At 61.8% G+C, this 57,671-nt stretch carries 47 protein-coding genes and 1 pseudogene (2 of these 48 cut by a window edge); 35 read left to right on the top strand and 13 right to left on the bottom strand.

Annotated features, from left to right (window positions below; genetic code table 11):
- From LB552_RS07345 to LB552_RS07410, 14 genes are all read left to right on the top strand, one after another.
- Nucleotides 1-226 carry the end of an acetoacetate--CoA ligase gene (locus LB552_RS07345; RefSeq protein ID WP_224603311.1) on the top strand. It extends 1,721 nt beyond the left edge of the window, so the window shows 226 of its 1,947 coding nt (coding positions 1,722-1,947); its start codon lies beyond the left edge, outside the window; it ends in the stop codon at nt 224-226.
- Nucleotides 223-1,374 carry a thiolase family protein gene (locus tag LB552_RS07350; protein WP_224603315.1) on the top strand — a complete coding sequence of 384 codons (1,152 nt, stop codon included), beginning with the start codon at nt 223-225 and terminating at the stop codon, nt 1,372-1,374. The genes LB552_RS07345 and LB552_RS07350 overlap by 4 nt, the downstream gene beginning before the upstream one ends.
- Complete coding sequence (locus LB552_RS07355) at nt 1,374-1,814, top strand: Zn-ribbon domain-containing OB-fold protein (RefSeq protein ID WP_224603319.1); 441 nt, start codon at nt 1,374-1,376, stop codon at nt 1,812-1,814. The genes LB552_RS07350 and LB552_RS07355 overlap by 1 nt, the downstream gene beginning before the upstream one ends.
- Nucleotides 1,811-2,263, top strand: a complete 453-nt coding sequence (locus LB552_RS07360) for a MaoC family dehydratase (protein ID WP_140844161.1) — start codon at nt 1,811-1,813, stop codon at nt 2,261-2,263. Before LB552_RS07355 ends, LB552_RS07360 begins: the two co-directional genes overlap by 4 nt.
- On the top strand, nt 2,260-3,498 hold the full coding sequence (locus tag LB552_RS07365) for an MFS transporter (protein WP_224603320.1): 1,239 nt from the start codon (nt 2,260-2,262) through the stop codon (nt 3,496-3,498). Before LB552_RS07360 ends, LB552_RS07365 begins: the two co-directional genes overlap by 4 nt.
- 52 nt (nt 3,499-3,550) lie before the next feature.
- A complete protein-coding gene (locus tag LB552_RS07370) occupies nt 3,551-4,405 on the top strand; it encodes a GntR family transcriptional regulator (protein WP_224603321.1) in 855 nt (284 codons plus the stop codon).
- 198 nt (nt 4,406-4,603) lie between these two features.
- Nucleotides 4,604-5,380 (top strand): SDR family NAD(P)-dependent oxidoreductase, encoded by a 777-nt coding sequence (locus LB552_RS07375; protein WP_224603322.1) that lies wholly within the window; start codon nt 4,604-4,606, stop codon nt 5,378-5,380.
- A 27-nt stretch (nt 5,381-5,407) separates the two neighbouring features.
- Nucleotides 5,408-6,067, top strand: coding sequence for an L-fuculose-phosphate aldolase (locus LB552_RS07380; RefSeq protein ID WP_224603323.1), 660 nt, complete (start codon nt 5,408-5,410; stop codon nt 6,065-6,067).
- Between the two features lie 69 nt (nt 6,068-6,136).
- Complete coding sequence (locus LB552_RS07385) at nt 6,137-7,138, top strand: sugar ABC transporter substrate-binding protein (protein ID WP_224603325.1); 1,002 nt, start codon at nt 6,137-6,139, stop codon at nt 7,136-7,138.
- 68 nt (nt 7,139-7,206) lie between these two features.
- The gene (locus tag LB552_RS07390; protein ID WP_224603327.1) at nt 7,207-8,733 is read left to right on the top strand and encodes a sugar ABC transporter ATP-binding protein; all 1,527 of its coding nucleotides are present in this window, start codon (nt 7,207-7,209) and stop codon (nt 8,731-8,733) included.
- Nucleotides 8,730-9,761 carry an ABC transporter permease gene (locus LB552_RS07395; protein ID WP_224603328.1) on the top strand — a complete coding sequence of 344 codons (1,032 nt, stop codon included), beginning with the start codon at nt 8,730-8,732 and terminating at the stop codon, nt 9,759-9,761. Before LB552_RS07390 ends, LB552_RS07395 begins: the two co-directional genes overlap by 4 nt.
- Nucleotides 9,758-10,744 (top strand): ABC transporter permease, encoded by a 987-nt coding sequence (locus LB552_RS07400; protein ID WP_224603329.1) that lies wholly within the window; start codon nt 9,758-9,760, stop codon nt 10,742-10,744. Before LB552_RS07395 ends, LB552_RS07400 begins: the two co-directional genes overlap by 4 nt.
- 21 nt (nt 10,745-10,765) lie before the next feature.
- Nucleotides 10,766-11,731 (top strand): carbohydrate kinase family protein, encoded by a 966-nt coding sequence (locus LB552_RS07405; protein WP_224603330.1) that lies wholly within the window; start codon nt 10,766-10,768, stop codon nt 11,729-11,731.
- Nucleotides 11,728-12,495 carry an SDR family NAD(P)-dependent oxidoreductase gene (locus LB552_RS07410; RefSeq protein WP_224603332.1) on the top strand — a complete coding sequence of 256 codons (768 nt, stop codon included), beginning with the start codon at nt 11,728-11,730 and terminating at the stop codon, nt 12,493-12,495. Before LB552_RS07405 ends, LB552_RS07410 begins: the two co-directional genes overlap by 4 nt.
- Nucleotides 12,496-13,016: 521 nt before the next feature.
- Here LB552_RS07410 and LB552_RS07415 read toward each other — a convergent pair.
- From LB552_RS07415 to LB552_RS07440, 6 genes and pseudogenes are all read right to left on the bottom strand, one after another.
- Nucleotides 13,017-13,187, bottom strand: a pseudogene (locus tag LB552_RS07415) (D-amino-acid oxidase); the annotation flags it as partial.
- Complete coding sequence (locus tag LB552_RS07420) at nt 13,186-14,253, bottom strand: cyclic nucleotide-gated potassium channel (protein ID WP_224523919.1); 1,068 nt, start codon at nt 14,251-14,253, stop codon at nt 13,186-13,188. The gene LB552_RS07420 and the pseudogene LB552_RS07415, both read right to left, overlap by 2 nt.
- Nucleotides 14,254-14,318: 65 nt before the next feature.
- Nucleotides 14,319-15,383, bottom strand: a complete 1,065-nt coding sequence (locus LB552_RS07425; protein ID WP_140846244.1) for an adenylate/guanylate cyclase domain-containing protein — start codon at nt 15,381-15,383, stop codon at nt 14,319-14,321.
- A gap of 3 nt (nt 15,384-15,386) precedes the next feature.
- The gene (locus tag LB552_RS07430; RefSeq protein WP_224603339.1) at nt 15,387-15,881 is read right to left on the bottom strand and encodes a Rab family GTPase; all 495 of its coding nucleotides are present in this window, start codon (nt 15,879-15,881) and stop codon (nt 15,387-15,389) included.
- A 13-nt stretch (nt 15,882-15,894) separates the two neighbouring features.
- Nucleotides 15,895-18,942: an OmpA family protein gene (locus LB552_RS07435; protein ID WP_224603340.1), complete on the bottom strand. Its 3,048-nt coding sequence runs from the start codon at nt 18,940-18,942 to the stop codon at nt 15,895-15,897.
- 7 nt (nt 18,943-18,949) lie between these two features.
- The gene (locus tag LB552_RS07440; RefSeq protein ID WP_224545057.1) at nt 18,950-19,636 is read right to left on the bottom strand and encodes a hypothetical protein; all 687 of its coding nucleotides are present in this window, start codon (nt 19,634-19,636) and stop codon (nt 18,950-18,952) included.
- A 24-nt stretch (nt 19,637-19,660) separates the two neighbouring features.
- On the opposite strand from LB552_RS07440, the gene LB552_RS07445 reads away from it, so the two are divergent.
- The 4 genes from LB552_RS07445 to LB552_RS07460 all read left to right on the top strand — a co-directional run bounded on the left by LB552_RS07445 (nt 19,661) and on the right by LB552_RS07460 (nt 23,772).
- Nucleotides 19,661-19,987 carry a hypothetical protein gene (locus tag LB552_RS07445; protein WP_224523648.1) on the top strand — a complete coding sequence of 109 codons (327 nt, stop codon included), beginning with the start codon at nt 19,661-19,663 and terminating at the stop codon, nt 19,985-19,987.
- 161 nt (nt 19,988-20,148) lie between these two features.
- A complete protein-coding gene (locus tag LB552_RS07450; RefSeq protein ID WP_095765770.1) occupies nt 20,149-21,363 on the top strand; it encodes a glycosyltransferase family protein in 1,215 nt (404 codons plus the stop codon).
- Nucleotide 21,364: 1 nt separating this feature from the next.
- Nucleotides 21,365-22,609 carry a glycosyltransferase gene (locus LB552_RS07455; protein WP_224603341.1) on the top strand — a complete coding sequence of 415 codons (1,245 nt, stop codon included), beginning with the start codon at nt 21,365-21,367 and terminating at the stop codon, nt 22,607-22,609.
- Entirely contained in the window at nt 22,606-23,772 is a 1,167-nt protein-coding gene (locus tag LB552_RS07460) for a glycosyltransferase family protein (RefSeq protein WP_224603342.1), read from the top strand. The genes LB552_RS07455 and LB552_RS07460 overlap by 4 nt, the downstream gene beginning before the upstream one ends.
- A 105-nt stretch (nt 23,773-23,877) precedes the next feature.
- Here the strand turns inward: LB552_RS07460 and LB552_RS07465 are convergent, their stop codons facing one another.
- Nucleotides 23,878-24,552 carry a class I SAM-dependent methyltransferase gene (locus LB552_RS07465; RefSeq protein ID WP_411909021.1) on the bottom strand — a complete coding sequence of 225 codons (675 nt, stop codon included), beginning with the start codon at nt 24,550-24,552 and terminating at the stop codon, nt 23,878-23,880.
- Nucleotides 24,553-24,711: 159 nt separating this feature from the next.
- On the opposite strand from LB552_RS07465, the gene LB552_RS07470 reads away from it, so the two are divergent.
- The 3 genes from LB552_RS07470 to LB552_RS07480 all read left to right on the top strand — a co-directional run bounded on the left by LB552_RS07470 (nt 24,712) and on the right by LB552_RS07480 (nt 29,050).
- A complete protein-coding gene (locus LB552_RS07470) occupies nt 24,712-27,426 on the top strand; it encodes an ABC transporter transmembrane domain-containing protein (protein ID WP_095765768.1) in 2,715 nt (904 codons plus the stop codon).
- Nucleotides 27,427-27,612: 186 nt separating this feature from the next.
- Nucleotides 27,613-28,062, top strand: coding sequence for a cyclic nucleotide-binding domain-containing protein (locus tag LB552_RS07475; RefSeq protein WP_095765767.1), 450 nt, complete (start codon nt 27,613-27,615; stop codon nt 28,060-28,062).
- Nucleotides 28,063-28,195: 133 nt separating this feature from the next.
- Nucleotides 28,196-29,050, top strand: a complete 855-nt coding sequence (locus LB552_RS07480; RefSeq protein ID WP_140846255.1) for an MBL fold metallo-hydrolase — start codon at nt 28,196-28,198, stop codon at nt 29,048-29,050.
- A gap of 1 nt (nt 29,051) precedes the next feature.
- Here LB552_RS07480 and LB552_RS07485 read toward each other — a convergent pair whose 3' ends face one another.
- Together LB552_RS07485 and LB552_RS07490 are read right to left on the bottom strand one after the other, a co-directional pair.
- Nucleotides 29,052-29,816 (bottom strand): polysaccharide deacetylase family protein, encoded by a 765-nt coding sequence (locus tag LB552_RS07485; protein WP_224603343.1) that lies wholly within the window; start codon nt 29,814-29,816, stop codon nt 29,052-29,054.
- Nucleotides 29,813-30,901, bottom strand: coding sequence for a glycosyltransferase family 4 protein (locus LB552_RS07490; protein WP_224603344.1), 1,089 nt, complete (start codon nt 30,899-30,901; stop codon nt 29,813-29,815). The genes LB552_RS07485 and LB552_RS07490 overlap by 4 nt, the downstream gene beginning before the upstream one ends.
- Nucleotides 30,902-30,994: 93 nt before the next feature.
- Between LB552_RS07490 and LB552_RS07495 the strand changes: the two genes are divergently transcribed.
- The 8 genes from LB552_RS07495 to LB552_RS07530 all read left to right on the top strand — a co-directional run bounded on the left by LB552_RS07495 (nt 30,995) and on the right by LB552_RS07530 (nt 41,965).
- Complete coding sequence (locus tag LB552_RS07495) at nt 30,995-32,155, top strand: DUF3095 domain-containing protein (RefSeq protein ID WP_224603412.1); 1,161 nt, start codon at nt 30,995-30,997, stop codon at nt 32,153-32,155.
- A gap of 114 nt (nt 32,156-32,269) precedes the next feature.
- On the top strand, nt 32,270-33,613 hold the full coding sequence (locus tag LB552_RS07500; RefSeq protein ID WP_095765762.1) for a nucleotide sugar dehydrogenase: 1,344 nt from the start codon (nt 32,270-32,272) through the stop codon (nt 33,611-33,613).
- A gap of 266 nt (nt 33,614-33,879) precedes the next feature.
- Entirely contained in the window at nt 33,880-35,220 is a 1,341-nt protein-coding gene (locus tag LB552_RS07505) for an adenylate/guanylate cyclase domain-containing protein (protein ID WP_095765761.1), read from the top strand.
- Between the two features lie 147 nt (nt 35,221-35,367).
- Complete coding sequence (locus LB552_RS07510) at nt 35,368-37,263, top strand: ABC transporter ATP-binding protein (protein ID WP_224603346.1); 1,896 nt, start codon at nt 35,368-35,370, stop codon at nt 37,261-37,263.
- Nucleotides 37,260-39,158, top strand: coding sequence for an ABC transporter substrate-binding protein (locus LB552_RS07515; protein WP_224603353.1), 1,899 nt, complete (start codon nt 37,260-37,262; stop codon nt 39,156-39,158). Before LB552_RS07510 ends, LB552_RS07515 begins: the two co-directional genes overlap by 4 nt.
- Nucleotides 39,159-39,160: 2 nt before the next feature.
- Nucleotides 39,161-40,159, top strand: a complete 999-nt coding sequence (locus LB552_RS07520; protein WP_095765758.1) for an ABC transporter permease — start codon at nt 39,161-39,163, stop codon at nt 40,157-40,159.
- On the top strand, nt 40,156-41,337 hold the full coding sequence (locus LB552_RS07525; protein ID WP_140846261.1) for an ABC transporter permease: 1,182 nt from the start codon (nt 40,156-40,158) through the stop codon (nt 41,335-41,337). Before LB552_RS07520 ends, LB552_RS07525 begins: the two co-directional genes overlap by 4 nt.
- A 148-nt stretch (nt 41,338-41,485) precedes the next feature.
- Nucleotides 41,486-41,965, top strand: coding sequence for a class I SAM-dependent methyltransferase (locus tag LB552_RS07530; protein ID WP_095765756.1), 480 nt, complete (start codon nt 41,486-41,488; stop codon nt 41,963-41,965).
- 21 nt (nt 41,966-41,986) lie between these two features.
- On the opposite strand, the gene LB552_RS07535 is transcribed toward LB552_RS07530, so the two are convergent.
- Nucleotides 41,987-43,402, bottom strand: a complete 1,416-nt coding sequence (locus LB552_RS07535; RefSeq protein WP_224603355.1) for an adenylate/guanylate cyclase domain-containing protein — start codon at nt 43,400-43,402, stop codon at nt 41,987-41,989.
- A 189-nt stretch (nt 43,403-43,591) separates the two neighbouring features.
- Between LB552_RS07535 and LB552_RS07540 the strand changes: the two genes are divergently transcribed.
- The 3 genes from LB552_RS07540 to LB552_RS07550 all read left to right on the top strand — a co-directional run bounded on the left by LB552_RS07540 (nt 43,592) and on the right by LB552_RS07550 (nt 46,599).
- Nucleotides 43,592-44,416: a hypothetical protein gene (locus tag LB552_RS07540; protein WP_224603356.1), complete on the top strand. Its 825-nt coding sequence runs from the start codon at nt 43,592-43,594 to the stop codon at nt 44,414-44,416.
- Between the two features lie 74 nt (nt 44,417-44,490).
- Nucleotides 44,491-45,015 carry a GNAT family N-acetyltransferase gene (locus tag LB552_RS07545; protein WP_095766169.1) on the top strand — a complete coding sequence of 175 codons (525 nt, stop codon included), beginning with the start codon at nt 44,491-44,493 and terminating at the stop codon, nt 45,013-45,015.
- Nucleotides 45,016-45,213: 198 nt separating this feature from the next.
- The gene (locus LB552_RS07550) at nt 45,214-46,599 is read left to right on the top strand and encodes a hypothetical protein (protein WP_224603357.1); all 1,386 of its coding nucleotides are present in this window, start codon (nt 45,214-45,216) and stop codon (nt 46,597-46,599) included.
- 195 nt (nt 46,600-46,794) lie between these two features.
- On the opposite strand, the gene LB552_RS07555 is transcribed toward LB552_RS07550, so the two are convergent.
- Nucleotides 46,795-48,564, bottom strand: coding sequence for an adenylate/guanylate cyclase domain-containing protein (locus LB552_RS07555; protein ID WP_224603358.1), 1,770 nt, complete (start codon nt 48,562-48,564; stop codon nt 46,795-46,797).
- A 242-nt stretch (nt 48,565-48,806) separates the two neighbouring features.
- On the opposite strand from LB552_RS07555, the gene LB552_RS07560 reads away from it, so the two are divergent.
- Together LB552_RS07560 and LB552_RS07565 are read left to right on the top strand one after the other, a co-directional pair.
- Nucleotides 48,807-52,106: an ATP-binding protein gene (locus LB552_RS07560; protein ID WP_224603363.1), complete on the top strand. Its 3,300-nt coding sequence runs from the start codon at nt 48,807-48,809 to the stop codon at nt 52,104-52,106.
- Between the two features lie 19 nt (nt 52,107-52,125).
- Nucleotides 52,126-52,806 carry a peroxiredoxin-like family protein gene (locus tag LB552_RS07565; protein ID WP_224603365.1) on the top strand — a complete coding sequence of 227 codons (681 nt, stop codon included), beginning with the start codon at nt 52,126-52,128 and terminating at the stop codon, nt 52,804-52,806.
- A 60-nt stretch (nt 52,807-52,866) separates the two neighbouring features.
- On the opposite strand, the gene LB552_RS07570 is transcribed toward LB552_RS07565, so the two are convergent.
- Nucleotides 52,867-55,764, bottom strand: a complete 2,898-nt coding sequence (locus tag LB552_RS07570) for a glycosyltransferase (protein ID WP_411965660.1) — start codon at nt 55,762-55,764, stop codon at nt 52,867-52,869.
- Between the two features lie 6 nt (nt 55,765-55,770).
- Nucleotides 55,771-55,950, bottom strand: a complete 180-nt coding sequence (locus tag LB552_RS07575; RefSeq protein ID WP_224603368.1) for a glycosyltransferase — start codon at nt 55,948-55,950, stop codon at nt 55,771-55,773.
- Between the two features lie 218 nt (nt 55,951-56,168).
- Here LB552_RS07575 and LB552_RS07580 point away from each other — a divergent pair, with 218 nt between their 5' ends.
- Nucleotides 56,169-57,671 carry the 5' portion of a mechanosensitive ion channel family protein gene (locus LB552_RS07580; RefSeq protein ID WP_224603369.1) on the top strand. Its footprint extends 783 nt past the window's final position, so only the first 1,503 of its 2,286 coding nucleotides appear in the window; it begins with the start codon at nt 56,169-56,171; its stop codon lies beyond the right edge, outside the window.

The following is a 57,671-nucleotide window of genomic DNA, read 5'->3' on the forward strand; positions in this document are numbered from 1 at the left end:
GCTTGCCGCGCAAATCCGCGGCGCGATTCGCGAAGGGGCCTCGCCGCGCCATGTGCCGCATCGGATCCATGCGGTGCAGGCCGTGCCCTATACGCTGAACGGAAAACGCGTCGAGGGCGCCGCCCGCACCACGCTCGAGGGCAAGCCGGTCAAGAACATGGCTTCGCTCGCCAATCCGGCATGCCTAGAGGAATACCGCACGCTCGACCGGAGCAAGGCGGCATGAGCCGGCCGAAGGGAGCGATCGTCGGCATCGGCGAGTTGAAGCCGCAGCGCCTGACCAGCGGCGTGACGACGCTGGAGATGATCGCCGAGGTCTCGCGCCTGGCGGTGCTCGACGCCGGGCTCGATCCGGCGGCAATTGACGGGCTGCTGGTCGGTCCCCAGGTCGGCGAGACGCCGCAGCATGTGCCGGCGACGATTGCCGAATATCTGGGTCTCGCGCCGACCATGGCCAATGTCGTGGACCTCGGCGGCGCATCCGGCGCCGGCATGGTCTGGCGCGCGGCCGCCGCGATCGAGGCAGGCATGTGCGAGACGGTGCTGTGCGTGCTCGCCAACAACCGCGAGGAGACGCCGCCTCGTTCTCCCAACCGCAATCCGATCCGCGAGTTCGACGTGCCTTTCGGCGCCTCGGGCGCCAACATCTCCTATGCGCTGCTGATGCAGGCGCATATGGCCGCATACGGCTCGACCGCGCGGGACTTCGCCCTGATCGCCGCGGCCGCGCGCGCCAATGCGCAGCTCAATCCCGACGCCATCTTCTTCGGCAAGCCGGCCGATGTGGAGGCGGTGCTGGCCTCGCCGATAATCGCTTCGCCGCTGCACCTCCTCGAAATCGTCATGCCGGTCGCCGGCGGCGAAGCGGTCGTCGTCACCTCGGTCGAACGCGCGCGGTCGTTGCGAAAGCCGCCTGTCCATCTGCTCGGCGCCGGCGAGAAAGTCACGCACCGCGCGGTCAGCCAGGCGCCGAGTCTTACCTCCGGTCCGTTGAAGAGCGCCATGGCGCGGGCCTTCCAACAGTCCGGCACGCGGGCCGATGAGATGGACCTTCTGTCGCTCTATGATTGCTATATGATCATGGTCGCGGCCACGATCGAGGATGCCGGCCTTTGCGCGCCGGGCCAGTTCGGCGCATGGCTCCACGACCACGACCTTTCCCACAAGGGCGACAAGCCGCTCAACACGCATGGCGGCCAGCTCGGCTTCGGCCAGCCGGACCTTGCCGGCGGTATGACTCATGTCGTCGAGGCGGTGCGCCAATTGCGCGGCGAGGCGGGCGAACGCCAGATCGGCAAGGCCCGGCTCGCGCTGGTCACCGGCAATGGCGCGACGATGAGCGAAGCGACAGCGCTCGTGCTGGGAGCCGCCTGATGTCCGTCGATCTCGACACGCTGAAAACCCCTGGCCCGACGATCACCGCGCTGACCAAGCCATTCTGGGATGCCGCCGCCGAAGGCCGTCTGAAAATCCAGCACTGCGAGGAGTGCGGCAAGGCCGTCTTCTATCCGCGCCCGATCTGCCCGCACTGCTGGAGCAAGCGTCTGGTCTGGAAAGACGCATCGGGCAGAGGGCGGCTCAAGTCCTTTTCGGAGGTGCACAAGCCCGGCCATGCCGGCTGGCTGCCTGTGGCACCTTATGTGGTCGGCCTTATCGAATTGGTCGAAGGCCCGACGATGCTGAGTTTCATCCTGGCCGGCACACGGCCGCTACAGATCGGGGACATGCTTCGGCTTGCGCCGACAGCCATCGGCGGTCGCGTCCTGCCGGCCTTCAAACCAGTCGAACCCGGAGCAGAGGAGAAGCCGCAATGAGCACCGAGACGAAAGACGGTTGGGTGGGTGTCGTGAAGGGTCGCCCGCAGGTCGGGGCCTTCGCCGAGCGCACGCGCCGCACAAGGATGAGCGACATCGAGGCCTTCACCGACATCACCGGCGATCGTAACCCGCTGCATTACGACCGAACGCTGGCCGAGAAGTCGGTGTTCGGCAAGCTGATTGTCCAGGGCGGCGTCACCTCCGGTATCCTAAACGCGCTGGTCGCGGAGGATCTGCCTGGCCCCGGAACCGTGTTCCTCGAAGTGGCCTGGAAGTTCGTCAAGGCGGTCGGCGTTGACGAGGAGATCACCGGACGCGTGGAGGTCAAGGAAGTGCGGTCCGATAAGCCTATCTGCAAGATCGAGACCAGCGTGCGCAACGGCCAGGGCGAGCTTTGCCTCACCGGCACAGCCACGGTCTTCACCGTACCGCTGCAAGGCGCATGAGCACGGCCGGCGGGCTTGGCACGGCGGCCGACAGCGAGCGCTGGCGCGTGCTGTCGCTGCTTTGCCTCGCAGTCGTCCTGTCGCTGACCACCTGGTTCTCGGCGACCGCGATCCTTCCTGAACTGAGGCAGGAGCTGGCGTTGCGCGCGGGCGCCGAGGCCTGGCTGACCAATGGCGTCCAGGTTGGCTTCGTTCTAGGCGCGCTGGCGGCGAGTCTGGTCAATCTTCCCGACCTCGTACGGCTGAGTCATCTGATGGCGGCGGCGGCGCTCGTCGCCGCTTTGGCCAACGCGACGCTGCTCTTCCATCCCGGGCCTGGCGGCATGATCGCCGCGCGCGTCGCCACCGGTGTTGCGCTCGCAGGCGTCTATCCGCCGGCGCTGAAGCTGGTCGCCACCTGGTTCGCGCGCGACAGGGGACTGGCGCTCGGCGCCGTCATCGGCGCGCTGACTGTCGGATCGGCGCTGCCGCATCTTTTCCGCGCTGTCTCGACCGCGCTCGACTGGCGTCCGGTGGTTGCCGGGGCAAGCTTGGCCACTGCGGCGGGCGCGCTGCTCTTCCTGCTGTTCGCGAAGGAAGGACCCTATCCCTTCGGCAAGGCTATCTTCGAGCCCTCGCGCATCGGCCAGGTCTTTCGCGAAAAGCCGCTGCTGTTAGTCAATCTCGGCTATCTCGGCCATATGTGGGAGCTGTACGCCATGTGGGCGTGGCTGCTCGTCTACACGCGCGCCGCCTTCGAAGCACAGGCGATCGGAACGGCGGCCGCTGCCTCGCTCTCGACCTTCCTCGTCGTCGCGTCCGGCATTCTGGGGTGTTTGCTCGGAGGCTATCTGTCGGACCGCGTCGGCCGCACCGCCACCACCGCCGGCATGATGATCGTCTCGGGAAGCTGCGCGCTGCTGATGGGCTTTCTGTTCACCGGCCCGCTCTGGCTGTTCATGCTGGTGGCCCTCGTCTGGGGCGTCTCGGTCATCGGCGATTCGGCGCAGTTCTCCACCGCCGTCACCGAGCTCGCCGACCGCCGCTTCGTCGGAACCGCTCTGTCGGTGCAAATGGGCGCGGGCTTCGCGCTGACGGTGCTCGCCATCTGGCTGACGCCGCGCTTCGCCGAATTCATCGGGGGTTGGCGCTGGGCCTTCCTGCTCCTGGTTCCCGGACCGCTTCTGGGGGCGGCCGCCATGCTATGGTTGCGAAACTTGCCGGAGAGCGTGAAAATGGCCGGCGGCCTCCGCTAGCGAGGCGCTGCCGCTTATCTGAGTCGCGGCAAATGAATTGCGGCAGGATCGGATGGAACAAGCTACCAGAACGCGCGGGCGTCCTCGTTACGATCAGGAAGACGCCGAGGCGGCCGAGGCCTTCCGCTCGATCGGCTCGAAAGTGCAGCTCAACCGCGACGAGGCCGCACCGCTCTGGGTGCAGTTGCGCAACCAGGTCGAGGAAGCGATCAACACCGGCCTGCTTGCCGCCAATTCACGCATTCCCTCGGAACAGGCGCTTTGCGATTTCTTCGGCGTCTCGCGCCCTGTGGTGCGCGCCGCGATCGGCTCGCTGTCCAACGAAGGCCGCATCATCAAGATGCCGCGCAAGGGCATGTTCGTCGCGGCACCCCGCGAGCATGTCGACTTCATGACCGCCAATCTCGGTGTCTTCGACGATTTGACCGCCAAGGGCCACAAGGTCTCGACCCGCACGCTGGAGATCTACCGCTGCCCGCCGAGCGACAAGGAGTCGAAGGTCTTCGGCATTCCCGCCAATGGCAGCGTGGTCCGCATCAGCCGCGTCTATATGACCGACGGCACGCCGATCACCATGACGCGCATCAGCCTGCCGGGGCACCGGGTGCCGGGTCTGGAGAACATCCTGTCGGAAAACCAGTCCATCTTCGGCACTATCCGCGCCGTGTTCGGCCTGACGGTGAAGCGCGCCGACCGCTGGCTGCGCGCCGCGCTCCCCACCAAGGAAGAGGCCGACGAAATGGGCGTCGCCGCCAACACGCCGCTGATCGAGATCGAGTCAATCGCCTATGACGCGGACGGTGCCGCGCTCGAATATTACGAGGCCTTTTATAATTCCTCCGTCGCCCGCATCCATATGGCGGTCGAGCAGCCGTCAACAACGGTGAACGGCGTCGATCGCACCTGACTTGCCAGTCACCAAAAAAGAATCTGTTTTCTGGTTATAACCAGATTGACGGTTGGAAAAAGCTTCTGTAACGTCCCTGTCATGGGGTCGGGAGCCTGACCCCGGAGGCATTATCAGGATCGGCTGGCTTGCGGCGCTGCTTCGGCGGCGAGGGCAGTGTTTTGCCTGCGCTCAAGTTCGTCCTGATGGAGGACGTGCATGGATTACCGGTCGCAATTCGACCTGACAGGCGAGGTCGCCGTCGTCACCGGCGGCGCCAGCGGGATCGGTCTCGAGGCCGCCAGGGCGCTGGGGACTTGCGGCGCGCGTATCGTGCTTCTCGACATGAATGCGGACGGGCTGAAAGCTGCTGCCGAGGTGCTCAAGGCGGTTGGCGTCGCGAGCGTCGATGGCCGCGTGCTCGACGTCACGGATACGCAAGCCGTGGAGGCGATGGCCGCTCAGATCGTCGCGGACTTCGGCAAGGTCGATGTCCTGGTCAACAGCGCCGGCATCGCGCGCCTCAACACCGCGCTCGACACGCCGGACGAGGAATGGCGCCTGGTGATGGATGTCAACGTCAACGGCGTCTACTGGGCCTCGTGCGCCTTCGGCCGCTCGATGGTCGCCCGCAAGAAGGGCTCGATCGTCAATCTGGGCTCGATGTCGGGCCTGATCATCAACCGTCCGCAGACGGCGCCATCCTACATGGTGAGCAAGGGCGCCGTGCATATGATGACCAAGGCGCTCGCGGTCGAATGGGCAAAGTCAGGCGTGCGCGTCAACGCGCTGGCGCCGGGCTATGTCGGCACCGAGATGACGCTGAAGATGCGCGAGCGTCCCGAACTCTTCAACACCTGGATCGACATGACGCCGATGGGCCGGCTGGGCACGCCGCAGGAGATCGCCTCGGCGATCCTGTTCCTGGCGTCGCCGGCGTCGAGCTACGTGACGGGCGCGATCCTGTCGATCGATGGCGGCTACACGGCCTGGTAATTGGCCTCGCAAGGATTGGAATACCGCATGATCGTTTCGGACCTCGAGGCGCGCCGGGCCATCATAGATGCCTGCATCGAGATGAACGCGCTGGGCATCAACCAGGGCACGTCAGGCAACATCAGCCGGCGCCATGGCGAGGGCATGCTGATCTCGCCGACCAGCACGCCTTATGACACGCTGCAGCCGGAAGACATCGTCCTCATGGGCTGGGACGGCGAGGTCGACGGACGCCTGCCGCCGTCCAGCGAATGGCGCTTCCATCTCGACATCATGAAGGCCAGGCCCGAGGTCAACGCCGTCGTTCACGCGCATCCGACCTACTGCACGACCATCGCCATCATGGGCCGGAAGATACCGGCGATCCATTACATGGTCGCGGTCGCCGGCGGCAGCGACATACGCTGCGCCCCCTACGCCACCTTCGGCACGGCGGAGCTTTCAGCGCATGCGGTGGAGGCGCTGCGCGACCGCAAGGCCTGCCTGCTTGCCCAGCACGGCATGATCGCCGTCGGATCGAGCCTCGCCCAGGCGATGTGGCTGGCGGTCGAGGTCGAGACGCTGGCGCGCCAGTATCACGGCGCCCTGCAGATCGGCGAGCCGCCGATCCTGTCCGACGAGGAGATCGAAAACGTCATCAAGCGCATGGCGAGCTACGGCCTGCGCGACAATGACGCCGCTGCTTGAGGGGCAGCAATTTCACGGTTCGCATATCCTCCGGGAAGGCCCGGAGCGATCAACAAGGGAGGAATGAAAATGACCAGATCCATGAAAGGCCTCGTCAAGGCGCTCGCTTTTGGGTTAGCGGTGGCTTGCAGCGTTGCCGCCGTCTCCGGCGCGAGTGCCGAGGAGCTGTCGCTCAAGGGCAAGCGCATCGGTGTCTCCGCCATCGGCACGGACCACTATTGGGACCTGATGGCGTTCCGCGGCATCCAGGACCGCGTCAAGGAACTCGGCGGTGAAGTCATCGCGCTCGATGCCGGCCGCAAGGACCAGCAGCAGATCGCGCAGCTGCAGACGCTGATCGCCCAGAAGCCCGACGCCATCATCGAGCAGCTCGGCAACCTCGAAGTGCTGAACCCCTGGTTACAGAAGATCCGCGACGCCGGCATTCCGCTGTTCACGGTCGACACCGCGACGCCGCACGCCATCAACAACACCACGTCGAACAACTACAATATCGGCGCCGAGATCGCGCTGCAGATGGTCGCCGACATGGGCGGCAAGGGCAATGTGCTGGTCTTCAACGGCTTCTACAGCGTGCCAGTCTGCAAGATCCGCTACGACCAGCTGAAATATGTGCTGACCTCGTTCCCGGATGTGAAGATCGTCGAGCCGGAATTGCGCGACGTCATCCCGAACACGGTGCAGAGCGCCTATTCCAATGTCACCGACATGCTGACCAAGTCGCCCGAGAAGGGCTCGATCGGCGCGGTTTGGGCGTGCTGGGACGTGCCGCAGATCGGTGCCACGCAGGCGGTCGAGGCCGCCGGCCGCAACGAGGTCAAGACCTACGGCATCGACGGCAGCCCGGAAGTCATCAAGATGGTGATGGATCCGAAGTCGTCGGCCGGCGCCGTCGCGGCGCAGCAGCCCTACGAGATCGGCAAGACCTCGGTCGATAATGCAGCGAAATATCTGGCCGGCGAGAAAGTGCCGCCCTTCACTTTCGTTCCTTCGGTGCTGATCAACAAGGAAAATGCCGCCGAAAAAGGAAAGCCGTTCCTCGACGCCGCCGAGAAGGCTGGCGTTAAATAGGACGGAACGAAACGACGGGCGGCCGCGCCTATGCGGCTGCCCGTCCCATCTAACCAGGATTGACGGCCATGCAGACAGCAAAGCGTGACATTGCTGTATCGATGACGGGCATATCGAAGCGGTTTGGTCCGGTGCGCGCCTTGGAAAACGCGAATCTCGAGATCGCGCGCGGCTCGATCCTCGGTCTTGTCGGCCAGAACGGCGCCGGCAAGTCGACCATCATCAAGGTGCTGGCCGGCATCATCAAGTCGGACAGCGGCTCGATCGTCATCAATGGCGAAACCGTCAGCGCGCTGACGCCTGCTTCGGTCGAAAAGCTCGGCGTGCACTTCATCCACCAGGACAGGCTCCTAGTGCCGACCGCGACCGTCGGCGAAGCGGTCTTCCTCGGCCACGAAATCGGCCTCGGTCCATTCGTCAGCCGCCGTGCCATGGAGCGCCGCGCCGCTGATCTGTTGAAGCGCTTCTTCGGCATGGAACTGCCGGCCGGAACCCTCGTCAAGGACCTCACCACGGCGCAGCAGAAGGTGGTGCAGATCACCCGGGCGCTGGCGCAGAAGGCGTCGGTGCTGGTGCTCGACGAGCCGACGGCGGCGCTGGTCAAGCGCGAGGTCGACAGCCTGTTCGACGTGCTACGCCGGCTGCGCGACGACGGCATCGCAGTGGTCTTCATTTCCCACTACATGCAGGAGATCGAAAAGCTCTGCGACCGCGTCACCGTGATGCGCAACGGCACCGATGTCGGCACAGTCGATCCGCGCCAGACGCCGATCGACGAGATCATCTCGATGATGATCGCTCGCGATGTCGGCGAGATGTTTCCGAAGCGCTCGGTCGAGCTTGGCGCACCGGTGCTGGAAATTTCCAACCTGCGGCTTGGCGGCAGCTTCGAGAACATCGGCTTCAACGTCCGCGCCGGCGAGATCGTCGGCCTGACCGGCCTGCTCGGCTCCGGCGCCAAGGAAATCGTGCAGTGCCTGTTCGGCCTCAAGACCGCCGATGGCGGCCAGGTCAAGGTCGAGGGCAGGGAGCTGTCGCTGTCGACGCCGGTCAAGGCGGTGCGCGACGGCATCGCCATGCTGCCGGAAGACCGCCGCGCCCATGGCGTGGCACTTGGCCTGTCCGTGCGCGAGAACATCTCCTTGGCCAGCCTGCGCCGCTATTCGCGCAGCGGCATGGTCAGCCGTGGCGCCGAGAACCAGGCGGTGGACGGCCTGATTAAGGAGCTGTCGATCAAGACGCCGCATCGCGACGCGCTGGTGCGCGAGCTCTCCGGCGGCAACCAGCAGAAGGTGGCGATCGCCAAATGGCTGAGCTGCCAGTCGCGCGTCTATGTGCTGGACGAACCGACGGTTGCCGTCGATGTCGGCGCCAAGGTCGAGATCTACAATCTGTTGAACCGCCTGGCGAGCGACGGCGCGGCGATCCTGCTTCTGTCCTCCGACCTGCTGGAGCTGGTCGGCGTCTGCGACCGCGTGCTGGTTGTCTATCGCGGCAGGCTTGCCGGCAGTTTCTCCGGCCCCGCGATGAACAGCGACGCGCTGCTGGCAGCTTCGTCCGGCGCGCGCTCGAACACCGATGGGGTGGCCGCATGAGCGCGACTGTTCTCCACACCGAAGTCGGCGTTTCCGACGAGAAGCAGACCGCCGCAAAGAGCGCCGGCCGGCGCTTTGGCGCGCTCGTCGTGCGGCTCGGCGCGATCGCCGCCTTCGCCGCGATCATGGCCTATTTCGTCATCTTCGCGCCGGGCTTCACCTCGACCTTCAACCTGATCAACGTCGTCGAGCAGTCGGCGATTCTGGGTGTGCTCGCCTATGGCATGACGGCCGTCATCATCGGCGGCGGTTCCGATGTCACTGAAGGCGGCATAGATCTGTCGATCGCCGCCAATATGGGACTCTGCGCCGCCGTCTACGCGACGCTCTTGTCGATGGGCTATGGCGATTTCCTTTCCGTGCTAGCGGCCATCGCCGTCGGCATGGCGGTCGGCGCGTTGAACGCCCTTGCCGTGGTCGGCCTCGGCATCCTGCCGTTGCTCGCAACGCTTGCCGTGCTCAACGTCGCAGCCGGCATGGAACTCACGCTCACCCAGAACACGGTGGTCGGCGCATCCTCCCCGCTGCTCGGCGTGCTGGTTTCGGGCAGCTTCCTCGGCATCTCCGCGCTTGCCTGGGCGCTGATCGTCTTCTCCGCGATCATGATCGTGGTCGTCCACGGCACGTCTTTCGGGCTCAGGCTCTACGCAGTCGGCGGCCATCCCGAGGCGGCGCGCGCAGCCGGCATCAGCGTGCCCTTCTATGTCTCCTTCACCTATGTTCTCAGCGGCCTCTGCGCGGCGGTGGCGGCGATCCTCACCGTCTCGCGCCTGTCGGCCAGCACGCCCGGTTCCGGCGAGTTGCTTCTGTCGGTACTGGCGGCGGCATTGCTCGGCACCGTCTTTTCGCGCCGCTTCGTGCCGACCATGGCCGGCACGCTGCTCAGCGTGCTGTTCATCGGCCTCCTCGCCAACGGCTTCCAGCTGCTCAACGTCTCCAGCTACTGGGTCAACGGCGTGCAGGGCGCGCTGATCCTGCTGGTGGTGGCGATCACATCTTTTGCTCGCGGTTCGGAGGGTTCGCGATGAGCGTCTCGGCCAACGACAACTCGGCCAAGGTGAGTGTGCGCGGCTTTCTCGCCAAGTACAGCGTGCTCGTCGCCTTCGCGGCCATCCTCGTCTTCTTTTCGGTGGCGAGCCCGACCTTCCTGACGCCGGCCAACCTCTTCAATGTGCTGGTCAATAACGTCGTCATGCTGGCGATCGTCGCGCTCGGCCTCACCATCGTCATCTCGTCGGGCGGTATCGATCTCTCAGTCGGCGTCTCCGTCGACATGGCAAGCATGATTTTCGTCATGCTTCTGGCCGCCGGCTACAGCGGCGTGGTCGGCGTCGCCGGCGGGCTCGGCGCCGCTCTGATCGTCGGCATCCTCAACGCAATCCTCATCACCAGGCTGAACATCAGCCCCTTCCTGGCGACGCTCGGCGTGCTCTTCATCGGCCAGAGCACGCAGCAGCTCGCCACCAGCGGCGGCCAGCCGATCTATCTCACCAGCGGCTATGCCGCAGACCAGTTCAACGCCATCGCCCGCACCGCTTTGTTCGGGATACCGACCCCGGTCCTCGTGCTGATCGTCCTCGTCATCGCGGTCCATGTCCTGCTGCATCGTTCGGTGTTCGGCCGCTACGTCCAGGCCATGGGCGCGCAGCCGGGCGTGGCCTGGTATTCCGGCATCCGCGTGCCGCGCGAATTGTCGATGGTGCATGTTCTGTGCGCGCTGCTTGCCGGCGTCACCGGCATCCTGCTCTCGGCGACCGTGAAGTCCTACGTGCCGCTCTCCGGCAACGCCTTCCTGCTCGACGCGATCGGCGCCACCTTCATCGGCACGACGCTGAGCCGCGAGCGCAAGCCCTCGGTCATCGGCACACTGCTCGGCGTGCTTTTGCTCGCCATCGTCAAGAACGGGCTGCTGCTCGTCGGCTGGAATTTCTACTGGCAGCAGGTCGGCATCGGCGTGCTGGTCTTCCTGGTGCTGGCCGCGAGCTTCGGCCTGCGCCGCGCCGCCCATTGAGTTCGAAAGGTTAAGTCAACCATGCCACAATTCGACGTCAGCTCGATCGGCTTCTATGTCCTCGACATTCTCGGGCGGCCGGTCTCGCGCATCCCCGAAGGCGGCCGGGCCGACTATATCGAGGAGATCCGCATGACCGTCGCCGGCACGGCGGGCGCGACCGGCATGGACTGCGCCATCCTCGGCCTGAAGACCCGCGCCGTCACTACCATCGGCACCGACGATATGGGCGATTGGTTCCTCGCCAAGCTGAAGAAATACGGTCTGGAGACGAGCCTTGTCCGCCGCGACGGCAGCGTCCAGACCTCGTCCACCATCCTGCCGGTGCGGCCGAACGGCGAGCGGCCCGCATTGCATGTGCCGGGTACCGCCACCTTGTTCGACGTTGTTGAGGCCGATCTCGACGCGGCGCTCGACGCCGCCGTCGTCCATGTCGGCGGCACCGGCCTGCTCAAGCGCTTCGACGGCGAGCCGACCGTCAGGCTTTTGAAGCGCGCCAAGGAACTCGGCCGCGTCACTACTTTCGATCTGATCCAGGCGACGCCGGAGACCTGGAAGCTGGTCGAGCCGTGCCTTCCTTACATCGACTATTTCGTGCCCAGCATCGACGAAGCCGGCGAGATGGCGCACGACCGCGATCCGGCCCGCGTCGCCGCTTTCTTCAGGGCGAGAGGCGTGAAGAATTGCATCCTGACGCTCGGTGCCGGCGGCGTCTATGTCTCGCCCGAACATGGCGAGGATTTCCATCTGCCCGCCTTCGAGGTCGAGGTCTTCGACACCACGGGCTGCGGCGATTCCTTCACGGCCGGCATCATCGTCGGCATCGTCAAGGGCTGGGACCTGAAGCAGTCCGCGCGCTTTGCCAGCGCGGTCGCCGCCAAGGTGGCGATGGGGCTGGGCTCCGACGGCAAACTCGTTTCGTTCGACGACACGATCGCGGCGATGAATTCGCTCCCAGTCAAGACATCAAAGGTGGAAGCAGCATGACCATTCTTCCTGAGGCCAAGGGCAAGACGGCTCTCGTCACCGGCGCCAGCCGCGGCATCGGTAGGGCGCTCGCGAAGGGGCTAGCCGAAGCGGGCTTCGACGTCGCCATCACCGACCTGCCCTCGCAGGCGGCCGGGCTCGACGCGACCAGAGGCGAGATCGAGGCTGCCGGCCGCAAGGCCTATGTCTACACGATGGATGTCAGCAACAAGAAGGACGTCGAAGCGACGGCGCAGGCGTTGCTCGAGGCTGCCGGCAGCATCGATGTGCTGGTCAACAATGCCGGCATTCTCAAGCCCAGCCTGCTGCAGGACCTCGACGAAGCCAACTGGGACGCGCATTTCGACGTCAACGCCAAGGGCGTGCTGATGATGTGCCAGGCGGTGCTGCCGCATATGCGCGCCAGGAAGTCCGGCCGGGTGATCAACATCGCCTCTATCGCCGGCCGGCAGGGCGTGCCGACGCAGGGCCACTACGCCGCAACCAAGGCGGTGGTGATCACGCTCACCCGCGTGCTGGCGCAGGAGGTCGGCATGGACGGCGTCACCGTCAATGCGATCTGCCCCGGCATCATCCTGACCGAGATGGGCAAGAACAATCTGGGCAGCGAAGCCGCGATCCGCCATTGGGAGGATGTCGCCGCGCTGAAGCGCCTCGGCGCGCCGGAAGACATCGTCGGACCGGTGCTGTTCTTCGCCTCGGATCTCTCGGCCTTCGTCACCGGCCAGGCGCTCAACGTCGACGGCGGCATCTACTACCACTGACCATTCGCTGGGGTGGCCGCGCGATCGCCAAGCCCACTTCTTGGCGCAGAGCCGCCGTTTACCCATGGAATGCTTGAGTCGGATTCGGCTCAGAACGGCTGGTTCAGCGGAAAGCTTGAGGAAGTGTCGAGGGCGTTCAAAGAGGGGAGGGATCGTCTTAACGTAGGGTTGAATTGCGCATGGAACAGCTTCAAGTCACTCTCCATCTTGGTCATTGGGTTCGTCAGACCATACGAGAGAGTACGAGGGAAAAAGGTTGGCGGGCCAGCCGCTAACGTATTGATTTTCCCGTTTGTTCTCACGCCCTCCGAGCCTACCACACTATGCCTACATCTACTGTTCTCGCTGAATTTTTGAGAGTCGATTCATATTATGGATTCGAACCCTCTCGTTTGAAGAAGCTCGAAGTGTCTTTTGGCATTTCGAAGGGGCGTTGCATTCGGTGAAATCGGCGTGCTTCTGATTCAGATGGAGTCTAACGTTGAGCTACCATAGCCCGTTTAGACAAGTAACGTTGCCTCTCAACTGAAACGGCTGGCGCGGAAGGCCGCGAGCATTGGGTGCGGGTTGCCTGAGACAATCTCACGGGCAAGCAACTCTCCGACAATCAGTCCAAGCGTGGCGCCAGTGTGGCTGAAGGCAACGTGGAGACCAGGGACGGTCTCGAGCTCTCCAAGCACCGGCTCGCCGTCAAGGCATCGGCGCCGCGCCGCGCCGCTCGAGCGCGGTCTTGCGGATGATTTCCGCGATCTCCGGGCTGCTGCCGCATAGCATCTGGAAATCCGACGAGTGCAGCGATAGCAGTGAGACCGCCGTTGCGGCGCTGACGGTCGCCATACGCGGTTCGCCGCTGATCAGCGCCATCTCGCCGAAGAAGGCGCCAGGGCCAAGCTCCACCGGATTCGGTGTTGCGACGCTGACGCGCCCCTCCACGACGAAGAACATCTGGTCACCGCTCTCGCCATTGCGGCAGATCACGGCGCCCGCCGGCACGGTGCGAGGTCTTAACGCGCGCACGATCTCGACCAGCACGGCCGGTCCGAGCTTCTGAAACAACGGCACGGCGGCGACCAATTGCCAATTACGGACAAAGTCCCCGCGACGGACTTCTTGATAGAAGCCGGTGGCAAGAATGCCTGCCCAGAGGGCGAAGATGCCGATGCCACTCATCATGACAGCCCCAGCAAGGACACGGCCAGCGAAGCTTTGCGGAATAGCGTCGCCATAGCCGGTGGTGGACAGCGTGACCACCGCCCACCACATTGCCTGGGGGATGCTGCCGAACTTTTCCGGTTGGATATCGCGCTCGATGACATAGCCCGCGAGAGCGACACCGAACAGAACGACGCCGAAGAGCGTGGTAACGCCGATCAGGTTGCGCGCTTCGTTGGCCAGCACCCTGCCCAGCACCGGGAAGAAAGTCGAGTCGCGCAGCGGTTTCAGGAGCCAGACAGCACAGTAGAGGCTCCGGTCGGGCGTGCCAACGAGCAGAAATGCGGCGAGTGGAACCAAGACCGCGAGCACATCGATGGCGATTGCCGGCGTCCTGTCCCTAGCGTCTACCGCCTGGCGCTTGAGCAGCGTCGCGGCCATTTGCAGGAGATAGGCGCCCCAAATGACAGCGAGCACCACAGCCAGAGCCAGCCTGCTTCGTCCGGACATGTCCGGTATCGTGAGCCCAGCCACCGCCAGAAGCCCAGGCGCAGCCAGCACCGCGTTGAGCGGCGCGTAAATTCTTACAAAAGGCAGTACCGACATTTCTATGCCCGCGAGTGGCTGCTGCCCTCCAAAATAGGATGCCTTCGAGGCAAGCGTAAAGGTGCCTAGAGCCGCCACATTCGCACGCGACCTGTGCCACGCAATTCCGTTTCCCCGAGCGGCTCGCAAGCAAATTCCGGCCCAAGCAATTGATGAGTCGCATCCGAAATACGGATTTCATCGGGCTCTGCAGCTTTTTGAATGCGCGCGGCGAGATTGACGGTGTCGCCCCACAGGTCATAGACGAACCGCCTTTTGCCGATGACGCCCGCGACGATTGGCCCTGAGTGAATTCCAATTCTAAGGCTTAGCGGTTCTCCTGCGAAGCGCTCGCACCTGGCCGCCTCCCGCAGCTCGAGCGCATAATGTGCAAGGGCGTGCGCGTGATCTGGTCGCGCGACGGGCAGGCCAGCGACCGCCATGACGCAATCGCCGATGGTCTTGATCTTTTCGCAGCCATGCTGTTCCGAGAGCAGATCCGCAGCCCTGAAGAAGTAATTCAAGATAGCGAGCGTCGTCGTGGCTCCGACGCTCCGCGCTCTTTCCGTAAAACCGACGATGTCGGCAAAGAGCACACTGACCTCCGCGTGGTTGTCTGCAATTTGCTCGTCCGCCTTCAGCCGCTCCGCGATCGAGGCCGGAAGAATGTTAAGGAGCAGGGATTCGGCGCGCCGGTACTCGCGCGACAAACCCTCCTGGCTCTCCCTCAATGCCTCATTCGTCGATTGCAGCTTCGCATTGAGTTGACGCTCCCTCTCCTGCAGAAGCGTCATTTCGTATGCCTTCTGCTGAAGCCGCTGCTGGTGGTCGCGTTCGGGCGTGGCGTCGAGAAAGACCAGCCACACCGAGTCGCCATCGCCAAAGAAGTGAAGGTCCGCGACATGCCCGCCGGGCAGTTCCATCATGGGCATATGGAATGGAAGCTCGGGGCAAGGCAGCAGCCCTTCCATGAATTCAAGCTGCTGGGCAACGGGCTCGCCGAGGCGAAGCGACGAGAGCCCGTAAAAGTCGAGATTGCCGCCCTTGGCTTCTATGCATTGCCGGCTATCGATCATCAGATAAGCTGCGAAGCGCTCATTCGAGAAGAAGTCGTATATCCAGCTTCTGACTTCTTTCGGCAAACTGGACATGGTCTAGTTGGCGACCATCGAAGCAAGCTGACGAAACGCATCGTCGACATGTTCGCCCGAAAGCGCGCTCGTCAGATAGATCTGCCATCCACGTTGCTTGAGTTCGTCGATCTCGCCCTCCGGTATCGCCCACCGATCAGTCAGGTCGGACTTGTTGAACAGCAATATGAACGGCATGGCGCCGAATTCGGCCTCGCACCGTTCGCGCAGCGTGAGCGCCACCGCAAGAGTGGCTGGCCGGGTTCCATCGGCGACCAGCACGAGCCCGGTCGCGCCTCGCACATAGCTGACGCGGAACGAGCCGATATCGTCTTCGCCGGCCAGATCCCACAAGATCAGGTCCACTGTCTTGTCCGGAAACGCGACGCTCTTCTTGTCGATCTTGACGCCGACCGTGGTCAGGTAGTTTTCCGAGAAGATGCTTTGGACGAACCTGCGCACCAAGCTGGTCTTGCCGACGGCGAACCCGCCCAACATGCAGATCTTTTTTTGCAGCATCCTGGGCTCCGCGCTACTCTAGGTTCACCGTAATCGAAACCCGGCGATTGGTGGAGTTCCCAGTTCGGCTATTTTCATTTTCGGGCACCGCCGGCTCGAAGGTGCCGGCGCCCCGAACCTGCAGGAGTTCCGGAGCGACGCCGCGCTTGTTGAGAAGCGCGCGAACTGTCTCGGCGCGGGCGGCGCTGATCGACGCGTTGGCCGTCTCGCGACCCGTTATGTCCGAATGGCCGGTCAACATGAACCGCGCCGTCACGCCTGCCTTGTGGGCATTTTCTGCGAATTCCTTCAGCTGATCAGCCAGTCTGTCGAGCACCGGCGTCTGCTCCGGTCCCGGGACAACTCTACCGGAAGAGAAGAAAATATCGGTCGTCTGGATGGCCTCTCTCAACTGATTAAGCTCTGCAAGGTTTAGCTCGCTCAGCTGCGAGACATCCAGAACCACTCCGTCCGCCGAAAGTTGGTCGGCGGCGGCCCGCGCTCGGCTGATCCAGCCGGCAGGTGCCTCGCCCACAACGACGATGCGACCCTGGACGATCGAAAGCCGAACCGATTTCGGCGGGGACAGCGACGCCGTCAGCCGCTTCACCACGAACTTCGGATCAAGACTCTGATAGAATTGCCACTGTGAATGAACGCGAGCGGGATCGACCTGTGTTCCGGACAGCAGAGCTTTTGGGTCGACGGCAAGAGGATCTCTCAGACCGGAAATGTAGAAATCTCCGCCCCTCGCCGATTGCTGAGCGACGATGATTCCCGGTTCGGCCTCAAGTCGCGACACATAATACTGCCAATGCTCCGCCGCGCGTGCATCGGGGCTCACATCACGAACCTTGGAGATGTCGAACTCCGGGCCGCCTTCTGAAAGCTGTCTTGCCGCTGCGCGCGCCCGATCTATCCAGGTGTCGGGAGCCTCACCCTCGGCAACAATGCGACCTTTGACGATTGAAAGTCGCACTTTATCCATCGGATACAGCGACGCCGTTAGCCGCTTCAAGACGAACTGCGGCTCAAGGCTCTGATAGAATTGCCAGCTGGCATGAACGCGCGCGGGATCGACCTGCGTCCCGGACAGCAGCGACTGCGGGTCGACGGCAAGCGGGTCTCTCAGGCCGGCAATATAGAATTGGCCATCGCGCACATTCTGTTGGGCGACGATGATGCCGGGCTGCGCCTCCAGGCGCGACACATAGGCCTGCCAGCGCTCCTCGGGGCTCACATCACGGACCCCGGAAATGTCGAAGACCGGGCCGCCGGCTGAAAGCTGCTGGGCGGCCGCGCGCGCCCGGTTGATCCACGCGGTGGTGGCTACACCCGCGGCAACGATGCGATCATTGACGACTGAAAGCCGCACCGAATCCGGCGGAGCAAGCGAGGCCGTCAGCCGTTTAAGCACGAACTGCGGCTCAAGGCTCTGGTAGAATTGCCAGCTTGCATGAACACGCGCGGGATCGACCTGCGTTCCCGCCAACAGCGACCTTGGGTCGGCGGCAAGCGGGTCTCTCAGACCTGTAATGTAGAATTGGCCGTCGCGCACGTTGTGATCGGCGACGATGATGCCAGGCTGGGTCTCCAGTTGCGACACGTAGGCCTGCCAGCGCTCCTCGGCGCTCACATCGCTGACCCCGGAAATGTCGAAGACCGGGCCGCCTGCCGAAAGCTGCTGGGCAGCGGCCCGCGCCCGGTCGATCCACGTGGTGGTCGCCTCGCCCTCGGCGACAATGCGACCATCGACGACCGAGAGTCGTACCGAATCCGGCGGCGCCAGCGACGCCGACAGCCGCTTCAGCACGAATTCCGGCTCGAGGCTCTGATAGAAGTGCCAGTTTGAATGAACGCGGGCGGGATCGACCTCCGTTCCCGGCAGCAGCGACTGTGGGTCCGCGGCGAGCGGGTCTCTCAGGCCGGCGACATAGAACTCGCCGCCACGGATTTTTTGGTCCGAAACGACGATGCCCGGTTGGGCTGCCAGCCGCGACAGGTAGGTCTGCCAGCGGTGTGCGGATTGCCAGGACAGAAAGAACCAGCCGCCCCCCACGATCAATGCCAGCAGGACCGCCGTCACCACCAGCCACGGAAATCCCTCTTTCGTATCCATGTGCTGCAGCTCGACGCAGGTCTGCAACTGCGTCTCCACGCCGGGCAACTGGGAACTATCGCCGTCGAACCGCTCCAGGGCTCGCGAGGATTCTTGATGGATGCGAAGCAGTACGTCGCGGATGACTTCATGCAGTTCCTCCGGAGGATTTCCCCGGATCACCGCAACCAGGGTCGCAAACTGTCCGACTTCCGACCAGAGGCGAAGTTCCCCAAACCGGATGGTGTCGAGGCCGCTGTTTTCCTTCTCTTTGAAAGAGTCCTTCACAAAATCCTGGATGGCGCTCAGCATCGAGGAAATCAGTTGAGGGTCTTCGCTGGTTGCGTCTTGGGATGTTACATGCGCAATCAGGAGCCCAGAAGCGCGACTGATGAGAAAGACATGTTCCACGCGATAGATAAGAGAATGCTTGAGAACAACTGCCGAGAAGCTTGTCCCCGTTCGCCAGGCTTCAAACCTCCACTTCAACCCATGCCAAGTGAATATATGCCTCAGAGACTCATTCAACGACTGGAAGGTCTGGTCGATCTTTTCGCCGATCGACTTGCGAATGGCCGGCAGAAAAACCGGATACAATATATCGGTCAGCGTGTTCGGGTTCTTTTGGATGGACCGCTGCGCGGCTCTCTCGACGGCCGGGGCAAGGGCCTCGCCGAGTTGCGCATGGGACGCGCGCGCCGTTGCTTCGGGCAGAACGTTTCCCACCGCGGCGGCAAGCTGCTCGGGTTCGTCGAGCAGGTGCGTAACGCGTGACAGCTCCGAGATCTCGCCGCCGACGAGCAGTTGGCGGAGCCTTTCAAGCCGATGATCGGCGGCCGGAACGCCTTCGTAAAGGGCACGGTTGTCCGGATCGACGTTCCGGGCAATTTCCACTAAAAGGCGGGCCAAAGCCTCGCGATCAATACCGGTATCGTTCGAAGCTTGTCTTTGAGATAGGCTGATTGGTTCGACGCTCGACGTCAAGTTCCGATCAACTCACTTTCCAGCCACGCTCCGAATTGCCCTTGCTGCCGACGGGATCCTGGTTGAGACATTTCGCGACCTCGACGAACAGGCCGGCCAGAAGATTCCGGTCAGTCTTGACGTTGCTGAGATCGGAAAAGATCTTCTCCATCAGCATTTGAGCGCTTTCGTTCTTCTGCTTGATTTCCTCGCGCAGCAAATGGTCGCTTCTGCTCATGCGATCCGCGAATTCACGCTCGAGCTCGCTCAATTGGTCCGACAAGGCGCGCACCTGCTTTTCGAGCGCCTGGTTTTGATCGCGAAGATTGCGGTCGATCTCCTTGTCGGCCTCGGCGCGCGCATCCTTTTCGTTGCGCAACTGCGTCGCCAGCGAGTCGACCTGCTTCTTGGCATTCGACTCGTAGGTTTCAAGATTGCGCTTGGTTTCGGACTCGACATCCTTGAAGCGTTGCAGGAACCGCTCTTCAAGCTTGGAGAAACGGCGGTCGTAGTCCTGCATCTGATTGCCGAACAAAAGATCGCGTATCTTGTCGACACCTGGAGCATCACCGCCGGCCCCGCCCTCGCGAGCCTGGGAGGCCATGAAGTTCAGCCCGTTTCCCTCTGCATTACCTATCAGATTTGCGTCCGCTTTACTTGCCGAAGAAGCGGCACTCGAAGATTCCTTCGCCATTTCTGTGCCCCAATTACCCACTGCAACATTAGGAGATGGTAAACTATGTCAGACAAATACCAAGCCCGCAAGACGGAATCCGTTGGTTTGACCCAGCCGAACGCCACGTCACCGACGTGGCAATGGAAGTTGGAGCGATTCCATCTTAAAAGCGGCCGCGACTTATCAGCGATCAAACCGGCAGGCGCGGGGTCGTCGAAGCAGTGTGACGGTCCGCAATCTCTGCGCTCACGGGCGTTCAACCGCAAGGCGATCAACCGCGTAACGACGGCGGCAGCGCTCAGGGCCGGCAGCCAAAGATGGAAAATCGGGGATGATCAATACCAGCGAATGGTGCAGGTTCTTCATGATCCGTGGCAAGCGGGCAACTGAGCGGGTGCGGCTCCCGCTTCAGCATATGGACCCCTTGAGGAATACAAATTGAAAATTTTGCCCTCATGTTTCACAACAGGTCGGTGGGCTCGCGAGGGTGGTTTCGAATCCAGCGGGTCGTCCCCGGTTCTCAACGCGAGAATTCTGAAAGACGTTCAATAATGACGCAGCACGTACAAGACGCTCGAATTCTCATGTATAGCCACGACACGTTCGGGCTCGGCCACTTGCAGCGCTGCCGGACGATCGCGCATTCGCTGGTCGAGGATTTCCGCGGACTTCAGGTGCTGATCATTTCAGGCGCGCCTATCGCCGGCGCCTTCGACTATCGCGCCCGTGTCGACTTCGTGAAGATCCCCAGCGTCATCAAGTTGCGCAACGGCGAATACACCTCGCTGGAAAAGGATATCGATCTGCATGAGACGCTCAGGATGCGGCAGTCGATCATCCGCCACACAGCCGAGACCTTCCGGCCGGAAATCTTCATCGTCGACAAGGAACCGCTCGGCCTGCGCGGTGAGATCGAGGACACGCTGTCCTACCTCAAGACGCGAGGTACCACGCTCGTGCTTGGCCTGCGCGAGGTGATGGATGCGCCGCATCTGCTCGAAGCAGAGTGGGCCCGCAGGGATGTGATGCGCAAGATAGGCCTGTTCTACGACAAGGTCTGGGCCTATGGCCCGCCGGATTTCTACGATCCGTTGACCGGCTTGGATGTGCCGCCGGCTGTCAGGGCAAAGATGCGGTTCGTCGGCTTCCTGCAACGGAGCCTGCAGCGGAACGAGTTGCCCGGCCACCGGCCCGAGGGCGAGTATATCCTCGTTACCACGGGGGGCGGCGGTGACGGCGCGGAACTGATCCACGACGTCATCGATGCCTATCAGCAGGACCCGCAATTGCAGCATAGGGCGCTGATCGTGCTTGGGCCTTACATGCCGGCGCGCAAGCGCAACAAGCTGCTCAAGAAGGGGTCCAAGATCCCCTGCGTCAAGATGATCGAGTTCGACAACCGCATGGAAGACCTGATTGCCGGCGCCAAGGCGGTAGTGGCAATGGGTGGTTACAACACCTATTGCGAGATACTTTCTTTCGACAAGCCGGCGCTGATCGTGCCGCGCGTCGAGCCCCGCCAGGAACAACTGATCCGAGCTCGGCGCGCAGCCGAACTCGGCCTCATCGAGATGCTTTTGCCGGACGAAGCCAAGGATTCCCAGCGGTTTGCCGATGCACTGGTGGCGCTACCGGACCGGCCCCGCCCATCCCAGAGCAATCCGCATCTGAGGCTGGAAGGGCTGCCTCATATTTCCGAAATCGTTGCAGAACTGCTCGATCGGCGGGCCAGCCCTCACCTTTCGGTCATTGAGGGAATGAGCTGAGTTGCAACGTCGCAAGATCGTCGTGGTTCTGAAGGGCTATCCGCGGCTGTCGGAAACCTTCATCGCGCAGGAACTGCTCGGTCTGGAGCGCGCGGGATTCGACCTGATACTCGTCGCGCTCAGGCGGCCGACCGACGCAAAACGCCACCCCGTGCATGACGAGATCAAAGCGCCCGTCCATTATCTGCCGGAATATCTGCATCACGAGCCGCTGCGCGTGGTTCGCTCGCTGTTTGCCTATCTGCTGCGGCCGGGGTTCTGGCGCGCGCTCGGATCGCTGGCTGCCGATATCCCCCGCGACTTTACGCGCAATCGCGTGCGCCGCTTCGGGCAAGCGCTCGTGCTGGCGGCCGAATGGCCGGAAGACGCGGCCTGGCTGCATGCACATTTCGCGCACACGCCGGCCTCGGTGACGCGCTATGCCAGCCTGCTTCGTAGTCTGCCCTGGAGCTGCTCAGCCCATGCCAAGGACATCTGGACTTCGGCGGACTGGGATCTGGCCGGCAAGCTTTCCTCGGCGCGCTGGACTGTCACTTGCACGAAGACCGGCTTCGACCGTCTGAAAAAACTCGCCAACGGCAAGTCGCCTGTGCATCTGAGCTACCATGGGCTCGACCTTGATCGCTTCGGCAGTTTCGGCGAGGCGCGCAAACAGCATGACGGCTCGGCACCGGACGAACCGGTTATCGTTCTGAGTGTCGGGCGCGCCGTTGAAAAGAAAGGTTACGATACCTTGCTGCAGGCGCTTGCCCTCTTGCCTGGCGATTTGGCGTGGCGTTTCGAGCATATCGGTGGCGGCGAGGAGCTGGAGCGGCTCAAGGCGCTGGCGCAAAAGCTCGGCCTGGATGGTCGTGCCTCTTGGAAAGGCGCGCTTGCGCAAGAGGAGGTGCTTGAGCACTACCGCCGCGCCGACATCTTCGCCCTGGCCTGCAGGATCACTGCGAATGGCGACCGGGACGGTCTGCCGAATGTCCTGGTGGAGGCGGCTAGCCAGCGGCTTGCCTGCGTATCGACCGATATTTCCGGCGTGCCGGAGCTTTTATCGCCGGATGAAACCGGGCTGCTGGTTCCGACGGAAAACCCAATTGCCCTGGCAGAGGCGCTGGAGCGCCTGATCCGTGATCCCGTGCTGCGCGCCCGCCTCGGCGACGCCGCGGAGCAGCGCGTGCGCTGCAATTTCGACCATATGGCTAGCATTGGACAGCTCAAGGAACTGTTCGAGCGGGAGTGGCGGGCCGCCGAATGAAGCGACTGCGCGCTTTCTTCTATGTCCAGCACCTCCTCGGCATCGGCCATCTCGCGCGCGCCAGCCGAATTGCGGCGGCTCTGGTCGATGACGGGTTTGACGTAACCGTGGTGACTGGCGGAGCGCCGATCGCGGGGTTTCCAGGACTGGGTGTAAAATCTGTGGCCCTGCCACCCGTCACCTCCGGTGATGAAGGATTTTCCGGACTTGTCGACCTGCAGGGCAAACCCATCGACGATGATTTCAAGAAACGGCGTTCAGACATGCTGCTGCAGGCATTCCTGGAATGCAAGCCTGATATCGTCATTGTCGAGGCGTTTCCATTTGGACGCCGGCAGATGCGTTTCGAACTCTTGCCGCTGATCGAGGCCATCGACGCGACGTCGCCCAGACCGCTGCTGGTGACATCCGTCCGTGATATCCTTCAGGAGCGCGTCAAGCCGGGCCGAAACGAGGAAACGGTCAATCTTATCAACAGGCATTTCGACCTTGTCATGGTCCACGGCGATCCGGCTTTCGCAACCATCGACAAGACATTTCCGCTGGCTGGGGCAATCAGGGCCGAGGTCACCTACACAGGGCTCGTTGCCGCGCCGCCATCGCCCGCGGCCACCGAGCGCTTCGACATTCTGGTGTCGGTTGGCGGCGGGGCTGCCGGAAGGGGCCTTGTCGGTTCCACCATCGCAGCGGCGCGGAATGCCAACAATGGCTGGAAATGGTGTTTGATCACCGGCCCCAACCTGCCGAAAGACGAGTTTGACGCGATCGCACGCGATGCCCCGCCGGGCCTGTCCATCTTCCGCTTCCGCGAGGATTTTGCCAGCTTGCTGACCGGCGCCCGCCTGTCGGTCTCGCAGGCGGGTTACAACACGGTCTGCGATGTCCTGCGCGCGGGTTGTCGCTCCCTGCTCGTGCCGTTTGCAGCCGGCGGGGAAACCGAACAAACAGTTCGCGCCCTGATGCTCGAAGAACTCGGGCTTGCAACGGTGCTGATGGAAAAGGACCTGACGCCTGAAGGTTTGGCGCAGGCGATCGAACAGGCGCTTGTGGCACCGAGGCCGTCCGCGCATTGTCTCGATCTGGAAGGGGCGCGTCACTCGGCGCAAATCCTGTGCGAGCGGCATCGAACACGGTCCCTAAAATGGGGCCCGGTCTCGGAATAGGACATGATCAAGCAGATGGCGGGGCCTAAAGCGCGTCGCGCTGAACCGGATTCAGGCGCCGCGCTTTAAGTCTTTGTTTTGATGCATGTCGTTGTCCTAAATGCATCAAACAGTTCCAATTAGCATGAAGCGCGAATAATTTTTTGTCGGTAGTTCGCCAGAGAATCGTATCTCCCGCAGCGCCGCCATTGCTTCGAGAGCTGCAAGTGAAGCCACGCAGTTGATGTGCGTCGGCTCGCTGAAATAGTCATTTGATTGCAGCAGTACATTCGTGCCCCGCGGAAGCAGGGCAAGCCAGGCACGCAGATCGGCTATGTGCTCGCAGCTCGTATTGACTATCAGATCGGACGGCCCGGCCGCATAGTCGAGTGCGTACATATCTGCTGTTAGCGCCCGGAACCGGCCGCCGGCTTCCCGGTTGAGGGTCCGGGCAACTGGCGCGACTTCGGGATCGATGTCGATGCTATCGACTGCCGCAATATCGAAGCGGGGGTCGTTGAAAAGCATTGCCGGCAATATGCCGTACCATCCGCCCAGAACCCATATGCGCCCGAAGCGCCCGCCGCAGCTTTCGAACAGCCTGTCGAGCGCCCACATCTTGCAGGCCACCTGCTTGTGGTTGAAGGCGTTGGCGATGTCGGCCTTCGGATGTTTGGCGATGACGCGCGCCAGCCCTGCCACGAGAGGGTGGTTGACATAGGCAGCAATTCCCCGCGTGAGGTCCAAGGCCTGCTCGTGCCCGTCCATGCCGGCATTGCGCGGTTGCGTGACATCCATCATATTCGCCTTGTACGTTGGGATTTCGGGCGACACAACGCAATCTTGCCCCGCCAAGCCGCCTCGCAGGCTTCGAACATGTCGCCGGTGATGATTGCCGATGCGCCGTCCACCAGCTGATGCTTTTACTTTGTTCTTTAAACTGAAGGTCCACAGTCGCATATGGAACCCAGCCTGGCTCGCTATATCTGGACGCACACCAAGAAGCAGCAGCTCTGGATATTGGTTATCGTCTTGCTTTCGATGATCCCGTATTTCATGTCCTTTGACCTGCCGAAGTTGATTGTCAACGGCCCGATCCAAGGTCGCGGCTTCGAGCAGCCGGGCGCGACCCAGCCATTCATGAGGCTACACTATAACCTGCCGTTCATCGGAGAGGTCCAGTTCTTTCCTGGCTTTCAGCTCGACCGCACGACGACGCTGCTTGCCCTGAGCCTTGTGTTCCTCCTGCTGGTCATCATCAACGGCCTGTTCAAATTCTACATCAACACCTACAAGGGCCGCCTCGGTGAACGGATGCTGCGCCGTATCCGCTTCGAACTGGTCGATCGTGTGCTGCGGTTTCCGCCGCGTTATTTCAAGCGCGTGAAATCCGCCGAGGTGGCAACCATGGTGAAGGACGAGGTGGAGCCGCTAGGCGGTTTCATCGGCGATGCTTTCCTGCAGCCGGTGCTGCTCGGCGGCCAGGCGGTGACGGCCATGCTGTTCATCGTGGTCCAGAACTTCTGGCTCGGAATGATCGCCGCCGTGATCGTCTTGATCCAGATCGTGCTGATCCCGCGAATGCGGCGGCGGCTGATCGTGCTCGGGCGCAAACGGCAGTTGACGGCGCGCGCGCTATCGGGCCGCGTCGGCGAAATCGTCGACGGCATCGGCGCGGTTCACGTCCATGATACGTCAAACTACGAGCGCGCCGACATAGCTGCCCGGCTCGGGCTCATCTTCAAGATCCGCTTCGATCTTTACCAATGGAAATTCATGGTGAAGTTCCTCAACAATTTTCTCGCGCAGATCACGCCCTTTCTGTTCTACATGGTCGGCGGGTATCTGGTCATTCGGGGGCGGCTGGACGTCGGTCAGCTCGTGGCCGTGATCGGCGCCTACAAGGACCTGCCCGGACCGATGAAGGAACTGATCGACTGGGATCAGGACCGGCAGGATGTCCAGGTCAAATACCAGCAGGTCGTCGAACAATTCACCGTCGAGGGTCTCATTGCGCCGCGAATCGGGGCACTGACGATCGACGATCCCGGTCCGATGACCAACCCCCTGTCGGCGATCGGTCTGTCCATGGCAGACGATGGCGGTGCAATGCTCCTCGACCGTATCTCTCTCCAGGTCAAGCCGGGGGAGACGGTGGCGCTGGTCAGCACCTCAACAGGTGGAGCGGAGGCGCTTGCAGAGGCCTTCGCGCGGCTGAACTGGCCGGAAAGCGGAAGGGTCGCTTCGGGTGCCGACGACCTGCTTGAACTCCCCGAAGCAGTGACCGGCCGGCGCATGTCCTATGCCTCGTCGGATGTTTTCCTGTTCCAGGCAAGCCTCCGCGACAATCTGCTCTACGGGTTGAAGCATGCGCCGCTGACGTCGGTGACTTATGACGGTGCCGCGGCGGACCAGCACCGCTGGAACATCCACGAGGCGCGCCGATCAGGCAACCCGGACCTTGATATCCACAGCGACTGGATCGACTATGCTTCCGTCGGCGCTACCGGCCCGCACGACCTCTTTGAAGCCGTGCGCCAGGTGCTCGACGCGGTTCTTCTGTCGCGCGACATTTTGGATCTAGGCTTGCGTTCTTCGGCCGACCTCACGCGTCACACGGAACTTGCCGGGCGGATCGTCGAATTGCGTGCGGCGCTGCGAACCCGGCTGGAACACGAAGGATTGAGCGGACTGGTGGTTCCTTTCGAACCGGGCGCCTACAATAAGGAAGCAACGATCGGCCAGAACCTGCTCTTCGGCGCTGCCGCCGGCCCGGAGCTGGCCGACAGGGCTCTGGCGGCCAATCCTTATTTCGCGTCGGTGCTGATGCAAGCCGGCCTCGATCGCATGCTCTACGAAATGGGCATGGATATCGCCAAACAAGCGATCGAGCTGTTTGCCGACCTGCCGCCCGATCACCAGTTCTTCCAGCAGCTCGCCTTCATGAGCGCCGAGGAGATACCAGCCTACGAAACCTTGCTGCAACGGCTCAAGAACCGTCCCTACGAGACGGTCTCGGAGAACGACCGCGCCATGATCGTCACCCTGAGCTTTGCCTATATCGAGCCCCGGCATCGCTTCGGCCTGCTCAGCGACGAATTGATGAACAAGATCGTCGCCGCACGCAACCAGTTCTATGAAGACCTGCCGCCCGAGCTGCAAAACGCCGTCGAACGCTACGATCCTGCCAAATACATTGCTGCGGCTACTGTCATGGACAATGTCCTGTTCGGGCGTCTGGGCAGCAACCATCCCGATGCGCCGGACCGCATACGCTCCATTGTCTATGATATTCTTGATGAACTGGGGCTTTATGCCGAACTGCTGGATGTCGGCTTGGACTTCAACGTCGGCGCCGGCGGCAGGCGGTTGACCAGTGGACAGCGACAGAAGCTCGATGTTGCCCGGGCCCTGCTCAAGCGTCCCGATTTTCTCATTTTCAACCGGCCGCTGTCGGCGCTCGACCAGCGCGTACAAGAAAAGGTGCTGCAAAACGTGCTCGAGGAAGCCAGACGCGACGGCCGTTCGCCGGCAATTGTGTGGGTCGTGACGAATCCGGCAATGGCGATGATGTTCGATCGCGTTGTCGTCTTCGACTCGGGTCGTTTGGTGGAAGACGGACCACACGAGACGCTTTTGGCGGGGAGCGGTATTTTCAAGGAACTGCTGTCATAGAGCCCGGACATTCAGATGGGATCGTTCCGCCGATGGGAACTTGCTGCAAGCTCAAGAGATTAAGGTTTCCAACTGATCAGCCGCCACGTTCGCGCGGTTCGTCCCGCTATCCGCAAGCAGAATTGATTCCATCTGGATGTCGGTTGTTCTAGTCTGGCAGACGTGAATTTTGGGAGGTTTGCGACAATGCTGCTCAAGGATGAGGTCGGAATGCTGCAACGCGTTCCCTTGTTCTCTGGCATCGAGCCGGCAAAGCTCAAGCTGCTTGCGTTCACATCTGATCGCGTAAGCTACAGCGCCGGCCAGATCCTTTTCCGGCAGGGCGACGAGGGAGACGCCGCCTATGTCATCCTTTCAGGCAAGGCCGATATTCTGGTCGATTCCGAGAGCGGACCGATAAAAGTTGCCGAACTGCTGCCAAATTCGATCGTTGGCGAGATTGCCATATTGTGCAACAGCTCCCGCACGGCCACCGTCAGAGCCGCAAGTCCGGTGGAAGCCTTGAGAATTCGCAAGGATCATTTCCTGAGGCTTATGAAGGAGTTCCCGGAAATGACCGTCGAGATGGTTCGGGTTCTCGCCGATCGCCTAAGCCATACGACCGCGGATCTGATCGACGCACGAAGCGCCAAATAACGAATGATTTGCGCCGATCCTTGCCGTCGTGATGGCACTGACCTCTCATGGACAAGGTCATCAGGAGGAAAACCTGTCTCGCCTAGCAGCAGTTGTTTGGCTACGATGGCCTAGGGGACTATGAAGGGCTTGCATGGACGACGACGTTTTCCTGGTCAGGTTTTGGGGCGTCCGCGGCAGCATTTCGGTATCGGGGCCAGACTTCTCCCGCTATGGCGGCAACACGATCTGCATTGAGATGCGATGCGGCAAGCATACGCTTCTGTTCGACGCCGGCTCCGGCTTGCGGCCTGCCGGCTGGGCGCTTCGGGCGTCGGGCGTGACCGATTTCGACCTGTTTTTCACCCACTGCCATTATGACCACATCATCGGGCTGCCGGCATTTAAGCCGATCTATGACCGCAGCGTCAAAGTCAGGCTTTGGTCCGGGCATCTTGCAGGACGCATGACGACCCGACAGATGGTCGATGAGTTCATGCGGCCGCCTTGGTTTCCAGTGAGACTGGACGTCTGCAAGGCAAGCCTCGACTATTGCGATTTCGTGTCAGGAGACGTGCTTCGGCCGCGTGAAGGGGTGGTGATCCGAACCGGCAGTCTCACCCATCCCGGTGGCTGTATAGGCTATCGGGTCGAATGGGGTGGCCGCGTCGTGGCGGTGATCACAGACACCGAACATGAGTCGGGTAAACTCGATCAGGCGGTGCTCGGCCTAATCGAAGATGCCGACCTCGTCATTTACGATTGCGCCTACACCGAGGAGGAAATGGAACGCTACCGCGGGAACGGGCACTCGACATGGCAACAGGGGGTCAAGCTCTGCGAGGCGGCCCGTGCGCGGGAGCTTGCGCTGGTTCACCACGATCCGGCGCGCACCGACGAGGAACTGGACGAGATCGAGAAACTGGCCAAGAACAGGTTTGCCGGCTCTTTTGCCGCGCGGGATGGTCAGACGCTCGAATTTCCAGTCTTATCGCACAAAGCGGGCTGAGCTATTTTCCTCTGCTGGCGCTGCGCCCGATCAATGTCCTGATCGGATGCCATGCACAGGCTGCATTGCGTGCGGTGACGGCGAACAGCCGTTCGAGGAAAAGCCAGGCCGATTCATCATGCACGAGATGATGGGTGAGCAGGCCGACCGGTTCGCCGCCGTCGAATGCATGCCGCAATTGCGCGGCGACGGCCTGAACCAATAGGCCATGATCGCGGCAGCCGCGCGTGCCATGCCAATCCATGATGTCGACATTGCTGTTGATGACCGCCAGCGAAGCCGGCTTCGGCGGCCCAAAGACCGACAGTGCCAAAAATCCTATCGACCCAAGGTCGGATACCAAGCCGGCGTCGATCCTGTTCCAGGGTGGCACCAGCATCGGAACGGCACGTGCGCCGTGCAAGCCGGTTATGCGAGAGAGCCCGCGAGCCAGATCATCGAGCACCGCCTCGGGTGGCCGATGCGGCCCGAGTTCCTGCTTTTTCTGGTCCTCGGGCGCATGATTTCGGTGCGCCCAGCCATGGATGGCGACCGTGGCATGCGGCGCCTCGTCAAGCCGGACGACAAGCTTCTCATCAGTCAGGGCTGGAATGACGGCCAGAGCGACCGGAATCCCGAATTCACTGGTGAGGTCGAGCAGCCGATCAAGCGCAAGCGTCGGATCCACGGCGTCATCGTCGCGCAGCCAGAATTCTGCCTTGCGGTCCGCCCGTTGCCAGCGCGCCAGTTCTTCCACCAAGGGTTGCCAGATCGGATCGGATGTCATGAGACCGGGATCTTCGCAAGAAGTTCGGCCAGACGCGCCGCCGCCGTATCGAGCGAGCGCTCCTCGAGGATGAAACGTCTGGCTTCTGCGGCCATGATGGTTCTTTCGTCGTTACGGGCCAGAAGCCTTTCAATGGCAGAAGCGAACGCCGTCACATCGCCCGGCGGGGTGAGGAACCCGGCCTGGCCATCCCGCACGACCTCCGGCACGCCGGCGATGTCCTGAGCCACCACCGGAAGGCCGGCGGCCTGTGCTTCAAGATAGGCAACACCATAGGCCTCGCCGAAACCCGGCCAGACGTAAATTCCCCCACTGTAGAGGACATCCGGCACGGCGGCCGGCTCAATCGCGCCAAGCCATTCGATACGGTCGGCGGGCAAGCCGGCGAATTGCGCTTTAACCTCGTCACGGGCAGGCCCGTCCCCGACGACCGACATGGTCCAGCGCAGGTGACCGATCGAACCGAGCGCTTGCGCCAGCATGCGATAGCTTTCGAGTTTGTCGCCCCGGCGCATCATGGCGATGGTAACAAGGCGCGTCGGACAACCCCGTGCCGGAATTTCACGGAATGCCGATGTGTCGATGAAGGGCGAAAGCGTGCCGAAAGTGGCGCCGGGTACCGCATCCGCCAGTCCCTGGCGGTCCCTTTGCGTGAAGCAGATGTTCAGTGCCGCCTGTTCGACGGCTCGCGTTACCAACGCTTGCGTATCACCCCACAAACCGGCGTTGCGCCGCCTCGAATAGGAGGCTTCCGCCGTCACATAGGGGACGGCAAAGGCCGCCGCCAGCTCGGGCCCGATCAGGTCGGGTGCCTTGTAATAGGGATGATAAGTGAACCAGAGATCGGGCTTGCCGTCACGATCCCAAAGCCTTGTCAACCTCGCGGCTTCCTCTCGGGCCTCGATCTTGAGCGCATCGAAACTTTTCGGCTCCGGTTCGCGTAGGTAGAAGCGCAATTCGGATGCCAGTTCGACGCTATACCCTCCATGCTCCAGCGCCTTGATCAGCGTCCGTGCCATCTGGCGATCGCCTGAGGCAACGGGATCATTGGGTGACTTCAGCGGCGCGTAGAAGGCAATTCGCATTGCCGAACCCTATCATCGGAAAGCCGGCGCAAGTCAATTTCGCAGCATGATCGACTTCACCCTTCAAGCAGTGGAATGTGCTATCTGATGCCCATGGAAACAGCTGCCGCGTCCGACCCGTTTGTGGCTTCTCTGCCGGTTTTCGCAAAGTTCGAAAGCGTTGCCGATATCGACAACTATCGGCCTCTCCCCGATGACTGGGCGCTGGCCGCCGCAGACATCGTCGGCTCGACCAAGGCGATCGAGGCTGGGCGCTATAAAACCGTCAATATGGCCGGCGCCAGTGTCATTTCGGCGCTGCTGAATGCGCTGGGTCGGCAAGATCTTCCCTTTGTGTTCGGCGGCGACGGCGCGCTCGTGGCGTTTCCAGGCTCGGTCCTGGAGATCACGCGCAACGCGCTGGCGGCTGTCCAGAGATGGGTGGCGGACGAACTGGACCTGACCTTGCGTGCCGCAATCGTGCCGATAAAGGATATAAGAGCGCAAGGTCTCGACGTTCGCGTGGCGAGGTTCCAAGCCTCCGAAGCGGTCTTCTATGCCATGTTCGCCGGCGGTGGTGGCAGTTGGGCGGAAACCGAGATGAAAGCCGGGCGCTACCGCGTCGATCCTGCGCCGGCCGGCGCGCGGCCGGATCTGACCGGCCTCTCCTGCCGCTGGAACCCGATCGAAGCACGGCATGGCGACATCGTCTCGATCATAGCCATACCGGGTCCGTCGCGCGACTTGCGCGGTTTTCAGTCTCTGGTTTTCGACATCATTGCCCTTGCCGGCAGGCAGGAACGCGATGGCCATCCAGTGCCGGTGAACGGGCCGGCCTACAGTTTTTCGCCCGCCGGCTTCGATCTCGAGGCGAGGGCCGTGGCGCCGGCAGGACGGCGGTGGTTGTCGAAGCTGTGGATATTGTTCCTGCTGACGCTAGCGGCCGTTGCCGATCGATTCGGGTGGACGATCGGTCGGTTCGATCCGAAGGCCTACAAACGCGACGTGGCCAGCAATTCGGATTTCCGGAAGTTCGACGACGGCTTGAAGATGACCATCGACGTTGACTCGGACGTCTTGCAACGGATCGAGAACCGGCTGAAACAGGCGGAAGAGGCGGGCATCTGCACCTATGGCCTGCACCGCCAGAAATCGGCCTTGATGACATGCCTCGTCGCTTCGCCGCTGCAGCGCGACCACCTTCATTTCATCGATGGCGCGGCCGGCGGCTATGCGAGGGCTGCCGCAAGCCTGAAGGCGAAGGTGCCGGTTTGATGACGGCTTGCGGAAACCGATCTTCCGCAATATGCCTCGGCCATGGTCCTTGAGACCAAGTGAGCCTCGCCACGGGAACGGACAGCCTGTCCGAATTGACGGGAAAGCAGATTTTTGGACGCCTCACGATCGATATATGACCATCTTCTAAACCGGATTTCGACGCGCGCTGCACAAGTCGGCGTGATCGGACTGGGCTATGTCGGATTGCCGCTGGCGGTTGCGGTCGCACGCGCCGGCTTCCCGATTTCGGGCTTCGACATCGAAGCCCACAAGGTCGAGAGCCTGAACAACGGCCAATCCTACATCGAGGCGGTGGCGTCGACAGCCCTTGCCGGCCAGGTGGCGAGCGGACGGTTCCGCGCCACTGCGGATTTTGCGGAACTGGCCGTCTGCGAGGTCATCATCATCTGCGTTCCGACACCGCTGACGAAAAACCGTGAGCCGGATCTCTCCTTTGTCAGGAACACGGCAGGCACCATTGCGAAGCATCTGCGTCCCGGCCAGCTGGTCGTGCTGGAATCGACCACCTATCCCGGCACCACCGATGACGTGATCAAGCCCATACTGGAAGAAACCGGCTTGCGGTCGAAGATAGACTTCTTCCTCGGCTTCTCGCCCGAACGCGAGGATCCCGGCAACCGCAGCTTCGAAGTCGCGACGATCCCTAAGGTCGTGGCAGGCGACGGCATTGAAGCGGCGACGCTCGTGCAGGCTTTCTACCAGGGCGTGGTCAAGACCGTCGTTCCGGTTTCCACCACGGCGACCGCCGAGGCGGTCAAGCTGACGGAAAACATCTTCCGCTCGGTCAACATAGCACTCGTCAACGAGTTGAAGGTCGTGCTCGGTGCGATGGACATCGACATCTGGGAGGTGATCGAGGCGGCAAAGAGCAAGCCCTTCGGCTACATGCCGTTCTATCCTGGCCCCGGACTTGGCGGGCACTGCGTTCCGATCGATCCCTTCTACCTGACGTGGAAGGCGCGCGAATACGAACTGCCGACCCGCTTCATCGAGCTGGCGGCAGAGATCAACACGGCCATGCCGCGTCATGTGGTCGATGAACTGGCGAAGGCGCTGGACCGGCGCTGTGGTAAGGCGCTCAGCCGCTCGCGCATTCTCATCGTCGGGCTCGCCTATAAGAAGAATGTGCCCGATATCCGCGAAAGCCCCTCATTGCGGCTCATTGAACTCATCGAGGAATGGGGCGGCAAGGCGGAGTTCCACGATCCGCATGTTACCGAGATACCGACCACGCGGGAGCATATGGCGATCAAGGGGCGCCGCTCGGTCGAATTGACCGAGGCGGCTCTGAAGGATTTCGATGCTGTCGTCGTTGCAACCGACCACGACGCGATCGACTATCAGACGATCGCCGATCACGCCCCTCTAATCGTCGACACACGCAATGTTTTTGGCCGCCTCGGGCTGGACCGAGAGACAGTGCTAAAGGCCTGACGGCATCTGAGCCGGCGAATTTCTTGTGCGGTGTCAGGATCGTGGTTGCACTCCGTCGGCTGACTCGCCACATAACGCCACCGAATACAGATGCATTTATGCCTTCCCCTTGGCCGCAAGGATAGTCATCCGGGATATTCTTCGCCGCTTTTGCCGCCGAGGCCGGCCTTGTTGACTTCGGGTGTCTTATCGTTGGGTCGTTGACGGACTGTGTTATGGCAGATCAGAGGATAATGGTTCCGTCTTCCGACGGGTTTCGAGATAGCATGAGCACATCGTACGCAGAAATTTCCACCATTCTCATGGATAAGGTTGCCGATTGGCTGAACGAATCGGCGCTGGCGGGCAACGACCTGGAAACATTGGTAAATGGCTTTTGCGAACGGCTGGCTGCTGCCGGCCTGCCGCTGAAGCGGGTGCATTTGAGCTTCTCGATGCTTCACCCGCTCTATGACGCGCTTGGCTTCACCTGGGTTCGCGGCCAGGGCATGGAAGTGGAAGGCTTCCGCAAGGAGGCCGGTGTGCCGTCTGAGAGATTCCTGACCAGCCCATACTACCATCTGCTCAGCAATAAGCTCGACCATCTGCGACGCCGGCTCGACCCGTCGGTGGTGTCGGAGTTTCCTGTTTTCGATGACCTCCGGCTTATGGGCATCACCGATTACATGGCTTTCGTCCATCCCTTCAGCGGCAACGCCAGTCAGGGCATGATGGGATCTTGGTCGACCGACAGCGCCGCAGGCTTCAGCGACAGCATGATTTCGGCGCTGCTGCGCATCCAGAGCCATCTCGCTATCGCCACCAAGATGGCGGTGCTCACCAAGCTCGCCGACAACATGATGACCACCTATCTCGGCGGCGACGCTGGCAGGCGCGTTCTTGACGGCCAGATCAAGCGCGGCGAGGGCGATACAATCCGGGCCGCACTGGTAATGGGAGATATGCGCGGGTCGTCGAGGCTCGCCGAAACCTCCGGCCGCGAAGTCTATATCGATACGCTGAACCAGTTTTTCGACGCCGTTGCCGCACCTTTCAATCGCAACGGCGGGCAGATCATGAGTTTCATCGGTGATGGCTTCATTGCCGTCTACCCTTGCGAAAGGCACCGTTCGCAGTCCGAGATCGCCTGCCAGGCTGCGCTTGCGGCCGCGCACAAGGCCAGCGCGCGCATGATGGATCTCAACCTGCGCCGAAAGGAGCAGGGGTTGTCAGACATCAAATTCGGTATCGGCCTGCATGTCGGCAATGTGATGTTTGGCAATGTCGGGCTTAAAGACCGGCTCACATTCTCTGTCTTCGGCTCGGCTGTGAACGAGGTCCAGCGCCTGCAGACCCTGACCAAGAAATATCCGCACAGCGTTCTGGCCAGCAAAGACTTCGCCGGCTATTGCGGCGCCAACAGCTGGCTGACGCTCGGCCACGAGGAACTGGCTGGCATCAAGCAGAAGCTGATGGTGCTTTCACCCGATCTGTCGGGAGCCCTCGTACCCGATGAAGACGGTGCGCCGGAGCCGATTCACGACCGAAGATCGGACGCCGAGCAGGTCATGCTGCTTCATCGCGATGCCGCGCGGATGGCGGCGGGCGACCCGAGTAAGCTCCAGTAAACCGCCGCGATCTGGCTCGATCGCCTTTAGTAGCCGGTTTGGTCGTCGGTTCCGCCACTGGCGACCGCTTCGAATCCAAGTTGCTCTGCGCTGACAATGCGCTAGTCTCGCTTTCTGGAGAGCTGCCAGAGTGGGGCTGGTGTGAGAATGAATTCGAGTGTCGATCTGCTGCGGATCGAAGACGTTGGCATCTCTTTTGCCATCATGGGGGGGCCGTTGCATGCCGTCAGGCGCGCAAATCTTCGCGTCCTGCCCGGGAAGGTTACCGCGCTTGTGGGCGAGTCAGGTTCCGGTAAATCGGTTCTCAGCCAAGCCGTGATGGGCATTTTGCCGAACACAGCCCATGTTCGCGGCCGGATCCTGTTCTCCGATCCTGAAAAGCCCGGCACGACGCAGGATATTCTCAAGATGTCGCGTGATGGGCCCGAAATCCGGGCGTTGAGAGGCAGCCGCATCGGCAAGATCTTTCAGGAGCCGATGACATCGCTGTCGCCGCTCCACACGATCGGCAACCAAGTCAGCGAATCCCTGCAGATTCATACGCCCATGGCTCGGGCGGAGCGCAAGGCGCGGACCGAGGAAATGCTCAGCCTCGTCGGCTTTCCCAATCCCAAGCGCGCCTATGACATGTATCCCTTCGAACTTTCTGGAGGATTGCGTCAGCGCGCCATGATCGCCATGGCGCTTATCTGCCGGCCCGCCCTGTTGATCGCCGATGAGCCGACGACGGCGTTGGACGTCACCATCCAGGCGCAAATCCTGCAATTGCTGCGCGGGCTTCAGACCAAGCTGAACATGGCGATGCTGCTGATCACGCACGACCTCGGCGTGGTCGCCAATGTCGCCGACGAGGTGGTGGTCATGTACCATGGCGAGATCATGGAGGCGGGACCTGTCGAGGCGATATTCCGCCGGCCAGGCCATCCTTACCTTAAGGGCCTGATGGCAGCCGTTCCGCATTTCGACCTGAAGCCTGGCGAAAGGCTAAAGGCGCTACGCGAGGTGCCGGTGAATGTCGGAAACCTGCTCGGCAAGCAGACCGCGCCGGCATCGGAGGGGCCGGACGACATCCTGCTGGCGGTCAGGGATCTGACAAAGACCTTCACCATCCGCAAGTCCGGATGGTTCGGCGGGGATCATCAAACCTCTGTTCGCGCCGTCGACGGTGTGAGCTTCGACATCAGGCGAGGTGAATGCCTGGGTCTGGTCGGCGAAAGCGGTTCCGGCAAAACCACCGTCAGCAAGATCCTCATGCGGGCCGTCACTCCCAGCGGTGGTTCTGTGATCTTCAACAGCCGCGAGGGACCGATCGACGTCCTGGCAGGCGAGGGAGAGGCCTTGCACATGCTGCGCGCGAAAATCCAGATGGTCTTTCAGGATCCGGTTTCGTCGCTTTCACCTCGCATGACGGTGGAGAACATCTTGAGCGAGCCGCTGGAAATCCATCAGCGCGGCAATGCCGCGTCCCGGTTAGCCATGGTCAAGAACCTGATGCAGGCAATCGGGCTCGATCCGCGCTTTATCAAACGTTACCCGCACAGTTTCTCCGGCGGGCAGCGTCAGCGTATCGGCATCGCGCGCGCGCTAGCGCTGGGGCCTGAACTGCTAATCTGCGACGAGCCGGTTTCGGCGCTCGACGTCTCCGTCCAGGCGCAGATCCTGAACCTTCTGAAGGATCTGCAGAAGGAACTGGGACTGACCTACCTGTTCATATCCCACAACCTGGCGGTGGTGGACTACATGGCAGACCGCATCGCCGTGATGTGCGGCGGGCGTATCGTCGAGCTTGCGCCGCGCGAAATCCTGCTCAGGAAACCGATCCACCCCTACACGCGCTCACTGGTCGCCGCAGTGCCTTTCCCCGATCTCGACAGGCCGATGGATTTCAAGACGCTGAAGCTCAGCGGCGCTTCCGACAGTAGCGCCTGGGGACCGCAATTCCGCGACGAGGGCAGCGACGATATGCTATCGCCGCTCGATCTTGGCGGCGGCCACCTCGTGCTGGCCCGGCGTTCGGCCGATGTCAGCGAGCTGCGCCATTGATCAGCCGGCGCACCGTCCTCGGACTCTTGGCTTCGGCATTTGTGCCGAGCACGTTGCACGCCGGCGATCTGGAGCCAGAATTTCTTCAGCCGCTGCTGAAGGCCCTGGCGCTGCCGGCACTCGCCAAACGCCTGCCCAAGAGCCCGCGCGTGGTGAACCTCGCTGCAATGGGCCGGCAGCCCGGCCAGTATGGCGGCACGCTGCGCACGATCATCGGCAGCCAGAAAGATATCCGGTTGATGACCATCTACGGATATGCTCGCCTGGTCGGCTATGACGAAAAGCTCAACCTGCAACCCGACATTCTCGAAAGTTTCGACGTGGCGGACGATCGCGTCTTCACTTTCAAGATACGGGAAGGACATAAATGGTCTAACGGCAGCCTGCTGACGCCGGAGGATTTTCGCTATTGCTGGGAAGATGTCTGGCTGAACGATGAGCTTACGCAAGGCGGGCTCCCCCCGATGCTGCTGGCGGACGGCAAGCCGCCACGCTTCGAGATCGTCGATCCGCTGACGGTCCGCTATAGCTGGGATGCGCCAAATCCCGACTTCCTGCCCAAGCTCGCTGCCGCTTCGCCGCTATCACTTGTTCTGCCGGCCGCCTATCTCAAGCAGTTCCACAAGAAATACCAGGATCCATTCCGGCTCGCCGGCCTGATGGAGGAGAACAGGGCCAAGAAATGGACGCTCCTGCATATCCGCATGTCTCGGCAGTATCGCCCGGAGAACCCGGAACTGCCGACGCTCGATCCCTGGCAGAACCGGACCAAGCCGCCGGCCGAGCAGTTTGTCTTCGAGCGAAACCCGTTCTTTCATCGAATAGACGAGAATGGCCGGCAACTGCCCTATGTTGACCGGGTAATCATGAATGTGAGCTCGTCGGCGATCATCTCCGCCAAGACCGGTGCCGGCGAGAGCGACCTGCAATGTATGGGAATTGACTTTGCCGATTACTCCTTCCTGAAGGATGCGGAGAAGCGCTACCCGGTGAAGATGCATCTGTGGAAACGCACACAGGGTTCGCGGCTGGCGCTGCTGCCCAATCTGAATTGTGCCGACCAGGTGTGGCGTGGCCTTTTTCGTGACGTGCGCATGCGTCGCGCACTTTCGCTTGCTGTGGACAGGCGCGAGATCAATTTGGCGGTGTTCTACGGATTGGCGCAGGAAAGTGCCGATACGGTCCTGCCAGAGAGCCCGCTCTACCGGCCGGAATTCGCGAAAGCCTGGGTAGCCCATGATCCCGACCAGGCCAATGCGCTGCTCGATGAGGTCGGGCTTCAGACGCGTGACGGTGACGGCTTGCGGATACTTCCCGACGGACGCCCGGCGCAAATCATCGTGGAAACGGCCGGCGAAAGCACACTGGAAACCGACGCGCTCGAACTCATCACCGATCACTGGCGCGAGATCGGCCTCGCCCTGTTCGTCCGGACTTCGCAGCGCGACATCTTCCGCAGCCGCGCGCTTGGCGGCGAGATCATGATGTCGATATGGTCGGGCATCGACAATGGCGTGCCGACCGCCGATATGAATCCGTACCAGTTGGCTCCCACCATGGACGACCAGCTGCAATGGCCGCTCTGGGGTGCTCACTACCTGTCCCATGGCACGCTCGGTGAGGCGCCCGATCTTCCGTCTGTCGTCGAGTTGATGGCTTTGCTCAAGCGCTGGAACGCTTCGACCGGAGCCGCTGAGCGCGCCGAAATCTGGAATTCAATGCTGTCGATCTACACCGATCAGGTGTTTTCGATCGGCACGGTGAACGGAACCCATCAGCCGATTCTGGCGTCCTCGCGGCTGCGCAATCTGCCTGACAAGGCGCTCTACAGCTACGACCCGACCGCCTATTTCGGTGTCTATATGATGGACACATTCTGGCTTGGAGAGTCCTGAGCGTGCTTCGATATATTGTCTGGCGCATTGCTGTGATGGTTCCGACGCTGCTGATCATATCGGCGCTGGTGTTCACGATCATCGAACTTCCCCCGGGCGACTATTTCGACAGCTATGTTTCCGAGCTTCGGGCTCAGGGCGAAGCGGTGGATTCCGATCGCATCCAGATGATGCGCAAGGAGTATGGTTTCGACAAGCCGCCGGTCATTCGCTACTTCTACTGGGTCGGCGGAATGCTGCACGGCGATTTCGGCTATTCCTTCGAATATGAGCTGCCGGTTCGCGACGTCATCGGGGACCGAATGTGGCTGACCGTGCTGGTTTCCTTCGTCACGATCATCTTCACCTGGCTCATCGCCTTTCCGATCGGCATGTACTCAGCCACCCATCAATACAGCTGGGGCGACTACGGCCTGACTTTCTTCGGCCTTCTCGGCCTTGCCATTCCGAATTTCATGCTGGCGCTGATCCTGATGTATTTCGCCAACATCTGGTTCGGCACGTCCATCGGCCATCTCATGGACCAGCAATATCTCGGCGAGCCGATGAGCTGGGCCAAGGCGAAGTCGATCCTCGCCCATCTCTGGATCCCGGTCTTGATCATCGGCACCGGTGGCACGGCAAGCATGATCCGGCGGCTGCGCGCCAATCTGCTCGATGAGCTACACAAGCAATATGTCGTGACCGCGCGCGCCAAAGGCCTTCATCCCTTCAAGGCGCTGGTCAAATATCCGCTGCGCATGGCGCTCAATTTCTTCATTTCAGACATCGGCTCTATTCTGCCGGCCATCATTTCCGGCGCCGAAATCACGGCGATCGTGCTGTCTTTGGAAACGACCGGGCCGATGCTGATCAAGGCGCTGCAAAGCCAGGACATGTATCTGGCAGGGTCGTTCCTGATGTTCCTCGCCTTCCTTACGGTCATCGGCGTCCTGATTTCCGACCTCGCGCTGGCGCTGCTTGATCCGCGAATTCGTTTGCAGGGCGGGAGCACCAAATGAATACGCAATCGCCGCTGCCCGCTCCGGGTGCTCCACTACAACACTACGTTTCCATTGCGCCCTTTGACCTGCAGTCGGTCGAGGCGATGACGCCTGAGCAGTCGAAAGTCTTCCAGGCGTCGCAGTTGCGGCTGATGTGGTGGAAATTCCGACGGCACCGGCTTGCCCTCATATCCGGCATATTCCTGGCAGCGCTTTATCTTGGGATACTGATCTGCGAGTTCCTGGCGCCCTACAATCTGCACACGCGCAACATGGACTACATCTATTCGCCGCCGCAGTGGGTGCACCTGTTCCACAACGGCCAGTTTGTCGGGCCGTTCGTGTATGGCCGCGAGATGACGCTGGATATGGACACGCTCAAGCGGAACTATATGGACAAGCAGGATGACGTTCAGCGGATCCGTTTCTTCTGCAAGGGCGACAGCTACCTATTCTGGGGTCTGATCGAAGGTGACAGGCATCTTGTCTGCCCTGCCGAAAACGGCCAGCTCTTTCTGGCCGGCACCGACAGGCTGGGGCGCGATGTGCTCTCGCGCATCATCTATGGCGCGCGCATTTCACTGACGATCGGCCTTGTCGGCATCGGTTTCAGCTTCCTGCTCGGCATCGTCATCGGCGGGCTGGCCGGCTATCATGGCGGTATGTTCGACCTGATCGTTCAACGGATAATCGAAGTTCTGCAATCTATCCCCAGCATTCCGTTATGGCTGGCTCTGGCGGCGATCATGCCGATAACCTGGAGTCCGATCCTGATCTATTTCGGCATCACCGTCATCCTCGGGCTGCTCCACTGGACCGGGCTGGCGCGGGCCGTGCGTTCAAAGCTTCTAGCCTTGCGCGAGGAGGATTACGTTCTGGCCGCGCAATTGATGGGCGCCAGCAGCAGCCGCATTATCCGGCGGCACCTCATTCCCGGCTTCATGTCGCATCTGATCGCGACGGCGACGATCTCCATACCCGGCATGATCCTGGGCGAGACGGCGCTGAGCTTCCTCGGGCTCGGCCTGAGGGCGCCGATAACCAGCTGGGGCATCCTGCTCACCGAGGCGCGCAGCGTTAGCGTGATCGCGTTCTATCCATGGCTGCTTTTGCCGATCCTCCCCGTCATTCTCGTCATCCTGGCGTTCAACTTCCTCGGCGACGGCCTGCGGGACGCCGCAGACCCCTACAAGTGACATCGTTGTATTCCGCCGCGCGGCCTGCCGACGGCTCCACCCGGAATGACGCTTGTCGGCGGCCGGTGCGTTATTGCAGGGTTCGTCATTCGCCTCTATATGCGGCAAGCCTCGATCGGGGCTGCTGGTTCAGGACATACAATCGCATATGAGTCGCCTCGAGAGTTTCATCCGCAGGCTGACGGCACAGCGCGACATTCTCGATCAGGTCTGCGCGGAGGTGGCGAAGATCGAGGGCCCCATCCTCGAGCTCGGCCTCGGCAATGGCCGCACGTTCCACCATCTGCGCGAGCGCCTGCCCGGACGCCGGATCGTGGCGTTCGACCGCGCACTGGCCGCACACTCCAGCTCAATTCCCGAAGCCGAAAACCTGGTGCTCGGCGAAATACGTGAGACGGCGATCAGGTTCATTGGCATCGACGCCGCTCTTGTTCATGCCGACATCGGCACCGGCTATGAAGATCGCGACGCAGTGACCGCTACCTGGCTTCCCGATCTGACCGCGGGCCTGCTTCGCGTCGGCGGCATCGTGGTCAGCGGCACGCCGCTCGATCACCCGCAGTTGCAACGCCTCCCGCTGCCGCCTTCGGTGCCTGCCGATCGTTACTTTATCTGCAGGCGCGTGTAAGGGACCGGGACGACCGAGTCTTCAGGGGATCGTATATACTGCTATCTCTCGCTCAATGCCGCGCAGCGAGACCTCGTGGGGTTCCGGCTTCAGCGATTTCCTGCGCAACAGATCGGCGGTGAGATTGTCGTCAACCACCGCGCGAGTGGCGAAGATCGCCTGTGCGTTGGCAAGGTTCTGGACTCGCGAAGCGATGTTGACCGTCTGGCCGAAATAGTCCTGCCGCTCGTTCATAGACACGGCGATGCAGGGGCCGGAATGGATTCCGATCTTGAGCAGCAGATCCTCGCGCCCGCTCTCGTCGTTGAGCGCACGCATGGCATCGCGCATCCTGAGGGCCGCGGCAATCGCACGATCAGGCGTCGCGAAGGTCGCCATCACCGCATCGCCGATCGTCTTCACCACCGCGCCAGCCTCCGCCGCGACGATCTCGTGCAGAACCTGAAAATGCGCGCGCACGAGATCGAAGGCCGAAAGATCGCCCACCCGCTCGTAAAGCGCGGTCGATCCGCGCAGGTCGGTGAACAGGAAGGTCAGGCTGGTGATCTTCAGGCGCTGGTTGATGTCGAGCGTATCCGTGCGATAGAGATCGCGGAACGTCTGATTGGTGAGCAGGCGCTTGGCTGTGAGGAAGGGCCGGCGCCTGCCCAGCAGATCGTGCAAGCCCTGACTGGCGATGAAAACCGTCGGCAGCACGCGTGTGTCGGTCCTGTTCTCCAGCGAAATGCGCAACGGCCCGGGTTGCATCTCCAGCGTCTGGCTCTGGACATGGTCGCGGTCGAAGACCAACGAAAGGCTTCGGCGCTCCTTTGTCGGCTCACCCTTCACGTCGATGAACTGCACCGAATGGGTAACCGGCTCGAAGACGATGATGAAATCGGACGGAAGCTGTACGGTCAGAACCGCCTTTTCACCGGGCGCAAGCTCGATGTCCTCCAGCGAGATCTCTTCCATCCTTTTCGCGAAGTCTTCATCCGGCAGATCGACGCCGGACGCCCAGTAGATCTGCCGGAAATACTCCATCAACGGCAGCTCATGCGGATTGTGGGCGGCGATCCTGCGTATGCGGGGACTGACGGTGAACGTCACCTCGACCATCTCGTCGAGGGTCGGTGAATAACCCTCGGCGCACAGCGTGCAGGTGTATTCGTCCTTCTGCACCGTTTTCAGCGTGGCGTTGGTGTCGAGCACGCCGCCACAGCCGGGGCACAGAACATTCCACGAAATGTCGAAGATGCCGACCCGCGCCGCATGGAGAAAGGCGCCTATGGTGCGCTCCTCGTCGAGGCCATGCTTGCTGGCGAAGGCTAGAACATTGATGCGGCAAAGTTCGCGGTCCTCGCCCTCGGCGATGATCCGCTTGATCACGTCGATTGCCAGAGGATCGACATCTGCCGATTGCCGCAGAAGCGAGAACAGGTCCTGAGCTTCGTTCATCGTGCAGGCTCCGGAAAATGCGCCCGAGGCATGTTGACCGGATCGCTTTTTGGTCCGAGCGCCGCATTTTACTTCGAAACGGGCCGTGCGGCTATTCGAATAGACAAGTCCTTTCCAATCGGCCGATTTTCACCGGTCGCAAGCGGCACTATGATAGTCCACGGGCATTCACCCTGGGGAGTCTCTCCCATGCCGACATACGACGACCCGCCATTTCCCACGGCCCTGCGCCTTTTTTCGGTGGCCGTCATCATCGTCCTGATCGTGGGCGCGGGCCTGTTTTTCGCGCCTGTGCTGGTCAAGCCTCGGTGGCCTTGGGCCGTGACGCCGTTCAATGCCCGCTTCCTCGGCGGCTTCTACACCGCCGAAATGGTCGTTATGGCGGCGCTGCTGTTCTGGAACCGCTGGTCGCCCGGCAGACTCGTGCTGGTCATGGCCTTCATCTTCACCGTCATCGTGTCGGCGGCTTCGTTCATCAATCTCGGCTATTTCAACTTCGAGCGCAAAGCGCCGTGGCTGTGGTTTTTGGTCTATCTTGGCTCGGTCGCAGTATCGGGGCTGTTCCTGTGGCAGGCCTGGGATCGTCCTTCTGCAAAGGGCGTCACCTTAAACCCGGCATGGCGCGGCTACATGCCGGTGGAATTGGCGATCCTCGGATTCTATGGCATCGGCCTGTTGGTGTTTCCCCTGACATTCAGTAGCTTCTGGCCATGGCCGATCGATGCCTTCCACGCGCAGGTCTACAGCGCCATCTTCCTCGCCGGCGCGGGGGGCATATTTCTCGCCTGGAGAAGCGCGCCGCGCGAGGAGCTGGTGGTGCTCGGCCTGGCGCAGTTTTTGGTTGGCCTGCTTGCCATCCTTGGCCTCGTCATCACCGACGCTGCGGTGCACCGGATCGACTGGACGGCGACCGGGACGTTGTGCTGGCTCGCTCTTTTCGGCTGGATCGGCATCAGCGGCGTCTTCAAACTCTACGCCGCCTCCCGGTATTTTAGCTCGCAATCGGCATCATAGCTTGCAGACACGGCTGGATTTCCAGGTGAGGTCCGGTGCATCGTGCAGGGCCGATTGCCTTCGCCGGGAACGCCATGACCAGCACGACCTCGCCATCCTCCAACAAAATCCAGCCGCAGCTCCGATCTGTCCGGCCAAGCGATGCGGAGGCACTTTGCGCTATCTTCAACATGCCGGGCTTCCGCCGGGGCACGTTCAGAATGCCTTTCGAGATGGTGGAGCAGGTGGAGCGGCGCATCGCCAAGGCCGGCCAGGAAACCACTTGGATCGTTGCGGAGTTGGACGGCAAGGTCGTCGGCCATGGCAGCTTGGTCGTGCAGGGTTCGCCGCGCCGTTCGCATATCGGCGAGATCAATATCGGCCTTGACGATGCCTTTGTTGGCAAGGGCATTGGCTCTGCCATCCTTGACGCGCTGCTTGACGTGGCCGACAACTGGCGGGCCCTGAAGCGAGTCGAATTGACCGTCTATGCCGACAACGAACCGGCCCTCCGTCTCTACACAAGCCACGGCTTCGTGGTCGAAGGTCGGCATGTGAAGGCCGGTTTTACTGACGGGCAGTACCACGACCTCCTGAGCATGGCCCGGCTGCGGTTCTAAGATCCTGTTTAGCCTTAGCTGTTTAGCCAATCTGACAATTCGTGCCGGGTCGGCGAACAGGTGATTGCTCATGGAGAACTCCATAGGATACGGTCAATTTCGTCTCACACCATTTGATCGAATTGACGATCTGGGCTGGCCGCATCCAGCAAGTCTGGTCTCCTTGGCGTTTGCACTGCAAGCGGCTAGACGGGACCAATGACCGCCGTCTTTGATCCATCTCCTACGCCTCCGGTGGAACCTCTGGCTTTGCTGTCGCCGCTCTGCCCGGAAGTCGTGCGTGACATCGAGCAGAACTGGAATGCACCGGTTTCCGACTACGCCTGCCATCTGTGGCGGCCGGTGGCAAGGCCTACATCCGGCCCCGCGATCGCTGCCCGCTCGATCCTGCGCGAAGTCCTGCATCAGCGCCTCGGTGTGATTATGCAGCCTGAGGAGATCGGCAAGGCCCTCGAAGAGTTCGAGCACAGACCGGTGATTCAGTCCGGCCTGCACTGCCTGCTTCTGATGGACCGGATCACCTTCGATGCCCTCCTGATTGCTTGGCTCGGCGCGGTCGAAAACGGGCTGTCGGCCTTCTTCGGCTTCATGGGAACGACGATGACCATGGAAACAATTAGCCGGGAGGGGCCGGGATGGCTGGATGTCGGGGACGACAAGATCAACCTGTTCGGCATGGGGCGCCACAAACTGTGCCGCAAAAGTGTCTGCGTGGCCGGTCCCGTCTCCCTCAACAAGCGCGCGCTCGAAGCGGTGGGCGATGAAACGGATGCCAGCCGCTGGCTGGGCACACTGCTTGCCAGTCAAGACAAGGTGTTTGGAACCGCTGCCGATGCGCTGACAGCCTTCAACCAGGATCTGGTCGCCAATTGGGATCGATCCGGCATGGCCCTGCCGGTTTTCATTGATGATCGGCTCGCCGCGGCTGCCATGGCTCGGCATCTGGAACATGACGACAGCCTTCTGTCCAGGCTGCTCGTTGAGCCCGCAAGGCGCCAGCGTCTCGAACGTGCCTTGCAAGAGGCCGCATCGAGCCCATTTGGCAGATTCCTGCCCAATACCACGGCCTATTTCTGGGGCATCCGCGAGGAGCGCGTGCGCAAGCTCGTCCTCGAGAACGGGCACCTGATCGAGCCCGACAGGCCGCATGGTCTTTCCATCCCGTTCGAGCGGCCGTATCTCAAGCAGGCGCTGCTGGACGGCGTGCTGCTGCCGAACTTGTTCCTGATGTTCCTCGTTCTTGCCATATTGCCGCGCGTGCGGGTTGTGGGCGGATTGAGACAGATTGGCTATGTAGCGCTTTTCCACTCGATCCTGCTGGCTGCGCTAGACGAAAACGCGCCGGAAGAGCGCGATCTGGCTGCGGAGCTGCAGGTTCGGGAAAATGCCTGGGGAATGCGGGTCATCGATGAAAAGATCTCGGTCCGCGAGCAGCTTGCCGGCCTACCCGAGGGGGCGCTCTTCCCGGAACTGCTCCGGCAATATCGTTTGCGGACATTTGCCGAGACGACCGACGACCTGAAACTCGTTCGCGAAGACGCCCGGTGGCGCAAGATCGGCCAGGCAGAGATCAAGGCGACCTGAGCCTCACTCAGCCCTTATCTCAGGCTGTTTTTCTAGGGTGCAACCGCAAGCGACGGCGATCTATCGGTGAGCCTCTGGCGTCCGATCCGGCCGCTTCCTTGAGGGTTAGCAGCAGTCAAACGGAAAAACGAAACGGTCACGAGGGTCCATCGCGATCGGCCGCAGTTCAGGCCTGACCTGACTTGGCCTCACCTGTCATTGCACGATACCGGCCTTGCGGAGCCCGTCTACGACGAGTTCGAAATCGGCAGGGTTCTTGTAGGGCAAGACTTTGCGTCGGTAGTCCAGCGAATAGTCCGGATTGACGCGCAGCACCTCCTGCCATGCCCCACGGGCCTCGTCGAAACGGCCCAGATGGCCGTAGCTGGCGGCCAGAAGCGCGCGCGAGACATCGGTGGCAGCGTTGCGAGCCAGCCGTTGCAGCAAGAGGTCAACGGCCTCTTCGTACCTTCCGAGTTGAAACGACGCCAAAGCCTGGAAATGCAGAAGCACATCCGGAAAGTATGGATTCAAGGTCTTGCCCCGGGCGAAACTCTCGAGCGCCTCTTCGGACCTGCCCGAATAGTGCAGCGCCTCGCCGAGGATCACGTGCCCTTCGGCGAAGTTCGGATTGAGGGCTATCGCGTGCTTGGCCTCGTTGATGGCCTTATCGTGCCGTCGTGTATACAGCTTGACGATAGCCAACGCCCAGTGCGCCCAGGGATCGCTCTCATCCAGCGTTACCGCTCGCGTCGCAGCCTCTTCCGCTTGCGCCATCGATTCCGGCGGCGACCCACTCCACCTGTTCAGGTAATCGAGCCCGTGCGTGAGGGCGAGGAAGGCGTGGGCAGAGGCAAATTTCGGATCAAGTTCGATGGCACGTTGCAAAAGGTCGCGGGCTGCGACGTTCGTCTCCTTCGTCAGGCGGTGCCACAGCTCTCGGCCCCGTAGGAAATAGTCATACGCCTCCGTGTTGCGCGCATACTCGGGCGCCAGCCGCTGACGGTCGCCCTCAGTCAGATTGAGCGCCAACGCACCGACGATCTGCTGCGTCACGTCGTCCTGCACGGCGAATATGTCGGTCAGGTCGCGATCGAACCGCTCGGCCCAAAGATGGCCGCCGGAGGCTGCATCGATGAGCTGCGCGGTGATGCGCACCCTGTTCCCCGACTTGCGTACGCTGCCCTCAAGTACATGCCGCACGCCGAGCTTCGAGCCCACCTCCTGCACCTGGACGTTCTGGCCCTTGAAGGTGAACGACGAATTGCGTGCGATGACGAAGAGCTGCGACAGTTTGGACAGCGCCGTGATGATGTCTTCAGAGATGCCGTCGGCGAAGTAATCCTGTTCGGCGTCACCGCTCATGTTGGCGAACGGCAGGACGGCGATCGACAATTTCGGCGGCGCTGCCGTCGCGGGCCGGCTCGGCGCGGTTTCCGGGGTCGCGGCCGCCTTGGTCCCGGCGCCGACTTGCAGCGAATAGCCCCGGATCGGCTCGGCGATGTTCTTGAGCTGTGTGCTGCCGAGATCGCTGACCGAGAGGTCGAGCCTCGCCTTGACCTGGCGATAGGCATCCTCGGACAGGCAGATGGCACCGGGCGCCGCGACGCCCTCCAAACGCGAGGCGATGTTGACGCCGTCGCCCATCAGGTCGCCGTCGCTCTCTTCGACCACATCGCCCAGATGGATGCCGATCCTGAACTCGATGCGGCGGTCCTGCGGCACGCCGGCATTGCGCTCGACCATACCATTCTGAACCTCCACGGCGCAGCGCACGGCATCCACCACACTGCGGAACTCAACCAGCGCCCCATCCCCGGTGCGTTTGATCACCCGCCCGTGGTGCACTTCGATGGTCGGATCGATCAGGTCGCTACGCAGCGCCCGCAACCTCGCCAAAGTACGATCTTCGTCCGCGCTCGCGAGCCGGCTGTATCCGACCACATCGGCAGCCAGGATTGCCGCTAGCTTACGATTCTCGCTCATGGGTCGTCTCCTCATCTCCAGGATAGCAGGAAGACGGAGGGTAAGAGGGAACTTTCGCAAGCGACGGCCACGCAGCCGCCCGAATCGACAGCGCTCTGCCACAGTACCCACACTGATCGCTCGATGCCCATTTGCGTTGCCGCTTGCTGGTCGACGGCTATCGGTTCATCCTTGTGTGAATACCCGGCCGTGAAGTGCGTAGCTAGATCACGCCGTCACGGCCCCTGGTGAGGTCTGGTTCGATGGACTGCGCGGGCTGCGGTTTCGAGGTTGAGGGCGGTTATGCTTTCTGTCCGAGGTGTGGCAGGCGCCAGCCCGTGCCATGCTCCAGTTGTGGCTACGTCTGCGCACCTGATTTCGAGTTCTGTCCGAAATGTGGGACAAGCGTCGGTGCGCCAACAAAAGCCGTCGAACCGCCTGCTCCGACACCAAGCCGGACCATTGTTCCGCCTTCTCGAACTCCGTCGCTGCTTGCAAACATCGAAAGCGAAGACGGGCTGCATGCCGTCTCTGACGCCGATCGCAGGACGGTAACGGTCTTGTTCGCCGACCTTTGCGGCTTCACCACACTCAGCGAGCAGCTCGACCCAGAGGTCATGCAAACGCTGCAGAACGAACTATTCAAGGAATTGACAGCGGCAGTGCGAAACTTTGGTGGTTTTGTCGACAAGTTCATCGGCGATGCACTGCTTGCCTTGTTCGGTGCACCGGTCGCGCATGAGGACGATCCGGAACGTGCGCTTCGCGCCGCTCTCGACATGATGGCCCGGACGGCACGGCTCGGCGAAAGCACCTTCCACTCCGGCTCGCCTCTGTTGCTTCACATCGGCATAAACACTGGTCCGGTCGTTACTGGGGGATTGGGCATCGGTACCGCCAAATCCTATTCGGTAACCGGCGATACGGTGAATACGGCGCAACGCCTGCAATCGCTGGCCGCACCGGGTGAGGTGCTGGTTGGCGAGCTCACTCACAGGCTGACCCGGCATGCCTTTGCTTACGAGTCGCTGGGTGATGTCGTGCTTCGCGGCAAGGCTGGCAGCGTGCTCGTCCACCGACTGGATGGACCGCTTGCGGCGCCGCGTGCAGCGCGCGGGCTCGAGGCGCTCGGCCTCAGCGCGCCGATAATAGGCCGCGGTGCGGAGCTCAATAGAATGCTGGCCAGCCTTGATCAGGCGTGCGGCGGCTCGGCCCAGCTTGTCCGCCTCGTCGGAGAAGCCGGTATCGGGAAATCGCGGCTGGTGAGGGAGTTCGTCGCCCGCGTCGGCGACGAGGATCGTTTTCGCAACGTCGCCGTGCGGCAGGCCACGTGCTCGCCGCTTGGCGAACAATCATTCGGCGCTTTGGGTGCAGTGGTGCGCAGCGCTGCCGGGATGATGCAAAACGACAGTGGGGAGGAAATGCGGGGCAAGCTCGCAGACTTGCTTACCGATCTCGGCCTGCAGGGCGAGGAGGTGAAGCGGCTGATGCCTTTGCTCTACCATGTGCTTGGGCTTGGCGACCCCGACGCCACCTTGCAGTATGTCGAGCCCGAGCAACTGCGGCGGCAAATTCTCTACGCGGTCCGCACGATCATCGAACGGCGGCTTGCGTTGTCGCCGCTGTTGATTGTCGTCGAAGACCTCCACTGGGCCGACGCCGTGTCGCTCGAGGCACTGCGTTTCGTGATGGACAGGTTGGAACGCACGCGGTTGATGTTGCTGGTCACGCATCGTCCGGCGCCGCACAACGACCAGCTCGACTCAAGTCGAGTCAGTCACACGGCGCTCAGGCTTTCGCCGCTCAACGGTGATGACGGTCGTAGCCTGCTGGCGGCGCTTTTCGGCGAGAGCTGGGTAAACACCGCAGGAGGGCTTCCCGACCAGATCCTCGAGCGCGCGGGCGGCAACCCGCTTTTCATAGAGGAGATTGTTCGCGGCCTTATCGATCGCGGTATTCTGGTGCGCGAGGGCCAGCGATGGCGGACGGTGGCAGGCGAAGTCGCAACCGGCATTCCCGCCACTATCCAGGCAATGTTGCTTGCCCGCGTCGACCGGTTGCCCCAAGAGGTGCGACGGTTGGCCCAGGAAGCAGCGGTAATCGGCCCGCGCTTCGATGCCACACTTCTAAGAGCCGTGACAGCCGACCCAGGCCGCCTGGAAGCCGGCTGCGAACTGCTTTGCGATGCGGAAATCATCGAGGAAGTTGCCGGATCAGGTTCGGTCTCATCGCAAAGCTACCGCTTTACGCAAACATTGCTGCAGGACGTGATCTATCAGAATCTGCTCCTGCAACGCCGGACCGACATCCACGGGCGGATCGGTGCCGCCTTGGAGCAACTGTGCGGCGACAAGCCGGAACGGCTCGAGGATTTGACCGTGCTCGGCCATCATTTCGCACAGAGCGCCGAGCGGGAAAGGGGCGCGCAATACCTGCAGGCGGCGGGCGATCGCGCTCGCATGATATATGCCAACGACGACGCCCTTCGTTTCTACGAGCGAGCCATGACTGCGTTGGACGCGGTCGGGCAAACACCGCTCAAACTGGCAATTGCAGAGCGCATTGCCGATTTGAGCGGTCCGCTAGGCCGCCGCGAGATCGCGCACCAGCACTACGAGACGGTCTTGCAGGCATATCGCGAGTCGGGCGATCGCGTCGCTTCGGCGCGAGTTTTGCGCAAGATCGGTCGGCTGTTCTGGGACGTCGGCAAGCGGGACAACGCAGAATCCCGTTATGCCGAAGCGGCAGCGCTTCTCGATGGCGCGGATGCCCCGGTCGAGCAGGCGCATCTCTGGCAAGAACGTGGCCGACAGGCGTTTCGTGGCGGAGATCACGCTCTCGCGGCAAAATGGGCAGACGCGGCGCTGGATTGCGTACGTACTCTGACAGCCGAGCATGCCTCAGAGATGGGGCGTGATGCCACTCTTGTGACCGCCGAGGCACTCAATACCAAGGCTGTTGCGCTGGCTCGCCTTGGGCGAGACCATGAAGCCGTGCGTCAGATTGAGCGCAGCATCGAATTGGCCGAAGCCGCCGGTCTGCTGGGCGCGGCCTGCCGCGGCTACACCAATCTCGGCGTGCTCTACACGACCATCGATCCGGCACAGGCCATAAAGGTCTGTCGCCGCGGTCTTGAAGTGGCGCGCCATATTGGTGATTTGGGCTTCCAGGCGCGCCTCCTCGCCAACCTGGCGGTTGCTTGTTGCACTTTCACGGATCGCTGCCCAACGGAGGGCGTGCCTGCTGCCGAGAAAGCCATCGAGATCGACCGGGCGCTCGACCAGCGCGAGCACCTGCCGGTGCCGTTGATCGTGCTTGGGCAGATCCACCAGTGCAACGGTCGTCCGGAACTGGCGGTTGGCTTGTTCCAAGAAGCACTGGACGTAGCGCGCGAAACGAGTGAGCCCCAACTGCTGTTTCCGTGCTATGATGGCCTTGCAACGCTTAATCTCGACCTCGACAATCTGGCCGAGGCTGAACGCTACTTTTCCCTGGCGCAGGGAATATGCGCCCAGCACGGGCTCGACCCGGAAGCGCTTGTGGTGCTGCCTTTTCTCGATTAGCCGGGTGGGAGGTTGAAAAATGTCCGCGCGTATTGACTTGGTACCGCTTCAACCGGGCGATCGTGCGCCGAACGTGGTGCTCGACGCCATCACCCAGGAAGGCAAGATCGCGCTTGACGACTTCCGCGGACAAAAACCGGTGCTGGTCGGTCTGTTTCGAGGTCTCCATTGTGCGTTCTGCCGGCGCCATATCGCAGCCCAGGCGCGGCTTGATCCGGAACTGCGCGAAAAGGGGGTGGAAAGCCTGACGGTGGTCAACACGCCGATTGAGCGGGCGCGTCTCTATTTCCGCTACCACCCGATGCCGAATCTGCTTGCGGCTTCCGACCCCGAACGCGCTTCACATCGTGCTTTTGGACTGCCCAATCTCGAATTCACCCAAGACGAGACAAACTGGCCGTACAAGGTCTCGATGGCAGCGGCAAAGGATATGCGGGTCCACATACCAGGCGAGTTGCCCGCTCCCATGGATCCTTTTGCGGCCAGCGAATTCCTCGACAAGAAGGACCATTACGAAGTGACCGAGGCCGACGAGCAGATGATGGCAACGGGACACGGACAACTGATCGGTCAATTCCTGCTCGACCGGCAGGGGGTCGTCCGTTGGAGCTTCACTGAAGTCCCAGAGGGTGGGCGATACATGTTTGGGGCGCCGAACCCGCAGGAGCTGATGTCAGCCGTGTCCCAGGTCGCCCAATAGACTTGCGACCAAGGTAGTCGGCGGACACCGACAAAAAAGCAGAAGAGGTTTGTTCACCGTTCATTCGAGTACGGCCTCGACAGTGGCAACAAAGTCGTCGAGCGAGCGATCCCCGCGAACCTCGATGCGCGGAAGGTCGATGGGGTCGCAATCGAGGTCCGCCGGCCCGTGTTTGCCGCCGAAGCCGATCCGATAGCCGCACTCTTTGGCCAGCCGGCCAAGCCGTCGGTCGGTGACAGAGAAGGGTGCCGCGAACGTCGTGGTTGGACGACCGGTCCACCGTTCGATGAACATACGAGAACGCAGGAGCTCGGCGGCCAAGTCAGAACTCGACAGACCATCGATCGCGCGATGCGTCGCCAGATGGCTTCCGAAGAACGCACCTTCGCCGGCGAGGCGTCGCACCATCCCGGCGTCCATAAGCTGCGTCGGCGGACCACTGTGGGCGTCCCACTGGGCACTTTTGCCCACCAAGTCCGTCACCAGGAATACTTCCGCGGTCAGGTCGTTCTTGCGCAAGGTCGGCCAGGCATGGTCGGCAAAGTTCTGGAAGCCGTCATCGAAAGTGATGAGCACTGGACGGCCAACGAAAGGGTGGCGGTTGGCAATGGACCATTCCAGCTGCTCGGACATAATCGCGTGAAAGCCATTGGAACGCAGCCATGCCATCTGGCCTTCGAATGCGGCGGGCGTGCACCGAAAACGGGCGAGCGCGGCCGGACCATCATCGGCGACGCTGTGATACATAAGGACAGGGATACGCTGCCGCCGCTCGCTACGTGCGACGTCGCGGCGCAAGGCCCGTGCCCCGCCCCAAACGATATTTCGCGCGACCCCAATACCGATCGGTGCGCGGATCGGCACATGATCAATCATCGGTTCCGTCGCCACGTCGTCTGGTGACAGGCGGTGGAAGCGGTCTATGCGATAGAGCTCGGTCTGGATCGATTGCTCGAGGACGAGGCCTTCAGTCGCTGCCAGCGTCTCTGAGATCGCTTGTGCGCCGAAAGTGTTCCAGTCGAAGCCCGTCCTTTCAACATTGTCACGGAGTACGAATGCGTGTGCGCTGATGAAACTGCCGCCAGGCGCCAACGCCTCAACAAATTTCTTGGCGATACGCCGCAACTCGGCGAGATCATCCAGGTAGTAGAGCACTTCCGAACAGACGATCAGATCCATCCCACCTGGCAGCGTGTCCGCCGAGAAATCCAGCACACCGAATTCAACATTCGGCTGATCGCTGCATCGCGCGCGCGCCCGCCCGATGGCTATGGCGGAGATGTCAGTTGCGGTCAAATGGCCCACTCGCGGCGCCAGCTGCCGCGTGAAGTGGCCCTCCGCGCAGGCCAGCTCAAGCGCCCGTCCGATAGGACCGGCAGGCAGAATTTCGAGCTGCCGCTCATATTTTTCCTGCTCATAGGGTGAACTGTAGTTCCAGGGGTCCTCCGTCGCGAAATAACGATTCCAGAAAGACGTGCGATCATTGTCGTGGTCATCCGCGGCCCGTGGACGGCGCGGCACTGCAAGAGGCTCTGTAATTTCGGCGCTCGACCGAACCAGCCCCTGCGCTTCAGCGACCAATCGGGCGAGTTCGCCGAAGTGGCTGTCCGGATCAGACGGATGCTCCGCCATGGGCAACGACGCCTCGGCTGCAGACAGGTTTGAATCGTCGGCAACGCCGCTCTGCGAGGCCAGCTTAATCCAATGGCTCCTTGTCACTTTCCCGAGCGCGCCGAACTGCACGCGGGCCTCGATCCGGCCGTCCACCATCAGATAGGCATAAATTTGGTCGATTCCTTCCGGCAATTCTATCGAGATCGGATTTCGAGCGTCCACGCGAATTCCGAGTGTCCGTGCCAGTCTGCGCGGCGCGGCAAGATCGTCGAAGTCGAGAAGCATTTGCTCAAGGTGATACTGGACGCGGCGACCCGCTGCGGGATCGCCCCAGATCTTGCCGAGTTCGATGATCAGCTCGGTGAGAGAGCCGCCGAACCTGTCCCATCTGGCAGCCAGTTGCGTTGGCACCGATAGGCTTCCCGCCAAAAGGCCATCGAAGACCACCTTGGCGATCTCACGCGCCCACTTACGTCCTGCCGGGAGCGCGCGCAGGGACTGCGGGTTGATCGAGTGCGAGCCGCGGCCGCAATCCGACGCGGCGTTCCACAGTGCGAACCACGCGAGTGCCTGGGAAGCGGTGCGGCCGTTCGCCTCGATCGCTCCATTGGCGTGAGCCGATGCTGGGTGTTTGACCCTGGGATCAGGAGAAAAGCCGCGGGCGATCACGATTTCCGCATCTGCCAGCATCTGCGTCGAATTGCGGGAGAGCGAGTTGGGGCTGACGCTATAGAAAGCGAGCGGCTCGTCGACCATCACCCAACGTTTGCCTAGACGTGCGAGGCGCTGCCACAGATCCCAGTCCTCGCAGGTGCGCAGCGACACATCGAAACCGCCCAACTCGACAATTGTCTCCCGGTCGACCAGCAGCGCGTCAGTGCGAATGGCACACCGGCGGGCGAAAGTTTCGAAGGGCTGGATCGCAACCTCAGTTGAGATGCTCGACGGGGTGAGTTCGCCATCGGGCATCACGCGCCGAGAACCGCAATAGGCGGCCACTGCATCGGGCGTGGTTTTCAATGCGGCCAGCATTTTCGCAAGGAAGCTGGCATCCACCCAATCGTCCGCGTCCAGAAACATGAGCCATTGGCCGCGCGCTGTCGAAATCCCGCTGTTGCGCGCGCCGGCGGCGCTATACGCGCAAGACCTCAACGCCCGAAATCGGGCATCGTGCTCCACATAACCGGCAATGATAGCGGGGGTGCGGTCCGTGGAGGCGTCGTCGACGATGATCGCCTCCCAATCCACTATTTCCTGATCGAGAAGGCAATCGAGCGCGCGCGCCAGCGTTACCTCCGCGTTGTGCGCAGGAACCACGATTGAAACCAAAGGATTAGACGCCACGCCGTCCTACCCGCGCCTAGTTCGAAGGTGGAACAGGATGCGTTGGTCTTTCTCGGCGCAGGCCGTCACAATCGACGCCGATCCGTCCGTCGACCCATCATCCATCACGACTATATCCAGTACCTGGTAGGTCTTCCGCCGGATGCCGGCAAGCGTTGCGCCGATGGTTTTCTTGGCATCGAACATCGGTATCACACCGCCTGCGGTAGCATTGTCCTGGATTATCGAGCTTTCGTTTTCTTCGGCAAGAGTCGGCGAATGTCAAAAACGTGCCCGGCGCAACGGTCTAGCTCGGAACGATGAAGTCTTGCACCACAACTTCGGCTTCTTCAAGGTAGGAGTAATGGGGGACATAGACGTCGTTGCCTGCCGATTTGAGGGAAGGTTAAACCACGATGCCACTCATGAATCGACGATTGGGAGCCGGGTATCTGGCGCGCCCGGCACGACATTTCGGAGATCTGACGGCACTGCTGGCGGTGATTGCCGGGCCGCTCGTCCTTGGGATCGCCCTCTTGTTGGCCGGTCCGGTACAGGCACAGGCGCCGGCGGCCGTCCCGCCTGAAAAGGTCAAACAGCTGTTCGAGCTTCTCGACGATCCGTCAGTGAAGGCCTGGGTGGCCGAACAGCGAAAGCAGGGCTCCGGGCCGACGGGAGCGCCTGCCGAGGCGGGAGCTTCGCCGGCCGACATATCGTCCGACCCCGCGGCCGCACCGGGCCAGATGAATACGATGGCATCCTCGACGCTCGATCGGATCAAGCATCATATCGAAAGAATTGCGCGAACCGTGCCCTTGCTGCCAGGTCAGTTCGCGCGCGTTCGCACGGAGACCATGGACGATATGTCAAGCAAGGGCTCTGCCGGCGTATTCATGCTGATTGCGATCTTCATCGCCGCCGGCGTGGCGCTCACCTGGGCAATGTACAGGCTCACCCGTCCGTTTCGTCTTTGGATCATCGCGCAGTCGAAGGATACGCCGATTGGGCGAGCCAAGAAGATTGGCGGCCGCACGCTTTATTCCAGCCTGCTGATCGTATCGTTCGCGCTGGGCAGCGCCGGCGCGTTCATGTTGTTCGACTGGCCAATGCTTATCCGCGAGATCGTGCTGACATTTCTGATGGCTGCGGTCGTTACGGCGGGTGTGCGCATGTACCTCGCAGCCATGCTCGTCCCTTCCTTCATGAAAGTCGAGAACGCCGTCGAGGTTCGTGCTTTGCCGATCACCAACGAAACGGCCGACCATTGGTTCTATTGGCTACCCCGGATCGTCGGCGTCTTCGCCTTCTTCGGCGCGGCGTTTATCCTCTTGCCGGGTCTCGGCATCGATCGGGACGGAATGCTGGTCCTGTCAACGGGCGCCGATTTCGTACTGCTGTTGCTCTTGCTGCTTGCGGTTTGGCGTCGACCAAGAACACAGCGAGACGGTGCGCACCAAAGCGGCCACACGGCAGCGACATGGCTATTGACTGCTTATTTCGTCGTTCTGTTCCTGCTGCGCATCGCCGGCCTCAATATATTATTCTGGTTTACCTTCGCCGCATTCTTCCTGCCTTTGGCGGTCGTGCTGACGCAGCGCGGGGTCAATTTCGTCCTGCGGCCGGGTTCGGAGGATGCTGGCCGGCCTACGATCCCGGCGGTGACGATCGCTGTCATCGACCGCGGAGTCCGGATGATCTTGATCCTGGCGGCGGCTTATTTTCTCGCGCGTGTCTGGGGCCTGGACATGCAGTCGATGCGGGACAGCGATACGACGACCACGGTCGTATTGCGCGGCCTGATTAATGTCGTGGTCATTGCCCTCGCAGCCGATTTCGGCTGGTCGATCATCAAAGCTTTGATCGAACGAAAGCTGGGCATCGAAACACCGCACCCTGTGATCGGCGACGAGGACGTCCCGATCCTCGAT

Source organism: Mesorhizobium sp. CA7, from assembly GCF_020165015.1.
In the GTDB taxonomy this organism is placed as follows: Bacteria; Pseudomonadota; Alphaproteobacteria; order Rhizobiales; family Rhizobiaceae; genus Mesorhizobium.

What these genes read in the sequence shown, in the direction of transcription:
- LB552_RS07390 (WP_224603327.1), top strand. Translation starts at nt 7,207, where the DNA reads ATGCAGACAGCAAAGCGTGACATTGCTGTATCGATGACGGGCATATCG.
- LB552_RS07405 (WP_224603330.1), top strand. Translation starts at nt 10,766, where the DNA reads ATGCCACAATTCGACGTCAGCTCGATCGGCTTCTATGTCCTCGACATT.
- LB552_RS07375 (WP_224603322.1), top strand. Translation starts at nt 4,604, where the DNA reads ATGGATTACCGGTCGCAATTCGACCTGACAGGCGAGGTCGCCGTCGTC.
- LB552_RS07555 (WP_224603358.1), bottom strand. Translation starts at nt 48,564, where the DNA reads ATGAGCGAGAATCGTAAGCTAGCGGCAATCCTGGCTGCCGATGTGGTC.
- LB552_RS07490 (WP_224603344.1), bottom strand. Translation starts at nt 30,901, where the DNA reads ATGCGAATTGCCTTCTACGCGCCGCTGAAGTCACCCAATGATCCCGTT.
- LB552_RS07365 (WP_224603320.1), top strand. Translation starts at nt 2,260, where the DNA reads ATGAGCACGGCCGGCGGGCTTGGCACGGCGGCCGACAGCGAGCGCTGG.
- LB552_RS07460 (WP_224603342.1), top strand. Translation starts at nt 22,606, where the DNA reads ATGAAGCGACTGCGCGCTTTCTTCTATGTCCAGCACCTCCTCGGCATC.
- LB552_RS07370 (WP_224603321.1), top strand. Translation starts at nt 3,551, where the DNA reads ATGGAACAAGCTACCAGAACGCGCGGGCGTCCTCGTTACGATCAGGAA.
- LB552_RS07445 (WP_224523648.1), top strand. Translation starts at nt 19,661, where the DNA reads ATGTCAGACAAATACCAAGCCCGCAAGACGGAATCCGTTGGTTTGACC.
- LB552_RS07425 (WP_140846244.1), bottom strand. Translation starts at nt 15,383, where the DNA reads ATGTCCAGTTTGCCGAAAGAAGTCAGAAGCTGGATATACGACTTCTTC.
- LB552_RS07385 (WP_224603325.1), top strand. Translation starts at nt 6,137, where the DNA reads ATGACCAGATCCATGAAAGGCCTCGTCAAGGCGCTCGCTTTTGGGTTA.
- LB552_RS07505 (WP_095765761.1), top strand. Translation starts at nt 33,880, where the DNA reads ATGAGCACATCGTACGCAGAAATTTCCACCATTCTCATGGATAAGGTT.
- LB552_RS07350 (WP_224603315.1), top strand. Translation starts at nt 223, where the DNA reads ATGAGCCGGCCGAAGGGAGCGATCGTCGGCATCGGCGAGTTGAAGCCG.
- LB552_RS07540 (WP_224603356.1), top strand. Translation starts at nt 43,592, where the DNA reads ATGCCGACATACGACGACCCGCCATTTCCCACGGCCCTGCGCCTTTTT.
- LB552_RS07480 (WP_140846255.1), top strand. Translation starts at nt 28,196, where the DNA reads ATGGACGACGACGTTTTCCTGGTCAGGTTTTGGGGCGTCCGCGGCAGC.
- LB552_RS07485 (WP_224603343.1), bottom strand. Translation starts at nt 29,816, where the DNA reads ATGACATCCGATCCGATCTGGCAACCCTTGGTGGAAGAACTGGCGCGC.
- LB552_RS07530 (WP_095765756.1), top strand. Translation starts at nt 41,486, where the DNA reads ATGAGTCGCCTCGAGAGTTTCATCCGCAGGCTGACGGCACAGCGCGAC.
- LB552_RS07510 (WP_224603346.1), top strand. Translation starts at nt 35,368, where the DNA reads ATGAATTCGAGTGTCGATCTGCTGCGGATCGAAGACGTTGGCATCTCT.
- LB552_RS07535 (WP_224603355.1), bottom strand. Translation starts at nt 43,402, where the DNA reads ATGAACGAAGCTCAGGACCTGTTCTCGCTTCTGCGGCAATCGGCAGAT.
- LB552_RS07465 (WP_411909021.1), bottom strand. Translation starts at nt 24,552, where the DNA reads ATGATGGATGTCACGCAACCGCGCAATGCCGGCATGGACGGGCACGAG.
- LB552_RS07380 (WP_224603323.1), top strand. Translation starts at nt 5,408, where the DNA reads ATGATCGTTTCGGACCTCGAGGCGCGCCGGGCCATCATAGATGCCTGC.
- LB552_RS07420 (WP_224523919.1), bottom strand. Translation starts at nt 14,253, where the DNA reads ATGTCGGTACTGCCTTTTGTAAGAATTTACGCGCCGCTCAACGCGGTG.
- LB552_RS07410 (WP_224603332.1), top strand. Translation starts at nt 11,728, where the DNA reads ATGACCATTCTTCCTGAGGCCAAGGGCAAGACGGCTCTCGTCACCGGC.
- LB552_RS07525 (WP_140846261.1), top strand. Translation starts at nt 40,156, where the DNA reads ATGAATACGCAATCGCCGCTGCCCGCTCCGGGTGCTCCACTACAACAC.
- LB552_RS07550 (WP_224603357.1), top strand. Translation starts at nt 45,214, where the DNA reads ATGACCGCCGTCTTTGATCCATCTCCTACGCCTCCGGTGGAACCTCTG.
- LB552_RS07575 (WP_224603368.1), bottom strand. Translation starts at nt 55,950, where the DNA reads ATGTTCGATGCCAAGAAAACCATCGGCGCAACGCTTGCCGGCATCCGG.
- LB552_RS07400 (WP_224603329.1), top strand. Translation starts at nt 9,758, where the DNA reads ATGAGCGTCTCGGCCAACGACAACTCGGCCAAGGTGAGTGTGCGCGGC.
- LB552_RS07355 (WP_224603319.1), top strand. Translation starts at nt 1,374, where the DNA reads ATGTCCGTCGATCTCGACACGCTGAAAACCCCTGGCCCGACGATCACC.
- LB552_RS07565 (WP_224603365.1), top strand. Translation starts at nt 52,126, where the DNA reads ATGTCCGCGCGTATTGACTTGGTACCGCTTCAACCGGGCGATCGTGCG.
- LB552_RS07470 (WP_095765768.1), top strand. Translation starts at nt 24,712, where the DNA reads ATGGAACCCAGCCTGGCTCGCTATATCTGGACGCACACCAAGAAGCAG.
- LB552_RS07560 (WP_224603363.1), top strand. Translation starts at nt 48,807, where the DNA reads ATGGACTGCGCGGGCTGCGGTTTCGAGGTTGAGGGCGGTTATGCTTTC.
- LB552_RS07360 (WP_140844161.1), top strand. Translation starts at nt 1,811, where the DNA reads ATGAGCACCGAGACGAAAGACGGTTGGGTGGGTGTCGTGAAGGGTCGC.
- LB552_RS07475 (WP_095765767.1), top strand. Translation starts at nt 27,613, where the DNA reads ATGCTGCTCAAGGATGAGGTCGGAATGCTGCAACGCGTTCCCTTGTTC.
- LB552_RS07430 (WP_224603339.1), bottom strand. Translation starts at nt 15,881, where the DNA reads ATGCTGCAAAAAAAGATCTGCATGTTGGGCGGGTTCGCCGTCGGCAAG.
- LB552_RS07450 (WP_095765770.1), top strand. Translation starts at nt 20,149, where the DNA reads ATGACGCAGCACGTACAAGACGCTCGAATTCTCATGTATAGCCACGAC.
- LB552_RS07395 (WP_224603328.1), top strand. Translation starts at nt 8,730, where the DNA reads ATGAGCGCGACTGTTCTCCACACCGAAGTCGGCGTTTCCGACGAGAAG.
- LB552_RS07495 (WP_224603412.1), top strand. Translation starts at nt 30,995, where the DNA reads ATGGAAACAGCTGCCGCGTCCGACCCGTTTGTGGCTTCTCTGCCGGTT.
- LB552_RS07545 (WP_095766169.1), top strand. Translation starts at nt 44,491, where the DNA reads ATGACCAGCACGACCTCGCCATCCTCCAACAAAATCCAGCCGCAGCTC.